The organism is Algibacter sp. YIN40 (assembly GCF_057219435.1).
This window is the reverse complement of the sequence record NZ_JBXVVC010000003.1, coordinates 346,027-403,697: the sequence shown is the minus strand read 5'-3', so window position 1 is coordinate 403,697 and position 57,671 is coordinate 346,027. Positions and strand designations below refer to the sequence as shown.

The window sequence follows — 57,671 nt, the reverse complement described above, 5'->3', positions numbered from 1 at the left end:
TAAATATACTAGAAAATAAACTCAATGATAAAAGTTTTAGCAATACTATAATTAATAATGTAAAAATGGAAGTAATACAAGATATTGACATCGTTTTGTATAAGAATGCTTATGCAAAACATTTTTATGAATTAAATGTTGAGTGGTTAAAAACATTCTTCTATGTGGAGCCTTATGACGAAGAAGTTTTAAGTAAGCCAAAGCAGTATATAATTGATAAAGGAGGACACATTTTTTTTGCAAGATTAAACAAAGAAGTTGTTGGTACAGTTGCTCTTATGCCTCTTGGAAACGAAGGTCTTTTTGAATTAACTAAAATGGCTGTTTCTCCTAAACATCGTGGTTATAAAATTGGACAAAAGTTAATGCAGTATTGTATTGATTATGCCAAAAACATAGGATTACCCAAGCTTATACTCTACTCTAACACAAAACTAGAGAACGCTATCTATATCTATAGAAAATATGGGTTTATTGAGATTCCAGTAGAACCAAACTGTCCTTATGTACGGAGTGATATTAAAATGGAGTTGGTGTTTTAAAACTAATTAATAAAAAAATAGAACAAAATAAAAAGACCTAACACGGTAATTACCCATAGGACATTAGCTTTTATTTTTTGTCTTTTAATTCTTGATCTTATCTGAACTTTCATTCTTTTAAGTTCTGATGGACTAGGCTTTGAAAAATTAAGCTCAGATGTTTTCTTAGAGAAACTGCCAACATGCTTTCGTTTGTCAAACCTGCCCTCCGCTTTTTCTAATCGATTTTTTCTTCGCTGCAGAACTGCTTTAAAGTGCCCTAAACTACCATGCATATGACTCTAGTTATTATTTGCCTTCAAAGAATCAATCTGCCTTTGCAACCTCTCAATTTTCTTGACTTTTAAAGTATCTTCTGAAACTGGGATTATCGAATCTACAGACTGTTCAACCATATCAATAGTTTTCGTTTCCTCAACAAAATAATAACCAATTTTTTCGCTTGAGCGCCACGCTTCATTTAGTTGGTCATAAACAGTTTTATTCCATTTACTTGGGTGTTTTACATCAATCCAAACAACATCGCGATACTCGCTATCAATTAACACCAAATCTGGAGTTGCAGAACCATCAAATTGTTGGGCATTTTCATCACTTATAGACGACACAGTTCCCATAAAGAACATACGTTTTCTACCTGCAATGTCTTTTATATAAGGTCTAAACTCAACTGGTGTATTCGCTGTCCAGTCATACTCTTTTCTGGATTCCTTTACTTTTAAAGGCATAGCCGAAACACCTGCATAACCTTGCTTTTTTGCGGCATGATTGTAATAGTATAATTTATCTGTGCCATCTGCAGGAACAAATACACTAAAGCTTAAACTTGTGCGCTCATCTCCTACTGGCTCTAACCCAAACCAATGATATAGACCGCTAAAGGCTCCAGAATTGGTGTCTGAAAAATTAAAATCTGTAACATAAGGCTGCTGATTTTGGTCTTTGGGCATTTCTGGAATTTTAACGGCTGTTTCCATATTCCATGGTAAAGGATCACTAAATCCTCCAAGAAATTTAAGTGATTCTGCTTGCAATTGCGATACTTTTTCAGCCAATGTATTTTGCCTAGTCAAATAGTCATGATCTTTCATGTTTTCTGGACTTATAAAAGTCCCTTTACCAATTAAAATGCGCTCAATATAATCTTTAAAGTCATGTTCTCCATTTTCAACTACCATCACCCCACCAAATGTTGGATATGGGAATAAAAAGCCCTTCCACTTAATTAAACTAACAACTTGCACCCACTTTCCTGCGTCATTTTTCATGTAATAGGTATCACTTGGTTCCATTGTGAACAATTGAAACACATTGAAACGCTGCACAACAGCATTGTAAGTATTTCTACTAAACTTTAAGGACTCTCCTATCGAAAAGGTTACCGGAATTCTATTCTCACTTGAAAATCTTGGAAATGGTGTTGTACTTGAAACCGCAAAAACTTCTTCGGTATTGTCGGTCATACCTTGCCAAACATATTTCTCAGTTGGCTGAATTGCCATGGTCCATTTATTTTCATTGCCAACTCTTACCAAATGAGGAAGCGAAACATCTTTAGTTTCTCCAACACTTTCATTTGCCATAGAAAAGATGTTTCTAAGTGGTTGAATACGTTCATTTTGTGTTAGTGGTAATTCATTTATTTCAACTTTATTAAGATTATTGAATACATTATAAGTTTTCATGTAGTCGTACATTTTGAAATGCCAACCAACTACATATAATATACTGAAGAAAATGACTAATAATGCCAACATTCCAAATCTACCTCCTGTACTGGCCGATTTTCTGAATTTTCGTAATCCAAAAAACAAAACCAAGCCACTTAATAAAATAACGAAAATGAATTTTCTAATAAATAATAATGCCGGTTGATAATCGTCACGCAAAACAAATAAAGCAATGAGTAAAATCAAAGTAACGATAATAGTTATCGTTTTTTGTTTCTTTCCTTTATACCAGTAGTTTTTAATCATTTCCTTAATATTGTCATTGCGAGACTTGTTTAAGTCGTTGCAATCTGTTTATTAATAATTTTAATTTAAAAGATAACTTCGTCGTTCCTCTTCGTAATGTCGCTACAATAATCCTTTATCCTTCAAACGCTCTCTAGCACTCTTCTCCTCAGTCTTAAGTGCTTCTTTTGGTTCTTCAATAACCTCAGCATCTTTTGATTTTAAATCTTCAATAAAATCTTTCCCTTTTTCAATGGTATCATGGACTATATCTTCTATAGAATCACTTTTTTCGTCGATAACTTCACCTGACTTAAATATGAAGTTTGCTAAATAAGTCCCCGCCAATGTACCAACAATCATAGATGCAAATATGGAAATAGTTGCGATGTCTATTGGGATTAAAAAACGCGTTATTACAATTCCAATTAAAAACAAGAATCCTATGAACACCAATCTAACTAAAAGTTTTTGTTGATAAACAAAACCTGTTTTATCTGTCGCTTTCATTTGAAGTTCTTTAGAATACATGAGTTTGTTAAAAAATCTGTATAACCCATTTCCATGGGATTCGCGCCAATACAATAATGCTCCAAACAATATGGATGCAATGAAAACAATGAGTTCTAGTGTCATAATTTAAACGTTTAGTTTGTCATTTTGTACTTGATGCGGAATGATAAAACGCATCTATAAAATTAGTCTATAAAAATTAAATATTGTTACTAATAGTTTCTATAGCCCAATCTTTTAGAGAATCATCCCAAGATTCGAAACTTGTATAAAACGATTCTTTATCATACCAATACCAATACAAAACATCTTTTTGAGAGATATTAACTAACAACATCCATATTAAATCTTGATGCTTTGCATCTAAGGATGAATGCGGTTGATGCAAAGCCTCAAAAAGTTTTGGATCAACAATATCTGCTATTTTATATTGATTACTAATTTCTAATTTTTCAAGATAACGCTCAACACTCATTACCTTTTTACGCAACTTAATATCAAGCTTATTTAAATAACTTTTGTACAAAATTGGATCATTCAAAATATCCTTTATAGGATGACTTGGTTTTTTTAAAAGCAGAGACATTTCAAACTTCTTAATCCGTTCATAACGTTTCGTAGTAACAACTTTCTCTAAATCATACTCGATAATTACGTGATCACGTAATTTATCCATAAGTTCTGGCTGGAGGATATGATATATTAAAACATCATAATTGGTATCTTTTATAGCTTCTTTATGCCATGTTTCATCTTCAAACACAACTATAGGTGTAATAAAATCTCTTAAAACATAAATACCTCCAAAAGATCTAGTGAAAAAAGAATCTGTAGTATATTGAATTTCATGTAAATCTAAATCACGATGACGTAAATCACCATATTTTTTTGCAGAATCTAAGAGTTGTTTATGTAATGTTTCATCTATAAAATTATTATCTCTATTAAATGTATCTATTAGCTCAAGTTGCTGTTCTTGAATTTTATCTAAATTATTAATAAGATGAAAATTAACAGTAACCTTGCTGTACTTTAAAACATCAAGGGGTTCGTAAAAGGCATCTATTCCTTGGTCGAAATCTAAACAAATAGCACAGTCTCTTGTAATATCTTTAATTTTGTCTCCATGAATTTTAAAGACAAATTTCATTAAATCTCTATCGAATGTATGAAACGGTAAATAAACTGGTTTTCCTTTCTGCAAAGGAGTGATAATAATGCCATGTGGATTTGCTTCACCATTGTTTAAATAGTGTGAGTCTTCTTTTTCTTCGGCTATTTCTGGGCTCCAACCAATACCATCAATATGAAACGTTTTTAGTTTTGTTTTTGTGAAACCAAGTTTTACTAAGCATTTGTTGTAACGCTCAACGAGTTTTCCGCTTACGGGAATAAGTTCGCTTCTGTATAAATTGGCTTGTTTTAGTTTCTTCATTAATCTAACAACTTATGAATAATCGCATATTGCAATAACACAATCGTTCTTGTATCAACAATTTTACCTGTATTTAGCATCTCAACAGCTTCTTCAAAAGGAATCTCTAATACTTCGATATCTTCATGTTCACTTTCAAGCCCACCTCCTTCATTTACTTTCATAGAATCGGCATATTCACCCACGAAAAAGTGCATTTTCTCTGTCATTACGCCAGGTGAAGAATAACCTTCATAGACCTTTTTTACCGACTTTAAACGGTACCCAACTTCTTCTTCTGTTTCACGAACAATACAAGCTTCAGGGTTATCTTTATCAAGCAAGCCTGCGCAAACTTCAACTAAAAAACCATCTTTGTTATCGTTCATATATGTTGGCATTCTAAACTGCCTAGTTAATATAACCGTTCCCTTATCTTTATTATATAACAGAATACCTGCACCATCTCCTCTATCATAAACCTCTCGCATTTGATTGACCCATTCCCCACTTTTCATTAAGTAATCAAAATTGAGTTTATTCAAGATATAGTAATTATCTGAAAGCAGCTTTTTTTTAATATTTTTAATCTGCTTATCGCTCATTATCAAAAGTTTTTCTAGCCTCCGTTTCAATATTTAATTGGGTAACTCTTGCATCGACTTTTCGTTTAAAATCAGTATCTGCGATAGTTGCAACATTATCTAAGTAACGCACAACTTCTTGACGACGGATTTCTGAAAAATCCAAACCTTTCATATTACCGCGCATTAACTCTTGAAGCATATTAAACTTGGTTTCGTATTCTTGTTTGAAATAGATTTCTGGATTTTCAAACCAATCTTCTTCTAAATCGAAATCGGTTAAACGCAATGATACGGCACTTTGAATATTTCTAACATCACGCGATGAGAAAAACGGAAATACCGCTTGCATTTCTTTATACAGATTTGCATAAAACAAATGCTGATTCGTTTTAAAATGCTTTTCTACGCTATCATAAACATTATGAACATGAGCCTCTGTGGGTTTATCAATATTACTTAATATATCCCCCATGTTCTTAGCTAACCCTTGATCTTGTAAGTAACTATAATTTTCAGGTCCTTGCATGTTTACAAAATCAGGCATAGTGTCATCCAATTTTCGCCACCATAAATGATCTTGATCTAAAAAGTCATGCTCTGTTCGTGCGCCATCAATTTTAAAACGCCCTTGTACACGAGAAATCACAGCTTTATCTAACATTTCTGGAAGATTAGTAAAAAGACCGATTGAACTATTTCCATAATTCACCGCATAAGCACCTTCGGTATATCTTAAAAATACACCAATCACTTCTTTTACACCTGCAGACACTCCTTGAGCAGTTCGTTCTTGTAAATTATTTTCGGCATCATCGATAGGAGCGAAAATTAATTTTGTAGGATCTTGCATAGGTTTCATCCACTCCACCATTTTTTCTGCAGAACCACCTTGAAAGGTTGATATCAAGGTATCTGGCATTGGGTGAAACAAAAATGGAATATCTAAAGTGTCGCTGTGTTCTTTTAATCTTGTTGCAATCGCAGCGATTAACATACTTTTTCCAGTTCCTGGAATACCATAGCCCATAAATACGGGAATAAACCCTCCTAATTCTTGAAATGGGTTTTTCTTAGCAGTAAAATCGTAACTCAACATACGTTCAGTTAAACGACGAGCAAAATGTTTTGCATCACGGTTTCCAACTATTTGTTCAAACTGTATTTTATTAAAATCGATACTTTTAGCAGTTCCTTGAAATACGTTATTCCAACCTGAAACTGCAAACTCTGATTTTTCAAGTTTATAGGTTCTGTCTTCAATCGTTTCGGTGTATTCCAATGAACTTTTTCTAAGCTGAATTTCATCAATTAATGCTTCAAAATAAACGACTGTGAAATCAATAACATCTTTATCCGATTTAATGATTTCAGGATGTCCTAGATATTTATCGAAATAAAACAGACTACATGAAATCCCTTTTATTGGCGACATTAAAGACACTTCTGGAATACCAGCAAACTTCTGCTTCATCACACTTAAATCGTCTGATGCATGTGGTTTTAAATCATTTAATATTTTATAAGCTACAGAAAACAACATAAAAGCAGTTGCCGTATGCATTTTACTTTCAAACTCACGTTTTCCATTGTTATCTAAAGCCGATTTGTTTTCATTTAAGCTTGATAAACCAGAAGCATCATAATAACTATCTTTAATCCAAATACCTAGAGTAATACCCTCTTGAACGGCGTAAAGTGTTTGATTCAAATAAATGGGAATAGCAACCGAATCGGGTAACAAGCGTTTTTTTAATGCTAGAATCGTTTTTGAAACCGATGTGATTTCTATTGTATTTGTTCCATTATTGGCTCTTGATAAATACAATAAAATAGATTCATCTTTACCATCTTTATCTTTGCTTTTTGCACGTGAACCCTGCTCCCACTGTATGCTTTTTAAATATGAAGCTGCTTCATCTCGAAGCATATCAAGTTCAGATAATTTTATTGGAAATGTTGAGTTGTGTTCCATATGTTTTCAATATACAATTGACAATTGTTAATTATCAATTATTGTTTAAATCTATTTCTAATCCTGCCATTTCAATAGGTGGTTTAGCCAACCCATTCATCATTTCAGGTGTTTTATTATAAAGCAATTGTATGATTCTATGCGGCGCAAAAATGTACTTTTGCTTAAACACATCATCCCATTTTTGCAATATTTGTTTACTAAAAAACCCGCCTTCTTTAAATTCACTTTTAGAGCTTACTTGATCTGCTCGCATTGAAAATGCATAAGATTCTATTGGAATTTCCTTTTTACCAATGCTTTCTAATAAAGCATGAGTTACTATATGCTCATCCTTTGCAAAAACATTATGCAATGGTCCTAAATCAATTCGTTTTATAAGTTTAGGAAATACTTTAGGTAATTTTCTGTCTATTGTAAATGCCATAGTATCTAAAGTCATATCTCTGTCTGCAACTATCTTTAAAACTTCATAAATTTCTTCTTTAGCATCTCTTGCATCGATTCCGCTGTAATTGAAATACATAAAACAAATGAATGGTCGATTATGAGACACATCGTAAAAACTCCAACTAATTATATATTTTGTATCACCTTCTTCTGGAGCATTAAAAATTTTCCCTTGTACAAACCTATTGAAAATGTATTGCTTATTTACCGAAGTGTAATAAACAATAGATGCAGCCTGAAATAGTTTGCTTTTTTTAATAGGCTCTTTTTTTCGTAATAATGTATCTAGGAACTCTTCTTTAAGTGTTGCAACCGGGGTTAATTTTCCAAGATATTCATCGCGTAGTTCTAAATCGTTAAATAAATATCGGAATTCTAAATAATTTGGATATCCAGAATCTGTTAAATCTACCTTCATATTATCCTCGTCGTCATACATATACTTGACTCGCATAGCTTCAATTGAGTACAACAACAAATCGCAGTATTGCTTAAACAATTTCACCTCAATATCATTGCAAATTTTCTGTTGTTGAACAGCCACAATTAACTCCTTAAAAGCAAAGTCTACCATTTTGTGATAGAATACGTAATGCTCTTTGGAATCGAGTATTGCAGAATCTAATGGTGTAACGATGTGGTTTATGGACATTTTTAAAATTAAAAGTGAACAATTAAAAGTTAAAAGTTCTTACTGAAGTCTAAAGGTTTATCGAATAGTGCGTTAAGGATTGAAGCGGCATCCTTTTTTATTTATCTAAAAAAGATAAAGCGGAAAGCCTGACCACGCCCAAAGGCGTGGTAACGCCCTTAATATTTTAAGACAGCAAATCGTCGTTGTTAACTTCTGGTTTTGGTTCTCCTGCTGGTTCGCCATCATCTCCTGAAGGCGCATTGGCATCAGCATTGTAATAATCCTCGAAAATTTCTTTCATATCGATACCGTACCTCTCGGCAAAATTCTTTTGAATTTCTCCGTCTTTTGCACGAATTTCTTGTAACGCCTCAGCATAACTGCTGTAAACCCCTTGCATCACTTTTTCGTGAACTGGGATATTATCCATCATCTCTTGACGCGCTTTAGCACTTGCCGTGTGCATTGATGCTAAAGTCTCTCCAATATGCTCATCGGTTTTAACGCCTAAGTGCTCTAAAATAGCAGCGAATTCTTGATCTGTTCTTGCTTTTAAAGCCACTACATAACCATCGTAATATTTAAGACGCTCTTCTGTATCACTCTTTAATTTTGCGCGATGTGTTTGCAAATTGCTACGTAAAGATGTCAATACTTTAATTGTTAAGTTGTGTTTATGCACGAAGCTATCTTTACTTGCAGCTAATGTTGTATAAGCATTTTTAAGACCTTCTAACTCCTCAACCTTTTGTTCTAATGTCGTTACTTTACCAATAGCTTCGGCATACGCAGCAGATTGTTTATCGGCAATATCTTCTAATTCTTGACGTGCTTGTTTTAATAAGGCATATTGCTCTTCAAGCTTATCCTCTACTTCTTTCTTTTTTTCTAAGGCTTTCGTATGGTTTTTGGAAGCTTCAACAATGGCATCTTTAAGTTTCTCTTCCACTTCTTTAATTTCTACTTCACGATTTTTTAAACGCGTAACTGCCGCTTGAGATTTATATGATAGTTCGCTTAAAAGCGTTTGCACATCGGCGCTTTCAATACGCTCTTGAAACATCGCTTTTGCTTTATTATCAGCTCCTGCTCTTGTTTTTTCTGCTACTTTATATTCTTCTTGTTCTCTTTTAATTTTGCTTTTTCGTCCCCACAAGTTATTCCACCAAGTATCTGGTTTATTTTCAGCATCTTCTAATTCAATTCTTGCACGCTCTAAAGCTTTTTGAGCATCATCAATCACTTTTTGCTCTGTTGCATTAAGTGCTGAGAATTTTTCGAAAATTATACCAACTTCATCTTGATAATCGGTTAGATCTTTTATAGCATCTAAAAGGGTTGTTCTGTCTTTCTCTGCCATATGGACCACATCATCCAAAGTAGCATTCAGTATTTTTTGGCGCACCTCAGGATCGTCTTCTTGAGATAATTTAGATTTCATAGTATCAATGGCCTTTCCCCAATTTACATCTACTTTCTCTGTTTTTTCGTTTGAATTAGTTTCTAATAAATCAAAATCATCTGGCATAGCATATTTGGTATTATAGGTTGAACAATTTTACGGACAAGCAATTTCGTTAAAATATCTCAATCTAGAAACGTAAATGAATTTTACTTTTTAAAATTTAATATTTTTTTATCGCTCAATTTATAAGTACTATAATTTTATAAAATGTTACACTTGTTAAAATTTTCAGACAAATTGCAAGAATGTATTATATTTGTTTAGAATCGTTTTTTAAATTAGCCACTTAACCGCATGACTTTTTCTTTTATAACCCTTCCCTTAGTTAATCAGAGTACCATTGTGAATATTCTTATTGTGGTGGTTGTCTTTTTTGGAATTTTATTGCTTTTGGGAATAAGAAAATCTTATAAGCTTAAAAAAGAAAATGACCGTTTAGATGCTATCAATAAAAAAATAGCTGAGCAAGACAAAGATAAACCATACAGAGATTTTACAGAAGGTCATATGTATGGTGGGGACAATTAAAAAACGCCCACTTTAAAGTGAGCGCAGTTTAAAATTTTAACGAACTAATTTTTTATACTTAATACGCTTCGGCATTAAATCGCCACCAAGACGTTTCTTTTTATTTTCTTCATAATCTGAAAAACTGCCTTCAAAGAAATATACTTGCGAATCGCCTTCGAAAGCCAAAATATGTGTACAAATTCTATCTAAAAACCAACGGTCGTGACTAATCACTACGGCACAACCTGCGAAGTTTTCTAAACCTTCCTCTAAAGCTCGTAATGTGTTGACATCAAGGTCATTAGTTGGCTCGTCTAAAAGTAACACATTACCTTCCTCTTTAAGCGTCATTGCTAAGTGTAAACGGTTACGCTCACCTCCAGAAAGTAATTTCACCTTTTTATTTTGTTCACCACCTGAAAAATTAAATCGACTTAAATAAGCTCTTGAATTTACTTCCTTTCCACCCATCATGATCAACTCTTGCTCATCACTAAAGTTTTGCCAAATTGTTTTTTCTGGATCTATATTTGAGTGTTTTTGATCTACATAAGCCAATTTAGCAGTATCCCCGACAATAAACTCACCTTTATCTGGAGTTTCTTCTCCCATTATCATTCGGAAAATTGTGGTTTTACCAGCTCCGTTTGGCCCTATAATTCCAACTATTCCTGCCTGTGGAAGGCTGAAGTTTAAATCATCATATAATAATTTATCGTCGTATCCTTTAGCTACTGCTTTAGCTTCGATTACGTTAGTTCCTAAACGCGGTCCGTTAGGAATGTATATTTCAAGTTTTTCATCAAGTTGTTTTTGATCTTGACTCATTAACTTATCGTAATTCTTTAAACGTGCTTTTTGCTTAGTTTGACGTCCTTTTGCACCTTGACGCACCCATTCTAACTCCCGCTCTAATGTTTTTTGACGTTTAGAAGCTACTTTCCCTTCTTGAGCCATTCGCTTAGATTTTTGATCTAACCAAGAAGAGTAGTTTCCTTTCCATGGAATACCTTCTCCTCTGTCCAGTTCTAAAATCCAACCTGCAACATTATCTAAAAAGTATCTATCGTGTGTTACTGCAATTACAGTACCCTTGTATTGCGCTAAGTGATACTCTAACCAATGCACAGATTCAGCATCTAAGTGGTTAGTAGGCTCATCTAAAAGCAATACATCTGGTTCTTTTAACAATAAACGGCATAATGCTACGCGTCTGCGTTCTCCACCTGATAACACACCAATTTTCTTATCACCATCAGGCGTACGTAAGGCATCCATGGCTATTTCTAACTTGGTATCTAACTCCCAAGCATTTGCCGCATCAATTTGATCTTGTAATTCTGCTTGTCTATTCATTAGCTTTTCCATCTTATCTGGATTGCTATATACTTCTTCTAAACCAAACTGATCATTTATACTATTATACTCGTCAAGAATGGCAACGGTTTCCGCAGCACCTTCCCGTACAACTTCCATAACAGTTTTCTCTTCATCAAGTTTCGGTTCTTGTTCTAAATATCCAACAGAATAATCCTGTGAAAAAACGACATCGCCTTGATAATTTTTATCAACACCAGCAATTATCTTTAGTAATGTAGATTTACCAGAGCCATTAAGACCTAAGATACCTATTTTGGCACCATAGAAAAAACTCAAATAAATATTCTTTAAAACTGGCGTATTTGCACTTTGAAATGTCTTTGTTACACCAGACATTGAAAATATTATTTTTTTATCGTCACTCATTATACTCTACCTTTTAAAGCATTAAACACCCACGCATTTGCTAAAAAACCTATACCAACAGAGGCAAATCCCCATCCTGCAACCTCATCATAACGAAATGCTCCCATTGCGATTAAAGCTAATCCCACAAAAATCATTATCCATGTTGCCCAAGCCAATACCGTATTCTTATTCATCGCCATAATCTTTTCTTTTTAATTAGTTAGTCGAAAAGCAAATATCGTAGTTTTAAATAAAAAAAACACCCATTGTGGGTGCTTTTTCGCTATTAATCATTCCACTAAGCTAATCCATAGGAACTTCAATAATTATAATTTCAGAATTATCTTTAGCTGTAATCTCCAAACTATCAGAATCCCAAACTCCAATGGCATCTCGACTATTTAGTGTATTCGAATCAATTGTAACTTTTCCATCAACAATAAATACATAAAACCCATTATCAATATTTTTAGCATTCAAAGTCACTGAATTACTAACATCCAAATTAGTTCTATAAATATAGGCTTGCTGACTAATTGGCAACGCATCTCCTTCTAACTTATCCTTAGGCGCAACAACTGTTTGTAATTTATTTTTCTGAGTAGAAACATCAAAACGACGTTGCTCATAATTAGGCATAACTCCCATTTTATCTGGTATTATCCAAAGTTGCAAAAAGTTAACAGCATCCCTTTTACTATCGTTAAATTCTGAATGTGTCAATCCAGTTCCTGCGCTCATAACCTGTACTTCACCTACTTCAATAGCTCGTTTATTCCCCATGCTATCCTTATGCGACAATGCACCTTTTAACGGAATTGAAATGATTTCCATATTTTGATGCGGATGCGTACCAAAACCCATTTTGGGCTTTACGACATCATCATTGAGAACACGCAGCTTACCAAAATTTATACGTTCTGGGTCTTGATATCCTGCAAAACTAAATGTGTGATGCGATTTTAGCCAACCGTGATCAGCATAACCTCTGCTATTCGATTTGTGAATTATTGTTTTCATTTTAAATTTTATTTTTTATTTCCTTAAAGAAGGAAATCTATTATTATTTCTTTATTGGGCTTATCACTGCAGATAACTAACTAGAGGTCAGATTACAGTATATTATCTTCTTGAGGGGATTTTAGTGTGTATTCATAAATTAAAAAACACCTCCCTAACCCTCCTCAAGGAGCGAATTACTCTGATTTGCCGGTAAAAATCCCATTTTACCCATTTGGTAGTCGCGCATTGCTTCCATAATCTCAGTTTGGGTATTCATTACATACGGTCCATAAGTAGTTACTGGTTCATTAAAAGGTTCTCCTGAAATAAATAATAGCTTGCTCGTTTTATTTCCTTTAATTGAAAATCCTACTCCATCTTGATTAAACTGAATTAGTTGGTTCTCATTTAATTTTAAGGTTTCCCTTCCATTAATAGTAACATTTCCTTTCAACAAATAAACTGTCGATTGGTGGAATTTCGGAACATCAACCTCATAACTTCCGTCAGCTTCAACATCTATCATAAAGGCATTTACTGAAGTTTGCGTTTTAATGCGTCCATAAACCTCTTTAAACTCACCAGCAATAATTTGAATATTAATTTTACCATCATCAGAACTTACAACTCTAAAGTCTTCATTTTTAACATGCTGATAATTAGCTTCAATCATTTTCTTTTCTGCAGGTAAATTCAACCATAACTGAATTCCTTCAAGTGTACCTCCTTTTTGCACAAAATCTTTTGTTGGGGCTTCCGCATGAATAATACCTCTACCTGCCGTAGTCCATTGCACATCTCCTGCTTTTACTACACTTTCATTCCCAAGCGAATCCCTGTGTAATTGCTCACCTTGTACTAAAAAGGTTATTGGTTCAAAACCTCGATGTGGATGTGGACCTAAATCAAACGGGTTATTACGCTCGGTTATCTCATAAGGTCCGTAATGGTGTAGTAGTATAAACGGATCTATATTATCAATCTGCTGTGTTGGTATGGGTTGCCGTAATTGTATTGGTCCCATATTAACGAAATCACCTCGGCCTACTCTTTTTATTGTATTTACTTTCATAATAATTACTTTTATAATATTTTCCATGGAAAATAATTAATTAAAAAAATATGCTATCTCTTTATAAGATGCTGAATCAATACTTCGAGTGTGCTCAGTATGACATTTCAACACGACAAACCTATCTTGTCATCGCATTTTATCAAGCAGATTACTTAGTTGTTCTGCTTCTTCTTCACTCAAATTTTTCAATAATTCTCTATTGAAATTATTTGGGATAGATTCTAAAAAATCTTTCCCTTCATTAGTTATTGCAATTTTAACAACACGTCTATCATGATCAGAAGGACAACGCTCAATAAATTTTTTAGCGCACAATTTATCCATTAAACGTGTAGCATTTGGTGACCGTTCAATCATTCTATCTTTAATAGTTTGTACATTCAACGGTTCATCTGCGCCTTTCAAAATTCTTAAGATATTATACTGTTGTGGGGAAATTCCATATGTTTTAAAGAATTCATTCTGATGACTCATTATCCAGTTCGATGTATAGATAATGTTTAATAAAGCTTTCACTCTATTGCTATCAAATTTAGAATTTATGTCTTTGGATAAATCGCCCATTGTATTCAGTTTACAGTCTCAGTTGCAGTTTTAAATTAAAGTGCCTCTCTAAAATTATTAACCTTATCTTTTAATTCAGCATCTAATTCATCATTTATAATTTCCCCTTCTGAAAAATTAGCTCCAAATGATGGGAAACTAAAATCTGCAACAATGTTTCCTCCCATATATTGAAAACGACCTTTAGCAATTTCTAAAACTGTAGCTCCTCCTCTAGCACCCGGGGACGTCGCCATTAAAAGCATGGGTTTTTCACTCCAAAGATTTCCATCTATTCTAGACATCCAGTCAAATAAATTTTTGAATACCGTTGCGTAAGCGCCATTGTGTTCTGCTAAAGATAATACGATACCGTCAGAAGATTTTATAATATCTAAAAACTTTTGTGCATTATCTGGAATGCCTTTCTCATTTTCTAAATCAATACCATAAAGTGGCAATTCAAAATCATTTAAGTCTAGAACTCTAGTTTCAACATTTTCAACTAAACTTGCTGCATAAGTAGCTAACTGTTTATTAATTGAAGTGATGCTATTACTACCTGCAAATGCTATTATATTTTTCATTTATACTTTTTTTAAAATATTTATTTACTTATTATTTTATAAAATATATAGGATACTATTAACGCTATTAGAGCAACTACCGCTGTTCCTTGTTGCCCATCTCCTATCATGTAATGTGCGAAAAATGCAAGTACAAAAGCATAGAAGAAACCTGCATAAACCCATTCTTTTAAAACTTTATAACCAGGTAGCCATAAAGCTAGCAAACCCAATAATTTTGCAATGGCGTAAGGATATATAATATAGGTTGGGTATCCGAAACTTTCAAAAGCACCTTTAATCATATCATGCTTAAAAAAATACATACTTACTGAAAATAGCATTATAACAGTTACTAATGCTGTTGAAATGTAATATATTATTTTATTTGTTTTCATTTTGTTGTTATTATTTATGACGCAAAACTACAATAAATATATTTATATTCCAAGGAATATATTTCCGTGTTATGTATTTTAACAAATTATTCACTTTTTATACAGGAATTGGTTTTGTAAATTCGTCTCAAATAATCAATGTATGGATATCAACTTCAATAAAAACGAAGATCATAATAAATTACTCGTCACAGAGCTTAATAAAAGATTAGTTAAAGTAAGTTTAGGTGGTGGTAAATCGCGTATTGAAAAGTTACACAGCAAAGGTAAACTTACGGCTAGAAAGCGCATTGATTACTTACTAGACGCCAAGGCTAAATCTATTGAAATTGGTGCTTTTGCAGGTGAAGGCATGTACACTGAGCATGGTGGATGTCCTTCTGGAGGTGTCGTTGTAAAAATAGGTTATATAAAAGGTAAACAATGTATTGTTGTTGCTAACGATGCAACCGTAAAAGCAGGTGCATGGTTTCCAATCACAGGAAAAAAGAACCTTCGTGCTCAAGAAATAGCCATAGAAAACCGGTTACCAATTATTTATTTAGTGGATTCTGCTGGTGTTTATCTGCCAATGCAAGACGAAATCTTTCCGGATAAGGAGCATTTCGGACGTGTTTTTAGAAATAACGCGGTAATGAGTAGTATGGGTATTACCCAAATTGCTGCGGTTATGGGCAGTTGTGTTGCGGGTGGTGCCTACCTTCCTATTATGAGCGATGAAGCTTTAATTGTTGATAAAACAGGAAGCATCTTTCTTGCAGGAAGTTATTTAGTAAAAGCAGCAATTGGAGAAAGCATTGATAATGAAACTTTAGGTGGCGCAACAACTCATTGTGAAATCTCAGGTGTAACTGATTACAAAGCCAAAGATGATAAAGATGCTTTAGATAAAATAAAAAACATCGTTGATAAAATTGGGGATTACGATAAAGCAGGTTTTAATAGAAATGATCCAAAAAAACCAAAGGAAAATCCAGAAGATATTTACGGCATTCTTCCAAAGTCCAGAGCAGACCAATACGATATGTATGAGATTATTAAACGCTTAGTAGATAATTCAGAGTACGAAGAATATAAAGCAGGTTACGGGCAAACTATTATAACATGCTACGCCAGAATTGATGGTTGGGCAGTAGGTATTGTTGCAAATCAAAGGCTAATTGTGAAAACCACAGGTTCGAAATCAAAACCTAGAGAAATGCAGTTTGGAGGTGTTATTTATAACGACTCTGCTGATAAAGCCACACGATTTATAGCTAATTGTAATCAGAAGAAAATACCATTGGTGTTTCTACAGGATGTTACTGGATTTATGGTAGGTAGTAAAAGTGAACATTCGGGCATAATAAAAGATGGTGCGAAAATGGTGAACGCTGTTAGTAATTCGGTTGTCCCTAAATTCACGGTTATTATCGGAAACAGTTATGGTGCTGGTAATTATGCGATGTGTGGAAAAGCATATGACCCAAGACTTATTGTTGCATGGCCTAGTGCAGAACTTGCTGTGATGAGTGGTAACTCGGCTGCCAAAGTTTTGTTGCAAATTGAAAAAGCTTCACTTGAAAAACAAGGCGAAAAAATTACTCCTGAAAAAGAGAAAGAATTATTCAATAAAATAAAAGACCGATACGACAATCAGGTCTCTCCATATTATGCGGCGGCCAGAATATGGACGGATGCAGTTATTAATCCATTAGACACCAGAATTTGGATTAGCCTAGGTATTGAAGCAGCTAACCACGCTCCTATTCTAAAACCTTTTAACTTAGGTGTTCTACAAGTTTAAATGAGGTTATCAAAAAAAAATTCATCGTTTTTTACAATCTTCTTACTCATATTGGCAGGTGAATCTGTATTCATTTTACCATTTGTTTTGGCAAGAATATTTAGACCAACTTTTTTAGAAGTTTTTGAAATAAATAATACAGAACTTGGTTATTGCTTTTCTGTATATGGCATTGTCGCATTATTTTCTTATTTATTTGGTGGTCCATTGGCTGATAAATTTCATCCTAGAAAATTAATGTCTATAGCTCTTTTACTAACTTCTTTAGGGGGATTATATCTGGCAACATTTCCGTCTTTTTCTAATATGATTTACTTATATGGTTTTTGGGGATTCACAACCATTTTTCTCTTCTGGGCAGCTATGATAAAGGCAACTAGAATCTGGGGAGGCAAAGACAAACAAGGTATTGCATTTGGTTTTTTAGATGGTGGACGCGGTTTAGTTGCTGCAATTTTTGGATCTGTAGGTGTGTATATATTTAGCCTCTTTTTACCAGAAAGCATTAATAACTCCTCTTTTATTGAACGACAAATCGCTTTTAAACAAGTTCTATTATTTTGTTCTACCATAGTTGCATTTGTAGCACTATTGATTTTCTTTTTCCTGAAATCAATCAATGACGATGGCGATGATAAAATAATCAAATCTAAACTCATTAATATTAAGGACTTTAAAACAGTATCAAGATTACCAGCAGTTTGGTTGCTTATGATAATTGTTTTGTGCGCTTATTTTGGTTATAAAATGACCGATGTTTTTAGTCTTTATGCAAAGGACGTCATGCTTTATGACGATATAGCTTCTGCGAAAGTGGGGACATATTTGCTTTACATGCGTCCAATAATTGGAGTAGTCATTGGTTTGATGGCAGATAGAACAAGGGCATCACTTTGGTTAATAATAGGATTTTTATTGATGCTCGTTACAAGTCTTATTTTTTCCTCAGATATAATTGCCTCAGAAACCCCTTTAATGTTTGCACTGTCTATCGGGTTAATGGCTTTGGGGGTTTATTCTGCTCGGGTTTTATATTTCGCAACTTTAGAGGAAGGTAAAATACCACTTGCACTAACAGGTACTGCAGTAGGTTTTATATCAATTATTGGCTATACTCCAGATATTTTTTCTGGACCAATTATTGGGGTTCTACTTGATAACTCACCTGGAGTGTTAGGTCATCAGCGTGTATTTTTAGTAATGTCTTGCTTTTCATTTATTGGATTATGCGCTTCAATCCTATTCTTAAAATTAGGAAAACCTACTAAATTATTAAGATAGTACGACGTCACTATTTTAATATCTCCTGCTTTTTTTGTAACTTAATCATTGATAATCAACAACATCAATCATGGGAACAATAAAGACATTGAATAAGTGGGCAAATAACCATACGTATTTGCCAATTGACTTACTTCGTATTGCCCTTGGCATTTTTTTGTTTATAAAAGGAATCAACTTTATGGCAGACAGTGAAATGTTAATGAATATTTTCAAACCCATGCAAAATATGGCAGGAGGCATGTTAATTATTCATTATGTTGCACCTGCGCATTTTTTAGGTGGTATTTTGATTGCTTTTGGTTTACTTACTAGATGGGCAATTATAGCTCAAATACCTATTTTAATTGGTGCTATAGTAATAAATTTTGTTGGTGAAATGGATTCTAACAACCTATTGCTAGCTATTATAACATTATTAGTTTGTAGTTTTTTTCTAATCTATGGGTCTGGTAGACGATCGGCAGATTATTATCTAAAAATGCAACAGTAAAAAAGTAAAGAGCGACTTAATAGTCGCTCTTTACTTTTTTATAAAATTTGATCTATACCCAGTAATTATATTTTCTTCCTAACTAGATACCTAATTCTGCTAACGTCTTTTCTCTATGGATTTTGCCTGATGCTGTTTCAATAAACTTAGGTAAGGCAAAAACTTCTTTAGGCTTTTCAAACTTATCCAAACCATCAAAATTAATGGTTTTTAAATCGTTTTCTTCAGTCTCTATAATCAAAACTAATTTATCTCCAAGCGTATCATCTCGTAATGAAGCTATAAAAAACTGTTCTGCTATTTCACTTCTTAGTTTAGCTTCAATTTGTTCTGGGTATAATTTTATACCACCTGAGTTAATAACATTGTCATATCTCCCTATCCATTCAAAACTTGTATCAGAATGAATTTTAACAATATCGTTTGTTATAATTTTTTCTTTTGAAAGTGTTGGAGCTTCAATAATCAAGCAACCTCTTATATCTATTGAAACTTTAACATCCGGAAGCGTGTTAAAATATGAATTACTAGTTTCATCTTCAAAATTATTCAATTTTTTTACAGCAATATGCGACACTGTCTCTGTCATCCCAAAAGTTTCATAAACGCGAGGCTTTTTATCTTTGATAAGTTGGATTATTTCATCTGACACGCTTCCTCCTCCTACAATTACAATCTTAATTTGTTTTAAATATTTTGCAAAATTTTTGAGCTGCATTGGTGTAAATGCACAAAAATGATATTTCTTTTCGTAGTCAATCTGTGGGAATGCAGATGGCTCTAACATATCTAACTCTAAACCCAAAATAATGGCTCTAACAATCATCATTTTACCTGCTATAAAATTTGATGGTAAACAATGTAACACCTTATAACCCGGTTCTAAATTGAAAAAATCACCCGTTGCAATAGCAGAATTTACCATTGCCTGTTTAGTAATTTTTATTTTTTTTGGTTTTCCTGTAGAACCAGACGTTTGCACTAACAAATAATCTTTATCGTCTAGCCAATCCAATAAAAAGTTTCCTAATTCTTGCTGATAGGGGTCGCCTTCTTTCACAAAGCTATAGGCTACTTCCATGAGGTTTTCACGGGAATAATAATGATTATTTAATTTGAAACGATAGTGTACTTTTTTATAATCAGGTATCATTGTGTCTTTAATCTTCTATAATTTTATAATCGTCTTTTTGTGGCTCTATAACTTCGCCAAATAATTTGTCTTTCCAGTTAGTCCAGTTATATTTCTTGGATAAAATAAATAACAATATTGGAAAAATCACAAATACTGGAACAAAAATTTCTCCTAACCCCATGGTTTCTGGATCACTCATATCCTTTAAAACAGAATGAGTTTGAAAAGCTGTCCAGTCTGCGGTTACTAATAAAGCTGTAAATAAGTTATTGGCGGCATGAAAACCAAGCGCCAACTCCATGCCCTCATCCATTAAAGTTAAAATACCTAAGAATAGCCCTGTACCAATATAATAAACCATAATTACGTAACCCAGCTTATCAACTTCTGGGTTTGCAATGTGCAGTAAACCAAAAACAACTGAAGTTGTAATTAATGGCACCCATTTATTCTTTGCAAGAACTCCTATTCCTTGCATTAAATACCCTCTAAATAAATATTCCTCAAAACTGGTTTGCAATGGAACTAATAGAATTGCTATAATGCAAAGAATTATAAACGGTACTAATTTAAAATTCACAACATAATCTTCGGGAGACATAAAATAATCGACCAATACTAGTCCACTGGATAATATTCCCCATAAAAAGAAAACAAACCAAAAGCGGCCCCAGTCAATTCGTCTTCGTGAAGTTGTTAAATGAGTAATGGACTGATTGTGCAAATATTTTACTGCTATTAAAAGTCCGACCAACCCAACAGCAAATGACAGCAACATTAAAAATAAATTCAAATTAGGTTCTAAAAGTGTCATCATCTTTTTTTCGTCTAAACCACTTAAGCCATCACCATTCTTAAAAGCCTTATATAAAACTGCACCAGTAAAAGGCAATTGACCTAATATAACAGCAAACACCACAATAATTACACCTACCAAATAACGCCACCAATCATGCAACACATTAAACGCTTGAGCTATATACATATCTTATAAATTAATTCCGAAACGTATTCGGAGCAACAGTTAATAATTTAAACAGCACTATTTATACTGTACTTTTTCTAAATTCCAATTAATATTTCTATTATATCGCAAAGTACCATTTTTTACTTGTAATGGTGAATCAAAATTATTAGTAAATAAGCTTCCTGTCCCTAAACCTTGTATCATTTTACTTTTTTTATTATAAGTATATTGTGAAATGGCATTAAGTCCCACATTACTCTCTAAAGCACTTGTAATCCACCAAGCTATATTTTGGTCTTCAGATGATTTTATCCAATCGTTACTTCCTCTAAATCCACCAATTAAACTAGGTTTTAAAATAATATAATGTGGATTTATAGTTTGTAGTAGCTCTTTCTTTTTTGTTACAGAAAAAACACCTATTAATTCTTCGTCTAAAGCAATTGGCAATGGTGTTTCTTTGCATAGTAATGCCATTTTATTTAATTGACCTTGCTTTATAGGTTGTTCAATAGAATGCAAATCAAAATCTGATAAAACTTTTAGTTTTTCTAAGGCTTCTTCATATAAAAATGCTCCGTTCGCGTCCACTCTCAATTCTATATCTTTTGAAGTAAACTCACGCCGAATAGATTTAATAAGATTAACTTCAGTTTGAAAATCTATAGCGCCTATTTTAATTTTGATGCAACCGAAACCTGATTTTATTTTTTCTTTAATTTGCAGCTTCATAAACGCTTCATCTCCCATCCATACTAATCCATTTATTGGAATAACATCTTCACCTCTAGTAAATTTTGATGGAAATAATTCAAATGCATCATTACTCCTCAAAGATTTAATAGCCATTTCTAAGCCAAATTGAATACTCGGAAACTCAACTAATTCGACTAAAAGTTCATCAAAATCTCTATGGATATTATTACACACCCATTTTAGCTTATCTTCATAATCTATTCTATCATCAATTGAGAGTCCTCTAAATAAACCACATTCACCAATTCCTTTTTTATGTTCAGAATTTAAAACAAGAAACCATGTTTCTTTTATTTTTAATACACCGCGAGAAGTTCCACTAGGTTGTTTAAAATGAAGAATATACTTTTTGTAAGATGCTTTAATCATTTATAGTTCAATACTTTCACCTATGTCTAGAAGCAATAAGGATTTTAAATTAATATCGAACTTAGCCTTAGATTTAGCCTTGTCAATTTCGATGTAGCCAAAAGTATCATAATGATACCCTAAAACGGTATTGCATTTTAAAAAGTCTGAAGCAATTACCGCATCATCTACTCCCATGGTAAAATTATCTCCAATTGGTAAGATAGCTAAATCTAAATCAAAAGATTTTGAAATTAATTTCATATCATAAGTCAATGCCGTATCTCCAGCAATATAAATTACTTTTTCATTGGATTGAATAACAAATCCACCTGGTTGTCCTCCATAAGATCCATCTGGAAAGGAAGATGTATGAATAGCGTTAACATATTTTACAGTTCCAAATTCAAAATCCCATTTACCACCATGGTTCATAGGATGCCCTTTAATTCCTAATTTTTCATAATAAGATACTATTTCAAAATTAGAAATAACTACAGCACCAGTTCGCTTTGCTATGGCTTCCACATCAACAATATGATCTTGGTGTGCGTGTGTTATTAAAATATAATCAGCTTTTAGCGTATTTATGTCGATTACTGAAGCTTTTGGATTTGCCGAAATAAATGGATCTACTAAAAGATTAATATCTCCTATTTGAATTCCCAAACTAGCGTGACCGTAAAAAGTGATTTTCATTTTTGTTTGAATAAATTATTAAAAAGTTAAAGTACAAAAAGTTTATAATAAATGACCTATTCCCATAAGAAGAGCTAATAAAAAAGTGGTTAGTGCCAACTTTTTCAATTCTGGATCAAAATCTTTGAAATCTGTTATTTTATTTACCTTAATTAAGTGTATTAATAAGGGTATATAAGCCACGACAAAAATTAAATTAAAAGGGGACGTGTAGTATAAAACACCAAATAACCCAGATAAAATAATAGCTAAAGTTATTAAGGTAGCATGATAAATTTTCACATATTTAACACCTAATTTTACAGCTAGTGTAACCTTAGCAGCTTTTTTATCAGACTTTATATCTCGCATATTATTCAAATTTAAAACGGCTGCACTTAAGAGGCCCATGGCACATGCTGGCAAAAAAACCACATGGTCTATTACTTTAGCATAAAGTACATAACATCCAATAACACTTAATAATCCAAAGAATATAAAAACAAATAAATCTCCTAAAGCTCTATAGCCATAAGGCGTATTTCCAATAGTATACTTAATTGCCGCAATTATTGATGCAATTCCAAGTAAAAAGAAAAGCATTGTTAGTATAAAATGTTTAACTCCAAATGCCGAAAAAACAAGCATAAAAGCCAGAAATATAGAAATTAATATATTAATTCTAATAGCATCAAACATTTCATCAGGAGATATTTTACCACTCTGTATAGCACGCTCAGGGCCTATTCTGTCATCATTGTCTGTTTCTTTGATTCCATCTCCATAATCGTTAGCTAAGTTCGATAGAATTTGCAAACTTAAAGTTGTAAGGATGGCTAAAGCGAATATTTTCCAGTCAAAAAAACCATTATAGGCAGCAAAGCAGGATGCTAAAATAATTCCGGAAACAGAAAGCGGCAAAGTTCTTAACCGCATCGTGGAAATCCACAATAATACATTCTTCATATTAAGGAATCCATTTTTTATCAAAATTTGGTTTTCTCTTTTCTAAGAAAGCGTTTCTACCTTCTACAGCTTCGTCTGTCATATAGGCAAGTCGTGTTGCCTCACCAGCAAAAACTTGTTGCCCAACCATTCCATCGTCTGTTAAATTCATAGCGAATTTTAACATTTTAATGGAGGTTGGAGATTTTGCCAATATTTCTTGAGCCCATTGAAAAGCGGTATCTTCTAATTTATCATGGGGTATTACTGCATTTACCATACCCATATAATAAGCTTCTTGTGCCGAGTAATTTCTACCTAGAAAGAATATTTCTCTTGCTTTCTTCTGGCCAACCATTTTCGCTAAATAGGCTGATCCATAACCACCATCAAAACTAGTAACATCTGCATCTGTTTGCTTAAAAATAGCATGTTCTTTACTTGCCAACGTTAAATCGCAAATTACATGTAGACTATGTCCACCTCCTACTGCCCAACCAGGCACAACAGCAATAACTGCCTTTGGCATAAAACGAATTAACCGTTGTACTTCAAGTATATTTAACCTATGATAGCCATCTTCACCAACATATCCTTGATGACCTCTTGCTTTTTGATCGCCACCACTACAAAAAGAATAAACTCCATCTTTAGTAGATGGCCCTTCTGCAGATAATAACACCACCCCAATATTTACATCTTCATTGGCATCATAAAAAGCTTCATATAATTCACTTGTAGTTTTTGGTCTGAAAGCATTCCTGACATCTGGTCTATTAAAAGCTATACGGGCTACACCATTACACTTCTTATACGTAATATCTTGGTATTCTTTAGCAGTTACCCATTTAGGTTGGTCCATTTTCATTATTTTAGTCAAAAATAAATTTTATTTCATTAAAACACTTATTTACTCATGAAAAATAATATTTCATTTGCTTTTTTATTTGCTTTATCACTGGCATGCTTTTCTCAATCATATGAATTTAAAACAATTATCGATTTAGAAGCTACAGATGTTATTAGTCAAGGTAGAACAGGAACTTGTTGGAGCTTTTCTACTTCGTCTTTTTTAGAAAGTGAAATTGTTCGACTTACTGGTAAAAAAATTGATTTATCTGAAATGTACAATGTTCGAAACACTTACCCAAAAAAAGCTTGGATTTATGTTATGCGTCAAGGAAAAGCTCAATTTAGTGAAGGTGGTTTAGCTCACGATGTTATTAATAGTGTTAGAAATTATGGACTTGTCCCAAATGAAGTATACTCAGGATTAAACAATGGAGAAAAAAATCATAATCACTCACAATTGGTTGATACATTATCGAAAACTTTAAAGGGGTATGTCAAAAACCCTAAAAATTATGCGACTAACTGGCGCGATGAAGTAAATAATATCTTAGATAGTTATTTAGGAAAAAACATAAATCATTTCACTTTTGACGGTGTTGATTTCACGCCCAAATCATTTTTAGAATTCACAAAGATAAATCCTGACGATTATATTTCAATAACTTCTTTTAGCCATGTACCATATAATAGCGAGTTTATTTTAAATATTCCTGATAATTTTTCGAATGGACAATTCCTTAATGTACCGCTAGATAAATTGGTAAGTATTGCTAATCATGCTTTAGAAAATGGGTATACCATAGAATTGGATTGTGACGTTAGTGAAAAATCGTTTTCATCAAAATACGGAATTGCAATTATTCCTGAAGATGAGCCAAAAACTGAAAAAGAATTAAACTTAGTAACCAAGGAAAAAACAATTTCTCCAGAATTTAGACAACAGGAGTTTGAAAATTATAATACTACCGATGACCATTTAATGCATATCACTGGTTTAGTACAAGACCAAAATGGAAATACTTATTATAAGGTTAAGAACTCATGGGGCACAAACCCTGAAAGCATAGGAAATGATGGTTATATTTATATGAGTGAGGCATATTTTAAGCTAAAAACCATTTCTATTATGATACATAAAGAAGTTTTGAGTAAAATTTAATAGCTAAAACTATTAATCTTTCAAAATACCAAGTATATTTTAGCTTTTCTATAATTAGTGAAAAATACTTAGAAGTGAGTATTGCACTACGGATAATGTTAATTATCTTTGCGCAAAGATAAAATTTCAGTTAAATTTTGCATTTAATCTTATTTATTTGTACTTTGTCGATGTTTTTAATCCCAAATGCCTATGTTATTAACAATTACTATCTGTCTTACAATACTAGTTGCCTTTAACCTTTTATTACTTAAATTTAGTTGTAGTAATACTAATAAGCGACAAAAAATAGCAAAAAAACCTATCGTTTTTACGCCAAGAACTACCAGAGAATCGGCTCCAAATCGGCTTGCTCCAACTGGAAGTTAGTTTTACTAAAGTGCTTGTTTCCGAACCAATATCCTCTATTTGCACTTAATGGGGATGGATGCCCGGTTTGTAGTATCGTGTGCTTTGACATATTAATTAATTTAGATTTTCGTTTAGCGTAACCGCCCCAAAGCAAGAAAACAACTCCTTGCTTGTTATTACTTATTAATTGAATAACGACATCTGTGAAAGTTTCCCACCCCTTTTTTTGGTGACTTCCAGCTTCATGCGCTCTTACTGTTAATGTTGCATTTAGCATTAACACACCTTGATCTGCCCATCTCAACAAATTACCACTTTTTGGATAAGGAATTCCTAAATCATTTTCAACTTCCTTAAATATATTTATTAATGACGGTGGATGTGATATCCCATCATTAACAGAAAAACATAAACCATTTGCTTGCCCCAAACCATGATATGGATCTTGACCAATAATTACGACTTTCAAATCATTAAAATGGCAATGATTAAAAGCATTAAAAATTTGCTCTTCGGGAGGAAAACATGTGTGAGTTTTATATTCAGATTCCACAAAACTAACTAGTTCCTTAAAATATGGTTTAGAAAACTCTTCTTTTAGGTAAGGCTTCCAACTATCATGAATATTTAGTTGCATTAAAATTAATTTAAAATTTTAACTAGCAATTCCTTTAAAAGATCTCCTTGGGGTACAGAGCTTGACCCAACACCTTTGCTTTTCAAATCAAACTCTCGCAAAGTAGAAACCACCAGGCTCACTTTACGCATGGGGTAATTTCTGGCCGCATTGATGTATTCATTAACAAAATAAGGATTTACTCTTAATGCCGATGCAACACTTCTAGGAGACTTATCAGAAAGACCATGAAAATGTAGAAGCTGTGAAAAAAAATTAAATAACAATGACACGGTCACAACCATAGGATTGTCCTTTGGGTTTTCCGAAAAATACTTAACAATGTGATGTGCTTTAACTATGTTTTTTTCTCCAATAGCTTTACGTAATTCGAAATTATTGTAGTCTTTGCTGATACCAATATTTTCCTCAATAATTTCTGGGGTAATTTGACTCCCTTTTGGTAATACTATTTGAAGTTTTTCTAATTCATTATTAATCTTACTCAAATCAGTTCCTAAAAACTCTACAAGCATTTGAGCTGCTTTGGGAGAAATTGTATATTCCTTTGGCGATAAAACACGTCGAATCCAATCGGCTACTTGATTTTCGTAAAGTTTTTTGCTTTCATAAACAACTCCAACCTTTTTTATAGCCTTATATAGTGCCTTACGTTTATCAATTTTTTTATACTTATAATTAACTACCAAAACCGTTGTAGGCTGTGGGTTATCAACATAAGACACTAATTTTTCAATTGTTCGAGAAAGTTCTTGAGCTTCTTTAATAATAACTACCTGATATTCAGACATCATTGGATATCGTTTCGCATTTCCAATAATATCTTCTATAGAAACATCACGACCATAAAGTACCATTTGATTAAAACCGCGTTCTTCTTCTGCTAAAACATTTGATTCAATAAAATTTGAAATTTTATCAATATAATATGACTCCTCGCCCATTAGAAAATAAATGGGCTTTAAATTTCCATTTTTAATATCGGTTACTAATTGCTTTACTTCGTCCAATTCCTTTTAAATTTTCAATTCACTAATATGAAATCCCAAAAACTAAACGTGTGAATTGGAATTTGTACTTGGAAATTGTTATTTATGGTTTTCTAGATTAACTTTGAAAAAATATAAAACCCTTCTCTTGCAAGAACTCAACTTTCCAAAGTATTCGTTTCGATTCAAAAATAGCGAAAATAAAGTTTCCATTTTTGATGATATTCGGAAAAAATTTGTGATTCTTCAACCAGAAGAATGGGTTAGACAACATTGCTTGCAATTCTTAATTCTAGAAAAATTATTCCCTAAATCTTTAATTAATGTTGAAAAAGAACTAATCGTTAATTCTTTGCGCAAGCGTTATGACATTGTTATTTATAATTCTGATGGAAGTATACACTTAATAGTGGAATGTAAAGCTCCTAGCATTAGTATCGATCAAGGTGTTTTTAATCAAATTGCTCGCTATAACTCTAAATTAAAAGCTACTTATTTAATGGTAACCAATGGAATAAATCATTATTATTGTCAAATGGATTTTGAAAATAAACGCTATCAGTTTTTAAAAGAAATTCCAGATTACATAAAATGAAAATAGCTGTCGTTATATTAAACTGGAATGGAAAAAAACTATTAGAACAGTTTTTACCGTCTGTTATCGAGCACTCTAAAGAAGCAGCTATTTATGTTGCTGATAACAATTCTACAGATGATTCAATTTCCTTTTTAAAAGCAAATTATCCACTTGCTAAGGTTATTCAAAACTCAGTTAATGGTGGCTATGCAAAAGGGTACAACGAAGCCTTGCGAAAAGTTGAAGCTGACATTTTTTGTTTGCTAAATAGTGATGTTCAAGTAACTAAAAACTGGCTTGCTCCAATAATAAAAACTTTTATAGATGATTCTAAAACTTCTATAATCCAACCAAAAATACTTGACTATAAGCAAAAAGACTATTTTGAATACGCAGGTGCAGCAGGCGGTTTTATAGATAGGTATGGTTACCCTTATTGCAGAGGACGAATTTTTAGTACTGTTGAAAAAGATGAAGGCCAATTCGATGATATAGCAGATATTTTTTGGGCCTCAGGTGCTTGTTTATTTATAAGAAGCGCTGCCTTCAAGTCGCTAAGGGGTTTTGATGAAACCTATTTTGCCCACATGGAAGAAATCGATCTTTGTTGGCGCGCTAAAAACTTGGGGCATCATATTACATATGTTGGATTATCTAAAGTTTATCATGTTGGAGGTGCTACATTAGAAGAAAATAACCCGACAAAAACCTATCTAAATTTTAGAAATAGTTTGTTTACCCTGACAAAAAACTCTAACGGGAATTTATTTATTACTCTTTTTTTAAGACTATTATTGGATGGATTTGCTGGAATAAAGTTTTTACTAGAATTCAAAATTAAACACACGATTGCTATTATTCACGCGCACTTCAGTTTTTATGGCTCATTACCAAGATTACTTAAACAGAGAAGAGATACCAAAAGCAAGATGAACTATTATCAAATTAAGTCAATTGTAATTGCTTATTTCTTAAAGAAAAAAGTCATTTATAATAGTTTATAAATAGTTAGTAAAAGTTTTGTTAACAGTTCTTCATTAAACGGATTTTTATATACTTTTGTCGAAGTTAACAACGCAAATATTTAATCCATAAATAATTATGAAAAAAATTTTATTACTTAGTTTATCATCACTACTATTTTTAAGTTCTTGTGTTTCTAAAAAGGAATTTATAGCATTAGAAGAGAAACAAAAAGAAACGCAAGATTTACTTAATTCTGCAACAGTAAAATTAAATGCATGCTTAGAGGACAGAGCTTCGGCAACAGCTAGAGCAAAAGCACTTGAAGAGCAAATAGCAGATTTACGTAAAAGCAATGATAACTTGCAAATATTATCTGCTAAAGGCGCAAGTAATGTTGAAAAAACATTAGAAAGTATTAAAGAAAAGGATTTAAAAATAACACGTTTACAGGATGCCCTTACTAAAAAGGACAGTGTGACTCTAGCTTTAGTAACAAGCTTAAAACGCGAGGTTGGTATAAATGACCCAGATATTGAAGTAAATGTTGAAAAAGGTGTTGTATTTATTTCGATTGCTGATAAATTATTATTTAAAAGTGGTAGCTACAATGTAACAAGTAGAGCTAAAGAAGTATTAGCTAAAGTTGCTAAAGTAGTCAATAGTAAACCCGATTTTGAAGCTATGGTAGAAGGACACACAGATAATGTTTCTTACAGCAAAGAGCCATTACTAGACAACTGGGATTTAAGTGTAAAACGTTCAACTTCAATTATTAGAGTATTACAAGAACTTGGTGTTAACCCTAAGCAACTTATTGCTGCAGGTCGTGCTGAATTTGTTCCATTAGTAGATAATGATACTGCTGAAAATAGAGCAAAAAATAGACGAACACGTATTGTTGTGCTTCCTAAAATTGATCAGTTTTATGACATGATTGAGAAAGAGATGAAAAATTTATCAGCAGGTAACTAAAAAATATTTTTAAAAAAAGAGAAAGCCCAACTTATAAGTTGGGCTTTTTTTATAACTATAGATATTAATCTTAAGTCAAATCGAATCTATCAAGATTCATCACTTTAGCCCAAGCCGAAACGAAATCATTAACAAATCGTTCCTGTCCATCATTAGCTCCATAAACTTCTGCAATAGCTCTTAGCTCTGTATTTGAACCAAAAATTAAATCTGCTCGAGTCGCTGAAAATTTCATAGCTCCAGTTTTTCGATCACGTCCTATAAACTCTTTATCTTCCATAGTAGCAGCTTTCCATGTAACTGAAAAATCTAGAAGATTTGTAAAAAAGTCATTTGTTAGACTTCCACTATTATCTGTAAAAACACCATGTTTAGAGCCATCATAATTTGCTCCTAAAACGCGTAATCCACCTACTAACACAGTCATTTCAGGAATTGAAAGTGTTAATAAATTAGCACGATCAACCAATAAATCTTCACCTGCCACATTAAGTTTAGAATTTATGTAATTTCTAAATCCATCTGCTAGAGGTTCTAAATGACTAAATGATTCTAAATCGGTTTGCTCTTGAGAAGCATCTCCTCTGCCTTGAGTATATGGAACACTTATATTATAACCTGCATTATTAGCAGCCTCTTCAACACCAGCATTTCCAACTAGTACAATTAAATCTGCCATAGAAACAGAACCACTAAACTCACTTTGAATTCCTTCTAAAACGTTTAAAACTTTATTTAATTCTTCAGGATTATTTACTTCCCAACTTCTTTGAGGCTCTAAACGAATTCTTCCTCCATTAGCACCTCCTCTTTTATCTGAACCTCTAAAAGTAGAAGCCGATGCCCAAGCTGTTTTAACCATTTCTGAAATAGATAAACCTGAAGCTAATACCATTTTCTTTAAAGACTCTATATCAGAATCACTTAATATATAATTAACTTTAGGAATTGGATCTTGCCAAATCAACTCTTCACTCGGTACCTCAGGACCTAAATAGCGATCGATTGGTCCCATATCTCGATGTGTTAATTTAAACCACGCACGCGCAAAAGCATCTTCGAAGGCGGCATGATCTTTATGGAATCGCTTAGATATTTCTAAAAATCCTAGATCTTTTTTTAATGCCATATCTGCAGTAGACATCATTAATGCTTGTTTACCATCAGCATCACCTGCTTTTGGTGCCATTCTTGCATTGGAAGCAGCCGTAGGTGTCCATTGGTGTGCTCCCGCTGGACTTTTTGTTAATTCCCATTCGTAATTTAGCAATACATCAAAATAGTCATGATCCCATTGAATTGGGTTTGGTGTCCAAGGTCCTTCTAAACCACTTGTTATAGTATCATCTAAAACACCCGTACCAAATGTATTTTTCCAACCTGTACTCATTTCTTCAATTGAAGCACCATGTGGTTCAGCACCAACATATTTATCAGGGTCTGCAGCTCCATGTGCTTTGCCAAAAGTATGTCCGCCAGCAACTAACGCAACCGTTTCTTCATCATTCATTGCCATTCTCCCAAATGTGATTCTTATGTCATGTGCCGATTTCAAAGGATCAGGCTCTCCATTAGGTCCTTCAGGATTAACATAAATAAGTCCCATGTGAACCGCTCCTAAATGCCCCTCTAAATCACCGTCACTAGTATCGTAGCGCTCGTCATTTCCTAACCATTGATTTTCGCTTCCCCAATATATATCTTGCTCTGGTTCCCAAACATCTTCACGTCCTCCAGCAAAACCAAACGTTTTAAAGCCCATTGATTCCAATGCACAATTCCCAGCAAGTATCATTAAATCTGCCCAAGAAATTTTATTACCATACTTCTTTTTTACTGGCCATAATAATAGGCGTGCTTTATCCAAGTTCCCATTATCTGGCCAACTATTTAATGGTGCAAAACGATGTGTTCCAGAACCTGCTCCTCCTCTTCCATCGCCAACACGATAAGTACCCGCACTATGCCAAGCCATGCGAATCATAAACCCACCATAATGACCATAATCTGCTGGCCACCAATCTTGAGAATCTGTCATTAACTCAATAACATCTTTTTTTAACGCAGTAAAATCAACACTTTTAAAAGCTTCTGCGTAATTAAAATCGACCCCAAATGGATCATTTTTAGAAGCATTTTGACGTAAAATATTCAGCTTAAGCTCGTTAGGCCACCAATCTCTATTTGATGTACCGCCACCTGCAGGTTTTTTTTGAGCTCCACTCATAAATGGACATTTAGCTATGTCGTCATTATTATTTCCCATTGGTATTTTGTTTTAATTAGTTACCCTATAAATTTACTAATTACTTACCAAAACTCAAGCCTTTAATATTTTAATAAATTATGTTTTAATTGAAAAAATTTATAGTGACTTATATCTTTAATAGATTGAAGTAATTTTTATAGCTTTTTAAAAATTTATCTTTTTTTACAATTTTATATGCTTACTTTTAAACCTCATTAAAAAAACAAAAAAAATGGCAAATATAACATTAGGTGGAAATCCAGTTGAAACTATTGGAAATCTTCCAGAAATTGGATCGCAACTTCTAGATTTTAAATTAACAGCTATAGATCTTTCAACAAAAACACTTGAAGATTTTAAAGGTCACAAACTAGTACTAAATATTTTTCCAAGTGTTAATACAGGAGTCTGTTCTGCTTCTGTGAGAAACTTTAATAAAGCTGCCGCTGAATTAGAAAACACTAAAGTACTTTGTATTTCTAGAGATCTTCCATTTAGCCAAGAGCAGTTTTGTGCTGCTGAAGGTCTTGAAAATGTTGTCATGCTATCTGATTATAAAGATGGTGCATTTGGAAAAAACTACGGCTTAATTATGCTCAATGGTATTTTTGATGCTCTACTTTCTAGAAGTGTCATTATTGCTGATGCTAATGGTAAAGTTATTTATACGGAGCAAGTTCCAGAAATAGGTCAAGAACCAAATTACGAAGCTGCATTAGGAGCATTGTAGTCACTCTTATTAAATGACAAAAAAAGGATCTTTTTTCTCAAACAGGATAAAAAGTGTGGGCTATGCTTTTAAAGGCGCCATATTGCTTTTAAAAACAGAAGCAAGTATTAAAATTCAATGTGTATTAGCTTTATTAGTTACTGCCGCAGGGTTCTTTTTTAATATTTCTTCTATTGAATGGATAGTACAAATTTTAGCCATTGGTTTGGTGATGAGTATTGAAGGAATAAATACAGCAATTGAAGAGATAGCTAATTTTATTCATCCAGAACACCATAAAAAAATCGGACTTATTAAAGATATAGCGGCAGGGGCCGTATTTATCGCAGCAGTTTTTGCTAGCATTATAGGTTTGATTATTTATCTTCCAAAGATTTTTTAAAATACTATTACCCTTAGGATAAACGTTAGTAATTTGTATTTTTGCTTAAACCAACATGTCGTTAATGGCGAAGAAAAAAAGTAAGACTAAGTCAACACCAAAAAAGAAACTTAAAATGCCCAGTTTTAAGTTAAACAGCCAGCAAAAACTCATATTTGGTAGTTTCTTGGTTCTATTTGGTGTCTTATTATTCATAGCATTTGTATCGTTCTTTTTTACAGGTAAATCAGATCAAAGTGCTATTTCTAGTTTTTTATCACGTGAAATTCAAACCGAGAATTGGCTAAGTAAAGCTGGGGCTTGGTTAAGTGACTTCTTTATACAACGTGGTTTCGGTATTTCATCATTCATTTTTTCAGGTTTAATATTCTTATCTGGAATATATGTATTAATGGATATTAATAAGTCTAAGTTAAGAACTCATTGGTTTTGGGGAACTTTAATAGTTATTTGGCTTTCAACATTACTTGGCTTTTTTGCAAATAAAAATGATTTGCTTGGTGGCACTATTGGGTTTGAAGTAAATACGTTTCTGCAGGACTTTATTGGTAAAATAGGGGCTATCGTGCTTCTTCTTTTTGGTCTTATTACATATTTAGCCATTCGTTTTAAAATAACAGTACAAAGCTTTGTAAAGCTATTTAAATCTGCAAAAAATGATTTTAAAAGTGAATTTAAGAATGAATCGGAAGATGATTTTGTCGTAACCGTAGATAATAATTTATCTGAAGAAGCCGAAGCTATTAAAACCGCTTTTGAAATTCCGCTAAAAAAAGAAGAACCAACAAACATTACTCCTAAAAAAGATGACAAACCTATAACTCCACTAGAAGTTGAAGTTAAAAATGACGATGTAATAGAAGAAGAACTTGAAATGGAAGTTGAAACGGTAAAAGAAGAACTCTCTGAAACTGATAATTTATCTAATAAACTTGTTGAAGACTTCGGATTATTTGACCCAACTTTAGAATTAGGTAATTACCAGTTCCCTCCTATTGATTTGCTAAAGAAGTATGATACTGAGGGAATTACTATTAATCAAGAAGAATTAGAGGAAAACAAAAATAAAATTGTTGAAACACTCAATAATTATAAAATTGGAATTGCAAGTATAAAAGCCACGATTGGTCCAACAGTAACCTTATATGAAATCGTACCAGAAGCGGGTGTTAGAATTTCAAAAATCAAAAATTTAGAGGATGATATTGCGTTGTCTCTTTCGGCACTTGGTATTCGTATTATTGCTCCTATTCCTGGAAAAGGAACCATTGGTATTGAAGTGCCAAATAAAAATTCTACTATTGTTTCGATGCGATCTGTTATTGCATCTAAAAAATTTCAAAGTTCAGAAATGCAATTACCAATAGCCCTTGGTAAAACTATTAGTAATGAAACTTTTGTGGTAGACCTTGCAAAAATGCCTCACTTACTTATGGCTGGTGCTACTGGACAAGGTAAATCAGTTGGTTTAAATGCCGTTTTAACATCGTTACTTTATAAGAAACACCCAGCCGAAGTTAAATTCATTTTAGTAGATCCTAAAAAAGTAGAGCTTACTTTATTCAACAAAATAGAGCGTCATTATTTAGCAAAATTACCAGATAGTGAAGAAGCAATTATTACAGACAACACAAAGGTTATCAATACATTAAATTCTTTATGCATTGAAATGGATAACCGCTATGAGCTTCTAAAAAATGCTATGTGTAGAAACATAGCAGAATACAACACAAAATTTAAAGCACGCAAACTTAATCCTAATGATGGGCATCAATTTTTGCCATACATTATTTTAGTTGTCGACGAGTTTGCAGATCTTATAATGACTGCTGGAAAGGAAGTTGAAACCCCTATCGCCCGTTTAGCACAACTCGCGCGTGCTATTGGTATTCATTTAATAATTGCAACTCAACGGCCTTCTGTTAATGTAATTACTGGTATAATTAAAGCTAATTTTCCAGCACGTATTGCATTTAGAGTAACCTCTAAAATTGACTCTCGAACTATATTAGATGGTTCTGGTGCTGACCAATTAATTGGACGTGGAGATATGCTTTTCACTCAAGGAAACGATGTTATTCGTGTGCAATGTGCGTTTGTAGATACACCTGAAATTGAAAAACTAACCGACTATATTGGTTCTCAAAAAGCGTATCCAGATGCCTATCTTTTACCAGAGTATGTTGGTGAAGAAAGTGGCACAAGTCTTGATATAGATATCTCAGACAGAGATAAATTGTTTAAAGACGCCGCAATTGTTATTGTAACCGCACAACAAGGTTCAGCTTCCTTGTTGCAACGAAAGCTAAAATTAGGTTATAATAGAGCTGGTAGACTCATAGATCAATTAGAAGCTGCCGGTATTGTTGGTCCTTTCGAAGGCAGTAAAGCGAGACAGGTTTTAGTGACAGATTTAATTGCTTTAGACAATCTTTTAGATAACGAAATTTAGATTAAAGATGAAAAATATTGTAACCATATTAATTATTGCCTTAACTTTTAATGGTTTTGCTCAAGATTCAAATAAAGGGAAAGCATTGCTAAAAGAAGTTTCAGAAAAAGTTAAAAGCTATGATAATATAGCTATTGATTTTAAATACGTATTAGAAAATACTGCCGAAAACATAAAACAAGAAACTCGAGGTGATGTTATAATGCAAGGAGATAAATACATTTTGAACATTCTAGGTGTAACCAGGATTTTTGATGGTAAAACAATGTATAATATTAGTCCAGAGGATGAAGAAGTAACTATATCTTCAGATAATGATGAAGACGATAGTATCACACCTAGCAAAATGCTATCTTTCTATGAAGACGGATATACCTATGAATTAGATATTGAGCAAAGTGTTAAGGGTAGAAAAATTCAATATGTAAAATTAGTACCTATTGACAGTAACTCAGAAATAAAGCATATTTTACTTGGTATTGATTCTAATACTAAACATATTTATAATCTAATACAGAATGGGAAAAACGGCACTAAAACGACACTTACCGTTAATTCTTTCAAAACAAACGAAACGCTATCAAAAACCATATTTACTTTTGATGAGAATAAATACAGTGATTATTACATCAACAAACTAGATTGAAAATACTAGACCGCTACATACTAACCTCCTACCTTAAGACTTTTATCAGCGTGTTTTTAATTCTCATGCTGATTTTTGTATTACAGACTATTTGGCTTTATATAAAAGAATTAGCAGGCAAAGACTTGGATATAGGGGTAGTTTTTAAGTTCATATTTTATTTTCTTCCTAAACTTATCCCGCTAGTTCTTCCATTAACTATTCTACTGTCATCTATCATGGTTTTTGGGAATTTTGCCGAAAACTATGAATTTGCAGCTATGAAATCCACAGGGATTTCTTTACAGCGTGCCATGTCTGGGTTAAGTGTTTTTATCGTAATACTAGGTTTTACCACCTTCTTATTTTCTAATAATGTTATCCCTTGGGCAGAATACAATTCTTATAACCTACGTAAAAATATTGCAAAGCTTAAACCTGCCATGCTATTAGCTAAAGGACAATTTAATCCCGTAGGTAATTACAATATTAAGTTTGTAGATAAAAGTGGTGAACGAGGTCAATATCTTCATGATGTTATAATTCATATTAAAGCAGCAGATGGCAGAACCAATGCTACAACCATAAAAGCAAATAATGGAGAACTTGTAGGTAAAGAAAGCTCCAATGTGTTAAAGCTTATTTTATTTGATGGTAATTATTATAATGACATCATACCTAAAAAAGCAGTTGCAAGAAAAAAGAAACCCTTTGCAAAAAGCACCTTTAAGAAATACATTATTAATATTGATTTAACCAAATTAAATAATGTAGACATAGACGAAAAGTCTTATTCAGACAAATATAACATGCTTAATTTAAGCGGTTTAGACAAGGCTATTGATTCTTTATCTAATAAATATCAGTCTGATTATGAGTCGTTTGCATCAACACTATATCAACGTACTAACATAAACAATTTAAGAAAAAGCATTAGTAATTTTAGCCCATCAAAAATAATTGAAGAAGAACAAGTTAGTCAGGACTCAATTTTTGTTGACAATCTTTTAGATTTATATGAAACGAAAAGCAAATCTCAAATAGTAAATATTGCCTTAAATTCCTTTAACAGTACAAAGCAAATTATTGTCTCTAAAGAAAACACCGTCAAACTTTCTAAAACTAATTTTAAAAAACACATTATCTCATTCCATGAAAAACTAGCACTTGGTTTTGCCTGTGTTATTTTGTTTTTTGTTGGTGCTCCCCTTGGAGCATTAATACGTAAAGGTGGTATTGGGCTGCCAATGGTTATTGCAATTCTATTGTTTTTAACTTATCATTTTATAGGTATTTTTGCTACGAATAGTGCTAAAACTGGTAATTTCAACCCGATCTTAGCAAGTTGGTTCTCTACGCTTGTCATGCTACCGCTAGGTGTATATTTAACAAGACGTGCCACTGCAGATAGAGGTTTATTTGAAGTAGGAAACATTATAGAACCAATAAAGAAAATATTTAAAATAAAAGAAAAGGACAAAGTAGATTATAAGTTCTTATCCTCTTATAAGAATGAAGAATTAATTGATGTTATTAAAAATTATGAAAGCTTAGGTCATGATGAAAATACACGTTATGAAGCCATAAAAATATTAGAACAAAGAGGTTATTCAATTTCAGAATTAAGAGAAGCAGGGTTATCAATTCATAATACATTTGACAAAACTGAAAGCATAGCAAAAAACTATAAAGAACATTCACAGTTTGCAATTACCCTATTTTCAATAGCAGCTGTTTTATTAGTGCTCTTCTTTGTTTTCAAAAATAATAAGTTGCCTTCTTTAGCTTCAGCCTCTATTCAACTTAGTTTGGTATCTCTGTTTTTATATGTATTATACTATATCAAATCTATTTTAAATTTATTTAGCTTCTACAAACACATCAAAAGAAATGCTCCTAATTCTATACTTTTATTAATTGGAATGCCTCTTTACATGATAACTTATGTTTTCTTAAAAGCGAAAATGAAAGAAGACTTAAGATTGAATTGTTTAGATAGTTTAAAATAAGCAATATCTTTGCGCTATGATTATTGAAAAAACCATGACAACTAAAACCGTAACTTTTAAACTAGACTCAATTCATGATGCCATTGATGATATTAGAAATGGCAAGGTCATTATTGTTGTAGATGATGAAAATCGTGAAAATGAAGGAGATTTTGTAGCTGCAGCCGATAAGGTTACACCAGAGATGATTAATTTCATGGCAAAGCATGGTCGTGGTTTAATATGTGCTCCTCTTACGGAAACTAGATGTAAAGAGTTAGAATTAGGCATGATGGTTCGTAATAATACAGATCCTATGGAAACTGCTTTTACTGTTTCGGTAGATTTAAGAGGTAACGGTGTTACTACAGGTATTTCGGCTAGTGATAGATCGAAAACCATTAAAGCTTTGATTAATTCTGATATTAAACCATTTGAATTAGCACGTCCTGGGCATATTTTTCCGTTAGTGGCAAAAGAAGGTGGTGTTTTAAGACGTACAGGCCATACAGAGGCGGCCATAGATTTTGCGCGTTTAGCAGGTCTAGAACCAGCAGGTGTTATTGTTGAAATAATGAATGAAGATGGCTCGATGGCACGTTTACCTGAGCTAATTGAAGTTGCTAAAAACTTAGATTTAAAGATTGTATCTATAGAAGATTTAGTTGCATATCGTATGCAACACGATTCCTTAATCGAGAAAAAGGAAGATTTTGAAATAGAAACTCGGTTTGGAAGTTTTAGATTACGTGCCTACCAGCAAACAACTAATAATCAGGTACATATAGCACTTACAAAAGGGCAATGGAAAGACAATGACAAGGTACTGACTAGAATAAATTCTACTTTAATAAATAATGATATTCTGGGTACATTAACAAATAATGTTGATAAGCAGTTAGAAGATATGTTTCAAGTAATTAACAGTGAAGGTAAAGGCGCCATCATATTTATTAATCAGGAATCTCAATCCATGAATATTTTAAAACGCCTAATTTACTTGAAGGAACACCAAACAAGTAATGAGGTTACTAAAGCGCCTCGGGTAAATATGGATATCCGTGATTTTGGCATTGGAGCGCAAATACTGCATGACCTAAACATTCATAAACTTCGATTAATTTCTAATGCTGAACAGACTAAACGTGTCGGTTTAATTGGTTATGGGTTAGAAATAGTTGAGTATGTAAAATATTAATTTACAACTACCTTTTTAACTATTCTAGAACCATTCGAATAAATATTAAGCAAATATAATCCAGAGCTTAAACCATTTACTTTAATAGATTTATCAGCTGCGGAATCTCTATGTATAAATTTGCCAAAAACATCATAAACTTCAACATAATCAATATCCAAATTAGTGCGTAAGTTTATTTTTGCGCTCGCTGGATTAGGAAAAACACGAACTTTATTTGCAGTAATATCTTCTATGCCCAAGGGTGCGTCTTGATAAACTCGAACGTAATCAATAACCATAGCACTTTGTGTAAAACCTGAATCTATCGTTCCAGCTATACCCCCCATAGCAATGTTTAACAAAATATATTGGTCTTCATCAAATGGCCATGTACTAGCATCTTTAATTGCAGGGTTATAGGTATAGTAACCAACCCCATCCACTAAAAAGGTAATTTGATTAGGAGACCAATTCATTGAATAAATATGATAATTATTGGCTACATCACTAAGTACTTGTGATGCTGTATTTACTGTAGCTCCAGAACTTGAAGGTGTATGCAACGCACTCGATGTATGGTTTACAGCACCCAACCCATGCTCCATAACATCTATTTCTCCACATGCAGGCCAACTTGTTGTGCCAAAACCTTGGGTCTGCCAATAAGCCCCACTTTCATTAATGTTCTTACCTAATGTCCAAATTGCTGGCCACGTTCCATCACCGAACGGCAATTTAGCTCTAACGTCAACTCTTCCATAGGTAAATGCAAATTTAGAATTTAACCTTGCTGATGTAAATTGTTTAGTTTCTCCTTGATCAGTAAACGATTCCTTAATGGCAACAATATTTAAATTATCATTTTCTACAAACGAGTTTTCTATGCGGTTTGTATAATGTTGTTCTTCCCCGTTAAACCAGTTTCCTCCAGCTGGTAATTGAGTTTGGTGAAACCAATTAGTTGCACTGATAGCAGTCTTTCCAGATGTGTCAAATTCATCAGCCCAAACTAAATCTGTATATTCAACATCTATAGCATTCGGGTCTGTTGGTACAGAACCATCGTCAATATCGTCTATTAAAAAAGTCCCAGGCACAGAACTACCATCATCTATTCTAATAGTTAATCTATCATATTTACCGCTACCACCAATAGTTGAAAAATCATAAGTTAATTCTGTCCAAGTATTCTGTGAGGTCAAATTTATTGCTATTTCAATATCTGAATTTACTCCAAGCTCTAACTTAAGAACAACATTATGTAGATTAGGATCGAATGCATAAAACATTAATGTTATCGTATTATCTACATCTAAATCAATAGATCTAACTAAATCAATATACTGCCCTTGTTCTAATGCAGAACTCGAACGAAAAAATTGTCCAACGGAATTATTTGAGTCTGTTGGAGATTGTGCATTAGCAAACGTACTTCCTCCCCAAACACTAAAATTATCTGAGCCATCTTCAAAATCGATAGGCATTTGTTGCCCTACTGATATTTGAGAAATTAGAATTGTAATTATAAGTAAAATAAAGTAGTCTCTTTTCATGTTTAATAGCTTGAATCACAAAACTACCATCAAGTTCATAAAAACTAAAAAGTATCGCCCATACAAAAACAATACAGGTGTCTTAAAATTTAGACTATTTAACTTCTTTAATTATTTGAGCCATTCTATTTGCTCGTTCTTGAACTTCTTCTTTTGTCCAAGATAATTTTATTAAACATGAAATGTTTCTAGCAATATAGTGATCAGACATTTTAAACTCTTTAGTTTTTAAATATTCCAAACCTTGCTGGACCTCTTTTGTAATTGGAAATAAGGACTTTAATTCTTTTAAATGATCCCATTTACGTATATAATGCCAGCTATTATCATAGTAATTCCAGCATGCATCTACCCCACCTTCTTTAAAACCTTGAATTACTTTTCTAGATGTTTCTAAATCTGGCATAAAGAAATTTAAAAAGGCACAGCTCTCTTCACCTCCTTCTGGCACAGTTCTAAATGTAACTTCTGGAATATCTGTAAAAGCCTCTCTAATAATGTTGAAATTTCTTTTTTGAATGTCCAAAAACTCAGGTAAACGTTTTACTTGTGCTAAACCAACTGCTGCATGTAGTTCTGAAATTCGAAAATTATAACCTAAAAATGGATGGGTTTCAGCCCCTCTATCATTACCAATATGGTCATGCCCATGATCGCTATAATGGTCTGCGTTCAAATAATAATCTTTATTATTAGTAATAACGGCTCCACCCTCGCCACATGTTATCGTTTTTACAAAATCGAATGAGAAACAACCTAAATCACCAATACTCCCGAGTGGCTTTCCCTTATAAGTTCCGCCTATAGCTTGACATGCATCTTCTGCTAACAACAAATTATATTTATTACAAATTGTTTGTAGAGCGTCCATATCTCCCATACTTCCGCACATTTGAACCACCATAATGGCTTTTGTTTTGGGTGTTATAGCTTTTTCTACTGCGGCTGGATTTAACCCTAAAGTATCATCAATATCTACAAGTACTGGAATTGCTCCTAACATCATAATCGCTTCAAAACTGGCTACAAATGTAAAGGTTGGCATGATCACTTCATCTCCAGCTCCAACACCAGCTGAGGCTAATGCTACCGAAACTGCAGCGGTACCACTTGAAACTAGTTGCACGTGTTTTGATTGGAATGTTTTTTGTAATTCTGCTTCTAACTCTTTAGATTTCCAATGGCCTTTTCGCATACCATCAAAACCATAGCGCATAAGTACGCCATTGTCTAAAACATCATTTACTTCTTTTCTTTCTAAATCTCCAAATAATTCAAATCCTGGCATAATTTATTTTCTTTAATGTTGTATTGGGGCTTTGCTTTTCGTTAGACCTGCCTTCCGGCAGGCAGGGATTGAGGCATTTATTGAAGCTCTCCCAATTTTTCTTCGGGAATCGATTACCGAAAGCCCGACCCTCCCGATAACTATCGGGAGGGTAACCCCCAAATATTTTATAATTCGATTACTGCTTCATTTATGGGTTTTCTAACTTTTTTAAAACCTGAAAACATATCGTCTTTTGCTCTATAGCCTACTGGCAGTAATAGCACAGATTTTAAACCTCTATTTTTAAGTTTTAAAATTTCATCGTATTTATCGGGTATAAATCCTTCCATAGGACAAGAATCTATATTTTCTAAAGCGCAAACGGTCATTAAATTCCCTAAAGCTATGTAAGCTTGATTTAAGGACCATCTCTGCTGTTCATCTACAGACTTATTATCCATCATATTAAGAAGGTCCTTTTTATAGGGCTCTAAAATATCTTCTGGAGTCTCTCTAATATCTTTTATATTATCAAAATAGGCATTCACATCCTGTTTATTAATAACATCTTGAATACATATTATTAATAAATGGGAAGCTTCTAACACTTGCTTCTGGTTAAATGAATGTGGTACTAACTGCTCTCTAAGCAATTCGTTCTCTATAACCAGTAATTTTATAGTTTGCAAACCAAAGGATGTAGCTGTTAAATTAAATGCCTTTTTTAAAGTAAGTAACTTTTCGTCAGTTAGCTTTTTATCTATATCAAACTTTTTAGTTGCATAGCGCCATTCTAGCTTTTCGATAATATCCATAAACCTTTTAAAATTTATGCAAAAATAAGACATGTATTATCTTTTTTGGCATATTGAGTGCGTAATTAATTTAATTGTAGCTTTTAAAAAAAATAAAACTAAAAATTGATGCTTTTATTTGAAAGAAATAAAAAAGGGTTCTATATTTGCACCCGCATTCAGGGGATACCTGATGAGGCACTCAAGGAGAAATGGCAGAGTGGTCGAATGCGGCAGTCTTGAAAACTGTTGAGGGTCACACCTCCGGGGGTTCGAATCCCTCTTTCTCCGCTTACAAAATCCGTAACTATATTGATAGTCAATATATTACGGATTTTTAATTTTAATTCTAGTCAACATTTAGTCAGCTATTTATAATTTTATATAGATTAAATTGATTTTAAGAGTAAATAATTGACATTACTTCATTACCAATGTTTTAATCCGCGAATCTTAATTATGGAAGAGCAACTAATAAAAACTAGTATTAGTTTAATAAAATATAAATGCCAAAAGCCACCAGGCTAATAATTATAAAAACAATACCTATTAAGGTTGGCAAAGGCATGCTATGGCTATAGTAGTCGTGATAATCCTTGTATTTCTTGGGCCATTTCATATTTAAAGATACCAAACTAATTATACCAAGCCTTATCTTTTTTAACAGCCTCGAGATACCCGGCGCCATCGTCGGCAAACTAAGCCCTATAAAAGGCCTTGTGAATACTTAAAACAATATTGGAATAAAAATCAAAGCGTATTTTAAATTGTTTATCAGAATCTAATTGAAAAAACCACTCTGTCTTAACTAAATAATCTTCACAATCGCGATACACCCCATATTTAGATATCCTATAGCTTTTGTTAGCATTTATACGCTCAATCATGATATTAATTTCTCTTACAGGAATGCAGGCATCAATAGGACTTAGATAAACTTCATTATTAATTGATGCCTTTAAATCATTATAAAAAACAATATACTTATCGTAATCTTCTTGCAGACTTAAAATATCATCAGTCCAAGATTCTATATTAAAATAATCGAACTCATCACCATCAAAAAAATCATCTCTAAAAGCACTCATTATTATTCTAAAATTAAAGTATTTAACTTCAATAAAATTATAATAATACCTTTAAACAACCTCCAAAAGGGCTAGGAAAATTTTTCTACAGAAAATAATGTTGATAAGTCAAAATTATTAACAAATCTTATTTTTTGTACGTTATTATTTAAAATAGAAATTCTTCTAAGAGTTTTATTATCTTTGGTTAAGTATCAGGAACGCAATATATGCGTACCAACCGAGCACAAAAGCCACGGTGGTTCAGAATACGGACAGTCCAGTCAAAATAAATGATTTCAACACTGTTTATTATTTACTCCTGACGCATAATCTTTAAAACTATGCATTATGAAAACCGTTTTCACAACAAAGGAAGGTGTTAAAATGAATCCCAGATTATATTTTGGGTCCTGTGAATCTATTATCGCTGAGTTCATATATCTTATGGATACTCTTGAAATAATGGGTGATATTGATTTTAAATATTTTTACAGAGTAACTGACGACAATTACATCCAGATTGCTTACAGAATGGATGGAGGAGAACTGGAATTATGTGCCCAGTACAAATTAAGGTATGAAAACCTCAAAGAGAATATAATCTTTATTGTTAAAGAGATTATTGAAGCAAACCTCCCTTACGAAGGATTCCCCATTTTTCAAAACAGTGTTGTATTCACCAAACAGGAATTTGACGGCATTATTAAAGTCATGCAGGATGAAAAGCTTGCCATAATGGAACAGGCAAAAGCATATCAGACACCTTTAATTGATTATTTAAGAGAGCAAAATTTAAATCCGAGACCTACAGGGTATAACCCTAATAGCTGGGTAGCCAGATGTCCTTGTGGTGGCAATCATCAAATAATGGTTTCTACTTTAAATGACGATTGGGGATGCGGATATTGTAAACAGAAAGGAAAAATATTGGAATTAGAAAAATGGTTGCAGGAAATAAAAATCAAAGAAGACCAGAAAAGACTGTCCAGAATGATGAAGGAACTAAAAGAACATGGATCTATTCAGTCCGAGGATTTAACAAAATGGTGGATGAACAGATATTGAATGATATTATGAAAAATAATTAATAGGGATTTAATTGTTTTTGAAAAACATCTTTAATAAAAATAAATTAGATTTGTATAACCTGTTTTTATGACAATTAAATCATTATTCAAAATGACTGAAATCGAAGAAATTATAGAAGAATTAACAAAATTCAGAGATGAAAGAGATTGGAGTCAATTTCATGATTCAAAAAATTTAGCATTAGCAATTTCGATTGAAGCTTCAGAACTAAATGAACTTTTTTTATGGAAAAATAGTATTAAAGATATTGAAGATGTTTCTAAAATAAAGCTAGCAGAGGAATTAGCTGATATATTTTCATTTGCTTTTTTATTAGCTTCAAAAAATGATTTAAATGTCAAGGATATTATTTTAGATAAAATAAAGAAGAACAATGCAAAATATCCAGTTGACAAGTCAAGGGGCAATGCAAATAAATATACCGAATTATGATAAATGATTTCATAAGTTCTCTTGAAATCCATTCATATAAATTTTCTAAAAGAGGTTCAGATGAGTACCTGTTAAATAAATTTATGGCCAATTCTTGGCCTGTTGTTTATGTAATCAAAAACGAAAATATTAAAGAGGCATATATTGGAGAATCTACAAATGCAATAACACGAATGAAAAACCATCTTTCAAATATTGAAAGATTACGTTTAAATGAATTACTAGTAATTAGTTGTGATAAGTTCAATAAATCAGCAGTACTGGATATTGAGTCTCAATTAATAAGTTATATGGATGCTGATAAAAGCTATTCATTACAAAATGGGAATGCCGGTTTAGTTGACCATAATTATTATCAAAAGTCTCAATATCGATTTGTTTTTGAAGAGGTTTGGAATATGTTACTGGCAAAAAATTACGCTAAAAATCCAATTGAAAGGCTTGACAATTCTGATTTTTTTAAATATTCTCCATATAAAAGTTTAAGTATAGATCAGCATAATTCTGTGTTAGAAATTCTTAACCTTTTGAATAAAAAAAGTAATAACACCATTTTTGTTGAGGGTGGTGCTGGAACAGGGAAATCTGTGTTAGCTGTTTTTTTAATAAAATTACTAAAAACTGATATTAACAAATCTCATTTAGATGATACTGATGAAACTTACACGGATCAATTAAAAAAAATAATTGAACTTAAGATAAAATATCCTAATCCAAAAGTGGCATTGGTAGTCCCTATGACATCTTTGCGTAAAACTTTGAAAAAGGTGTTTCAGAGCGTTAAAGGATTAAAAGGAAACATGGTAATTGGCCCAACTGAAGTATCGAGAAATACATACGATATATTACTGGTAGATGAATCACATCGCTTAAGACAAAGAATTGGTTTAACTAGTTATGGAAGTTATGATAATGCTAATCGATTATTAGGTTTTGATTTGGATAAAGGAACCGAGTTAGATTGGATATTGAAGCAATCTAAAAATCAGATTTTCTTTTATGACGAAGGGCAATCAATTAAACCTACTGATATTGATAAAGATAGATTCCTTGAATTAAAAAAAACATATCAGAATATTGTAACGTTGGTATCACAACACCGTGTAAAAGGTGGGGCAGATTATATTAATTTTACTGATAACCTATTAAACTGTCGCTTTCAAAAGGGAGATGCTCAATTTGAAAGTGAAAATTATGAATTAAAAATATATGAATCTTTGAAAGATTTACACACTAATCTTATTCAAAAAGAAAAAGAGCATGGTTTATGTCGAATGTTAGCAGGTTATTCTTGGCCTTGGGATTCTAAAAAAAATAGCAATGCTATCGATATAAATATACAAGGGCAGGAATTTAAATGGAATACAACTCATATAGATTGGATAAATTCGGACAATGCGATAAATGAAATTGGCTGTATTCACACTTCTCAAGGATATGATCTAAATTATTGTGGTATAATTTTCGGAAATGAAATAAAATATAATCCACATAATAATCAAATTGAAATCGATCGTTCCCAATATTTTGATAAAAAAGGAAAACAAGGAATTAAAGATCCATATGTGTTAAAAGAATATATTCTTAATATATATAAGACAATGATGCTAAGAGGCATAAAAGGCACTTTCATATATGTTTGTGATAATCAACTTCGTGATTATATGAGGCAATTTATAAACTAGTTTTAATTGTTAATTCAACTTTACTAACACTCTGTAAATCTTAACCATAGCAAAAGTATCTAATTTACAATATTCTAAAAGATTCTTTCTTGTTGCTTTTATATCTTCATTAAAGTTTGGGTCTAGTACCATTCTTCCCCAAGTATCTAATGCCATTGTGCCATTATTAACATCTAAATCTGAATAGCTTATATCTGGGCATAATACTGGCAGTACTTTTTTTATTGAGCTTGAACCGTGAAAACGATAGTCTATATAATCTTTTTTGAAAATGGTTTCTAGATCAAATGTATGTTCATTGATATAAGTTAGATAATTAGTAACCTCTGGTAACCATTCAATTAAATCTTTATTTCTTCCTATTTCAAAACTGGCATGCCACGATACGAAAGTCCCTATACTTCCCGTAAAGTCTTGCATAGCTTGTAACATACCTTTTGGCATTTTCATTTCATCCAATAAATACTCAAAATGAGTTAAAATACCATCTTCTGTTAGTGTATGAATAGATACTTGAAAAGTTAAATGTTTATGTGGACTTAAACCATCTAATCTTGGAATAGCACTTGCATAGGTTTCGTAATCTATAAAATGTAATGGGAACTCTAATTTGTTTAATTCCCTTATAATATTAGCTTGATGGATTATAGGTTGCTCTTGTTTTACAGATTCTACTTGGGTTTGCTGATTTACATTTAACTCAAAATTTAAAGGAATATCAATAATTGCTAATTGCTCATTATCTGCTAAGAAACCTATCTTTTTAGCTGAAATACGACCTATTTCATAAATACTATATTCTGGAATAGTAGTATTAAAATACTTAAATGCATCGCAATGATTAGACCTTGTTTTGAACTTACAAGAACATATTGTCTCATTAATTATTTTTTTACTAATAAAATTTGAAGCTGAATTAATTTGATTGATTACACTTGAATAAATACCATCTACTGCATCTGTAACATCTGCAATTTCCAATAATTCATTAGGAACTATATTACCTTGTTTTATATACTCTTTATTTAAATGAATAATAGAAACTTTAGAAACTTGATAACCACATTCTGTAAGTACATACTTTTGAAAACATGCATCCTCTATTTGTCTATGCTTTCTATCCTTTTTTATTGAGGTAGATGATTTTACTTCATATATATGCCACGTATCATCTGCTAAACGCTCTAATATATCTATACGTGCAAATACATCGTTATTAGTGCTAAATGAAGGTTGAAAGTAAACCCTATGAGCGTCTATTAATGCCTCTTGTGTTTGAGTAGGACTTCCATATTCTGGTAAGTCTAAACCATTTATAAATAGTTGTTTTGCGTAGGCTTCTACCTCGAAACCCTCTTTAATTAGTTTTTCTGCAAATAATGAAAACTCACCTTTAGGATATACCTCCGGTTTATTTTTTAATAACCATATAGATTCTGGACAATCTAGATAATACTTAAAATCTGTTTTGGTAAGCATTACTTATTGCTTAATGTTTTAATTATTTTTTATTTTAATTTTTAATTCATCTAATGAAAGTGTTATACCCTTCTTTCTATGAACCATTTTATGACAGTTAGCACACAAAACTGCTAAATCAGTTTTAGGGTCTGTTTTATATTTCTCGCCGTTTAATTCTGATAATGGTTTTATATGATGTACTTCTGCAAACTCTTTACCCCATTTACCATAGGTCAATTCAAAATCAAAATTACAGACCTGACATTTATAACCATGTATGTCTAAAGCCTGCTGCCTTAATTTAGGGCTTCTTTCAATAGTCTTGGATATTCTAACTTTGATTCCTCCTTCTGTTGTTGTAGAATCCAAATCACTATTAGCATTGTCTTCTGATATAAGATCATTAAAAATAACTGGCCTTAATTTATAATCTATATCCAAATAAGACTTTATAATTGACCATATTTGATTTTCATCTTTATTCTGAAATTCTTCATAAACATCTATTGAAAACCCAGTTAACTTTGCTGGGTTACCATCTTTATCTTTCCAACCCTCTCTATTAGTTTCTGAAAAATAACCATCAAAATCATCTCTTGAGTTTTTTAAACTATGTTCAAATTCTAAAATCGCTCTTCCGCCATTTAATGTGTCATAAAACATCCTGTATACTTCATTCCATTTATCTGTTTTTAATCTTTTGGGAGGATCTTGTTGACCAAATTTAGATAAATAGTATCCTACTTGTATTAATTCTTTTGAACGTTCTGCCATATTCTAATATATTTTAAACCCATTTTTTAAAAGTATTTCTAGATGTCTCTTTATATTTTTTTTATGAAAACTGTTTAGCTTTTTTAATCCCCAGGCAAAATCAGCTATATAATTACGCTCGTTAATACTTAAAATCTTCGCAGTAGAATCCCACTCAAACATTTTTCTCATTACCAACTCATCTATTCTAACTCTACTAATATCTATTTGCTTTTTTTTAGGCTTTAATTCATTTACATTTTTGTCTTCCAATATATTGGAAGCGTAGTACATCTGTTTAATAGTTGGTGGAACTCCGGTAACCAGATTTTTCCCAATTTGACCGAACACTGAAGCATATTTTATTTGTTTAACTTTTGCAATTGCTTCTATTTTTTGAAACTCTAAGAGTATATCATTCTTTTCATTAATACACTTATTATAATGTGTAATTACATAATCTAAAGTATTATACAGTAAACTTTCTTCTCTTTCAATACTATCAAAAAAATTAGGAACTTCTACTCGTAATTTATTTGTTAAACTGCTTTCGAATAATACTAAATCATCTTCAATATCCAATTTATTAATTATTGCATGCACTAATGATGAAAGACGTCTTTCATCTGTACCGGTTAATATGCCAGAATTTGACTGAATGGATTTATAATAGTTGATACCATTAGAATGGATTAAAACATTATCACTTAAGTTTTTAAAATTCACTTCTTCTGAGCTTTCATTTGCTCCTTTTCTTTTTTTTAATTCAGCTTTGCTAATGCCATATTTATCAATAATTTTTACGGTGTCATCTGTACTTATAAATTCTTTTATCTCTTTAGAAGAACTAATTCTCTTCCATAACTCTTCCTTTTTAGAATATTCACCATAATCATCACTCTCAGAATATTTCTTAATAAGCTCATTAACTAATTTTAGTAATTGAGTTAAATATGCTTCTAAATCATTTTCTAAACCTTCATTAAGCCATATTTTCAGGAGATCAAAAGAAGGGGCTTTTTTATCCCCATCTGTTACCATAAATAAAACGGAAAGTGTATAAGGTACAACAGCAGACCTTATTTGACCCATGGAATTTTTTCCTGCACCATAAATTTTCTCTAGCCTGCGGAACATAATTATGTTTGCGATCAGTTCTTCATAGAAATCACGATTAACATTAATGGGTTTTTTAAATTCACCTTCACCTGTTAACTTTTCAATAAAATATCTAAATATTTTTTCACCTCCTTTTTTAACCAGATGTGGCTGGTTTCCCCATGCAGAATAGTATTTCGCCATTAACTCCTTTGAGAATCTCCGTTCTGTCGGGTATTCTTTGGCTAATCTGTTTTTGTTAGACCCCGCAATTCTCAACTTAGTATTAAATTCACCCTTAGCTCGTTCAAAAAACCATTTTTTACCAGAAGGAGTCATAACACTTTCACTAAGTGATTTTATTCTTACCAATTGTGGATTCCTTGAGCGTAAATCAACTTTAGATACTCTTGATTGAGCATTTGAAAATGTACTAATATTAGATATTAACTCCTCTAATTCTTCATCGGTTGCTTCCTTAGCAACATTAATTTTGGCCATTACTTTCACCTTGCTAATGTCAAAACCGTCCTTTTGTGTAAAATAAATAGTTGCAGTGGTTTGACCACCATTTACAATCTGAAAATCTGTTAGTGCTTTTATTTTATATTGACCAGATTCAAATGAAATATCACCATCAGTTGCGGTAATAGTTAAACCATTATTGTAAGCTACAAATTTCTCAGGCTCTTTACGGATTGTCTCCCTAATTCCTTTATTCACTCCTCTAAACTGTAAAAAAGATCTAACATTTTTCTCTAACAACCTTGTGCTAAATTCTTTATACAATCTAGAAATTATTGAGGCAGGCAAAACACAAAGGTAAGACTCAAAATAATCTTCATCTGCAGCTTTAATTGCATACAAAGAGTCTCCAAAAGTTTTCTCAAAATTAACGGTTAATGCTTCTCTACTTCCTTGTGAAATGAGAACATTATATAAGAAATTAAGATCAATAATTCTTTTTTTAATAATCAGGTCTTTTTTGTGTCTCTCTCTATTTTTATGATATGTGACAACAATTTCTTCATCATCAAACTCAATTCTATTTGGTTGAGGGCTGGTACCACGTAAGGAAACAGTAGAAGTTAATGTTATTAGAAATATTTCAACAACATCAAATTGTTCCGCTCCTTGAGAAGAAGAAATGTTAGAGACTAATGGTCTCACTGGACTTGAATCTTGAATTTCATCATTTAGATGTCCTTTAATAGCCTTGTTATGAAAGCTTGTACATCTTTTAAACTGACTCTCATAAGAAGCTTTAGTTGAAACCATTAGGTCTTTAGATGAGGCAGACAGATCAATCGAATTCTCATCTATTAGAAAGAGTTCAAGTCTCTCACCTGATTCGTTAATACTATATGCATTAATCTTTAATTTATCAACAGTTGATTTAAAATAGGAATTAGTAAAATCTTCAGAATCTATCAGTTTTGCATCTAACATAGATGGCAATACTTGTGAAAGGATTAAATTTTCTTGAATAAATCCCTCATCATCTTTTGATTGATCTAATAATTCACTTCTGTAATTAAAATACTCTTCTAAAATCATTTAATATTTTTTCATTTCAATTAAAAATTCTTCTAACTGAGTTACTCTTAACTTATACTTCAAATTTGAAACCTCGTTAACAATATTAGATATTGATAACTTTGGAAAATCATCTTTACCAGCGTCAAATGATTCTGTTTTTGATACTATGAATCTATGATTGTTGTACTGTTTTAAATTCTCAAGTGTTAATCCTTTTTGATTTAATGCTTGATACAATATTAATAAATCCCCAATTTTTGCCCTTACCTGTTTTACGATTTCTAGAAGCATATCATGTATTGATCTGCCTTCGATTAAATCTATTTTAACAGAAACAACCAATAATTCTAAATCCTTATCCAATTCTTTTTCCAATTGATACTCACTCGAAATTTTGACAAATAATTTAGATTCTTTTTTAGTTTTAACCTCAACATTTTTTAGATCAAATTCAAAATCATTGGCTGCATCATAAAGTCCTCTCCAAGAAGCAAGAATGGAATTAATTGTTGATGGATTTGATTTTTTCAAATATTCTTTTAATATAAATAGTTCACCAAATAAACCTTGTATTTTTTCCTCTCCTAACTTATCTCTCTGGCTGTCTTCAAAAAACTGAGACCATTTATAAAATGTTGTGATAAATTCTTTGGAAGCTTTTTCCGGATCAGAAATTAAGTTGACTTTTGAATAAATAGATAAAACTAAATCGTTAAAAAGATCTAAGAAATTAACATCTTTTAATTTAATTATAATTAAACGATTTTTAGGTAGGTAGGAAAGTGACAATTTATCCTTATCGACTCCTCTTCTTTTTGAATCAATAGTATTATTATTTAAGAACATTAACAAACATCTGTAACCATCTGAATCAATACCTATAAATAATTCAGATAAGCATTCAGAAGAGATTCTTACTGCCCTATAGTTTTTTATTTTTTTTGCTCGAGAAACCTTCTCCCATTTCTCATGTATTTGATTATTATCCATATATTAATCAAAATTTAAATCTTCATTTAATTCAGACTCCATTAATTCTTCATCTTCTTCAATATCATCTAAATCATAATCTCCTCTCATATAAACTCCACCTATATCCTCTTCTATTGGTGGGAAACCAATAGCATATCCAATAAGTGGAACTTCAAGACTAATATCTTCATTATTCACTAACTCATTGAACTTATTATAATCACTGTCATTTTTCCTTTTATCTTCTTGATTAAAAACATAGACTGGATCAAATAAATAGACAACAAGTAGTCCTTGTGTTTTATTCATTTTTTCACGGTAAATTCTTTCAGGTTTTGTGGTTTTACTTGCCTTTAATTCTGCTATTTCTTTTGTAAATCCTTTCTTTTCGTAGTAAATAGTTTTTTCATTAATAAAAGCCTCTTCAGCCTGCGCTATTTGTTGCTCTGAAAGAAGAATGCTGAAATCTGAACCTACTGTAACAATATTGGCATTTCTTCCCGTTGCTTTGAAAACCTTTTGATTAACGAATTTATCACATTCAATAGGGTGTTTCTTGTCTGGCCCACGTCTTATAGCCATTTTTATTTCTTTTAAATTGGATGGAATATTAGAAATTGATTTTTTTAAGAGATTACCGTTACCTGAAGTTTTCACAGCAATTGTCCAATCATTAAGAATATTTTGTTCATTGCATAATTGAATAAACTTGACCATACCTTCAACTTCATCTTTATTTCTATCGAAATAGAAATTATTTTCGTTGTTAAGGATATCTGTTATACCTGACCCATCTGTTTTATGTATTAGAAAATCTGAATTCGGGTCTTGGTAAAGATTTGGTGCTATTAAAGAATTAAAAGATTTCCAACATTCCTCAATTTTATTCTTAGAGATATTAAATTTTGTAGTTTGTTCTAATTGATCTTCAAAAGACCACTTTTCTTCTCTTGCATTTTTTAATATCGAAGATCTTGTTATTTTTAAAGTCCCAGGATGAGTTTTTACACGTATTGCAAAATTCCGAGGTTCCCTTTTAAGCCTAGACATTTTTCGGAATAATAATTCCAATTCTTCAATACATTTAGTTGTTGAATCAAACTTTTCTATTGAATCTTCAGTAGTGTAAATTTTACAACAATCTAAATAACCTGGCCTATAACCAAACCATCTGCCCATTTGTAAAAGAGAATCAGAATAATCAGTTGCCCTTAAAAAATAATTTATAGTTAAGCCTTCCAATGTAAATCCTCTCGAAAGTCTATTACCACCAACAGCTATTACTTTCTTAGGAGAATTTTTTGGATAATCAAGTTTTGCCTTAGTTACACTGTTTATTGCCTTTACTTCAATTCCTTCAACAGTTTTTGGAAGAATAGATTTCAATGAGTCAAAAACTACAGGTGTCATAAAATCATCTACATATCCTAGTGGTAAATATTTTCTAATATTTTCAACAATATGAGCATAGTTATTAAACCAATCAACTTCTAATTTTTTATAGATTGAATCTATAGAATTAGGATTGTCATTATTTATTTTAAAAATAATTTCATTAACATATTCTTGAATTAATTCACTAGTTTTATTCTGCCAAGTTGTAAATCTTGATATATGTACCAACATTGTATGATGCGGGTTATAAAATGAAGTGTTCATTAATTTCCCTTTCCTACTTTCTCGAATAGCCATAGAAAGAATAAAACAATTGACTGCTTCTTCAAGAGATCTAGGCAATGATACTGGAAAATTATCTTCCTTTTTAGAGGCTCTAGTACCAGTTCTATATTCATTAAATGAATAGAAATCTAAATATGTTCCAAGAGGATAAGTTTTATTTTCCCATTCAGTTTTATTGTTAATTCTTTTTACTCCAATGCTAGGGTCGTCCTTTAAGACTCTTGTTGGAAAAAACTCAATATTATCCAATACTGTTTCTACTAATGGAATTTTATCATTGTTTTCTGTTTCATTTTCAATTGGCTGAACAGTTTCAAATATTTGTTTTGCTCCCACATAATTTGATGGGGATTTTAGAAGTTCAATAAAATCATCTGGAAAAATATTATCAACTTGACCAAAATTTCTTTCTTCAAATTCACCATTAACTCTATATTTTTCAATCCAATATCCTTCAGGCTTATCATTTCTATCTTGTAATACATTTGCGAATGGGGTAGCAGTATAACCGAGATATGTTTTGATACTAAATAGGTCTAAAAGAGCCCTTATTTGTCCATTGATTTTTGAAGCATATTCTTTTCCTTTACTACCATAATTGTTCAATGATGCATTATCAGCCTCATCATCTAAAATTAAAAGTGGTAAGTTTAGGAATTGTGCATTGCCCTTTGAATCATGTAACCAGCCAATTAAATTTCTTAATAGATAAACATTCTTTTTACATACTAAAATATTAGTCCGATTAATGCTAAAATCTGCTTCCTTAATCGCTTTGTTAAAGTCTGACTTTGTAGAAGTAATTGATACTATTTGTTCAATTAGCGAATTCCCTCTTGGTCCAAATCTTTCAACTAATGCACCAACACCTTTATCTCCTAAAGTTTGAGTATCAGAGTCCCTTCCTTCACCAACAACATCACTTTCAATTCGATCTTGAGTTTGACTTCTTAAATCTTCCATTATACCAGAAAGGACAATGATTATTCTATATCCAGAATCAATAGCTCTATTTATTACAGCATTAAAATTGCCAGTTTTACCAGATTGAACTTCGCCAACTACAAGTCCCTTAACGTATTGTTTCTTCGTAGATTTTGGATCAGCTAATTTGCTCAAAATATCCAAACTAGAGTTTTTAACCTCTTCAATTACTTTTTCTGACCTTCCAATTTTTCTTAAATATTGAAAATATCTTTCTGAATAATTCCAAGAGATATTCACTCTATCTCCAATAAGCCAAGTCTGATAACCTTTTTTAACTAAACTTTCTTTTTCTTCAATCTCGATAACATTATTTGAATTATAAACCCTTACAGCTTTTAAAAAGTATTCATTAAGAGTTATGTCATCTACATCAGGATAATTAAAATTTGATGCCATTTCACGAATTAATGAGGCTTTTTCTATTAATAGTGTATCTATAAATTCTTTGTTACCATCATATTTATTCACTTGACCCTTGATAAAACTTACTAAGAAATCTATATAATTATTGTTCATTTTTTTTATTTTAATAAATCCTTTATTTCATTTGGGAAAGAAGAAAATTTATAACCAAGATTTGGTAAGATTTCATTTTTAACAATATCTTTTGTTATACCATGATCTAAAAGATTCAATAGATTATTTTTTAAATCAACTGTAGAAATGTTATTATTTTCTTCTATACTAAGAAACTCCTTGTCTTCATGCACATGTCTAATGTTATTGACCCTAGTATTAATCATACGTAAGAGTAAATTCAATTGAGAATTTTGTTTTTTACTAAGAGATTCTTGCAGGTTTTTTACCAGTGGGAAATTATTATTCACCTCCAAAACAGATCCTTTGTTTGAATAACTTCGTTCGAATAGTTGGATATGATTTTGAGACTTAGTTCCAGAGAATTTTCGAATACCTCTATTATAGTATTCTCTTTCTGCTTCAATTTTCAACTCTTGTATATAATCTTCAAAGGCATTCCTAAGTTCATGTGGCACTACAATTTGAGACTTAGCAACGTTGAGATGAAGTTCATGATCAACACTGTTACCTACCTCAACTCTCAGTCTAGCCAATTGAAGTCTGGGAGCTTTTTTAACAATTCCATTCCAACCACCAAATAAAATAATTCTATCTGCACGGTAAATATAAAGACCCTCCATATCCATTAAGCCACGATGCCGAGTAGTCCATTTAGTTAGGCTTTGTTTACTTTCTGTGATTGCTCTTGATGGAAGCACAAAACCTTCAATTTTTATGACATCTGATCTAAACGAACTTTGCTTAGGCTCAATTTGCCTAAAATCCTTTTCTTCCTCTGGGAATGGATTAAAAGGACTTACAATGGTATTGTTAATTCTAATTTTTAATGGATTGATAGCTTTTTCCATAAACCTATGGAAAACGAGTGCTAAATAATCAGAAGTCACCTCAGTTATT

The 57,671-nt window shown here is 32.1% G+C and carries 51 protein-coding genes, 1 tRNA gene and 1 riboswitch (2 of these 53 only partly in view); of the genes, 19 read left to right on the top strand and 33 right to left on the bottom strand.

What is annotated here, in order from left to right:
- A protein-coding gene (locus AC2D6V_RS12685) for a bifunctional helix-turn-helix transcriptional regulator/GNAT family N-acetyltransferase (protein ID WP_484648572.1) crosses the window boundary here: on the top strand, positions 1 to 542 show its 3' portion. 409 nt of this gene lie to the left of the window's left edge; only the last 542 of its 951 coding nucleotides appear in the window; its start codon lies off the left edge, out of view; the stop codon is at positions 540 to 542.
- 281 nt (positions 543 to 823) lie between these two features.
- Here AC2D6V_RS12685 and AC2D6V_RS12680 read toward each other — a convergent pair whose 3' ends face one another.
- From AC2D6V_RS12680 to AC2D6V_RS12650, 7 genes are all read right to left on the bottom strand, one after another.
- Positions 824 to 2,518 carry a hypothetical protein gene (locus tag AC2D6V_RS12680; protein ID WP_484648571.1) on the bottom strand — a complete coding sequence of 565 codons (1,695 nt, stop codon included), beginning with the start codon at positions 2,516 to 2,518 and terminating at the stop codon, positions 824 to 826.
- Between the two features lie 102 nt (positions 2,519 to 2,620).
- Positions 2,621 to 3,133: a hypothetical protein gene (locus AC2D6V_RS12675; RefSeq protein WP_484648570.1), complete on the bottom strand. Its 513-nt coding sequence runs from the start codon at positions 3,131 to 3,133 to the stop codon at positions 2,621 to 2,623.
- Between the two features lie 76 nt (positions 3,134 to 3,209).
- A complete protein-coding gene (locus AC2D6V_RS12670) occupies positions 3,210 to 4,445 on the bottom strand; it encodes a DUF6638 family protein (protein ID WP_484648569.1) in 1,236 nt (411 codons plus the stop codon).
- Complete coding sequence (locus AC2D6V_RS12665) at positions 4,445 to 5,029, bottom strand: NUDIX domain-containing protein (protein WP_484648568.1); 585 nt, start codon at positions 5,027 to 5,029, stop codon at positions 4,445 to 4,447. The genes AC2D6V_RS12670 and AC2D6V_RS12665 overlap by 1 nt, the downstream gene beginning before the upstream one ends.
- Positions 5,019 to 6,983, bottom strand: a complete 1,965-nt coding sequence (locus AC2D6V_RS12660) for an AAA family ATPase (protein ID WP_484648567.1) — start codon at positions 6,981 to 6,983, stop codon at positions 5,019 to 5,021. Before AC2D6V_RS12660 ends, AC2D6V_RS12665 begins: the two co-directional genes overlap by 11 nt.
- 34 nt (positions 6,984 to 7,017) lie before the next feature.
- The gene (locus AC2D6V_RS12655) at positions 7,018 to 8,085 is read right to left on the bottom strand and encodes a hypothetical protein (RefSeq protein ID WP_484648566.1); all 1,068 of its coding nucleotides are present in this window, start codon (positions 8,083 to 8,085) and stop codon (positions 7,018 to 7,020) included.
- A 166-nt stretch (positions 8,086 to 8,251) separates the two neighbouring features.
- Positions 8,252 to 9,595, bottom strand: coding sequence for a microtubule-binding protein (locus AC2D6V_RS12650; RefSeq protein WP_484648565.1), 1,344 nt, complete (start codon positions 9,593 to 9,595; stop codon positions 8,252 to 8,254).
- 231 nt (positions 9,596 to 9,826) lie between these two features.
- Between AC2D6V_RS12650 and AC2D6V_RS12645 the strand changes: the two genes are divergently transcribed.
- Positions 9,827 to 10,060: a hypothetical protein gene (locus AC2D6V_RS12645; protein WP_484648564.1), complete on the top strand. Its 234-nt coding sequence runs from the start codon at positions 9,827 to 9,829 to the stop codon at positions 10,058 to 10,060.
- A 36-nt stretch (positions 10,061 to 10,096) separates the two neighbouring features.
- Here the strand turns inward: AC2D6V_RS12645 and ettA are convergent, their stop codons facing one another.
- The 7 genes from ettA to AC2D6V_RS12610 form a co-directional block, all read right to left on the bottom strand.
- Positions 10,097 to 11,788 (bottom strand): energy-dependent translational throttle protein EttA, encoded by a 1,692-nt coding sequence (gene ettA / locus AC2D6V_RS12640; protein ID WP_484648563.1) that lies wholly within the window; start codon positions 11,786 to 11,788, stop codon positions 10,097 to 10,099.
- A complete protein-coding gene (locus AC2D6V_RS12635; RefSeq protein WP_484648562.1) occupies positions 11,788 to 11,970 on the bottom strand; it encodes a CAL67264 family membrane protein in 183 nt (60 codons plus the stop codon). The genes ettA and AC2D6V_RS12635 overlap by 1 nt, the downstream gene beginning before the upstream one ends.
- Before the next feature lie 103 nt (positions 11,971 to 12,073).
- A complete protein-coding gene (locus tag AC2D6V_RS12630) occupies positions 12,074 to 12,790 on the bottom strand; it encodes a pirin family protein (protein WP_484648561.1) in 717 nt (238 codons plus the stop codon).
- A 154-nt stretch (positions 12,791 to 12,944) separates the two neighbouring features.
- Positions 12,945 to 13,844: a pirin family protein gene (locus AC2D6V_RS12625; RefSeq protein ID WP_484648560.1), complete on the bottom strand. Its 900-nt coding sequence runs from the start codon at positions 13,842 to 13,844 to the stop codon at positions 12,945 to 12,947.
- A gap of 129 nt (positions 13,845 to 13,973) precedes the next feature.
- Complete coding sequence (locus tag AC2D6V_RS12620; RefSeq protein WP_484648559.1) at positions 13,974 to 14,411, bottom strand: MarR family winged helix-turn-helix transcriptional regulator; 438 nt, start codon at positions 14,409 to 14,411, stop codon at positions 13,974 to 13,976.
- A 35-nt stretch (positions 14,412 to 14,446) separates the two neighbouring features.
- On the bottom strand, positions 14,447 to 14,977 hold the full coding sequence (locus AC2D6V_RS12615; protein WP_484648558.1) for an NADPH-dependent FMN reductase: 531 nt from the start codon (positions 14,975 to 14,977) through the stop codon (positions 14,447 to 14,449).
- A 20-nt stretch (positions 14,978 to 14,997) separates the two neighbouring features.
- Entirely contained in the window at positions 14,998 to 15,354 is a 357-nt protein-coding gene (locus AC2D6V_RS12610; protein WP_484648557.1) for a DoxX family protein, read from the bottom strand.
- Between the two features lie 142 nt (positions 15,355 to 15,496).
- Here AC2D6V_RS12610 and AC2D6V_RS12605 point away from each other — a divergent pair, with 142 nt between their 5' ends.
- The 3 genes from AC2D6V_RS12605 to AC2D6V_RS12595 all read left to right on the top strand — a co-directional run bounded on the left by AC2D6V_RS12605 (position 15,497) and on the right by AC2D6V_RS12595 (position 18,914).
- Positions 15,497 to 17,140 carry an acyl-CoA carboxylase subunit beta gene (locus AC2D6V_RS12605; RefSeq protein ID WP_484648556.1) on the top strand — a complete coding sequence of 548 codons (1,644 nt, stop codon included), beginning with the start codon at positions 15,497 to 15,499 and terminating at the stop codon, positions 17,138 to 17,140.
- Positions 17,141 to 18,421 (top strand): MFS transporter, encoded by a 1,281-nt coding sequence (locus AC2D6V_RS12600; protein ID WP_484648555.1) that lies wholly within the window; start codon positions 17,141 to 17,143, stop codon positions 18,419 to 18,421. It abuts the gene before it with no gap.
- 70 nt (positions 18,422 to 18,491) lie between these two features.
- A complete protein-coding gene (locus AC2D6V_RS12595) occupies positions 18,492 to 18,914 on the top strand; it encodes a DoxX family protein (RefSeq protein ID WP_484648554.1) in 423 nt (140 codons plus the stop codon).
- Between the two features lie 82 nt (positions 18,915 to 18,996).
- Here the strand turns inward: AC2D6V_RS12595 and AC2D6V_RS12590 are convergent, their stop codons facing one another.
- From AC2D6V_RS12590 to AC2D6V_RS12565, 6 genes are read right to left on the bottom strand one after another with little or no spacing between them, the layout of a single operon-like run.
- Positions 18,997 to 20,067 (bottom strand): AMP-binding protein, encoded by a 1,071-nt coding sequence (locus AC2D6V_RS12590; protein WP_484648553.1) that lies wholly within the window; start codon positions 20,065 to 20,067, stop codon positions 18,997 to 18,999.
- Between the two features lie 7 nt (positions 20,068 to 20,074).
- Positions 20,075 to 21,034, bottom strand: a complete 960-nt coding sequence (locus AC2D6V_RS12585; protein WP_484648552.1) for a CPBP family intramembrane glutamic endopeptidase — start codon at positions 21,032 to 21,034, stop codon at positions 20,075 to 20,077.
- A 57-nt stretch (positions 21,035 to 21,091) separates the two neighbouring features.
- Positions 21,092 to 22,141, bottom strand: a complete 1,050-nt coding sequence (locus AC2D6V_RS12580; RefSeq protein ID WP_484648551.1) for an o-succinylbenzoate synthase — start codon at positions 22,139 to 22,141, stop codon at positions 21,092 to 21,094.
- Complete coding sequence (locus AC2D6V_RS12575) at positions 22,142 to 22,819, bottom strand: metal-dependent hydrolase (RefSeq protein WP_484648550.1); 678 nt, start codon at positions 22,817 to 22,819, stop codon at positions 22,142 to 22,144.
- Positions 22,820 to 22,861: 42 nt separating this feature from the next.
- Positions 22,862 to 23,764, bottom strand: a complete 903-nt coding sequence (menA, locus tag AC2D6V_RS12570; protein ID WP_484648549.1) for a 1,4-dihydroxy-2-naphthoate octaprenyltransferase — start codon at positions 23,762 to 23,764, stop codon at positions 22,862 to 22,864.
- A 1-nt stretch (position 23,765) separates the two neighbouring features.
- A complete protein-coding gene (locus AC2D6V_RS12565) occupies positions 23,766 to 24,605 on the bottom strand; it encodes a 1,4-dihydroxy-2-naphthoyl-CoA synthase (protein WP_484648548.1) in 840 nt (279 codons plus the stop codon).
- A 54-nt stretch (positions 24,606 to 24,659) separates the two neighbouring features.
- Here AC2D6V_RS12565 and AC2D6V_RS12560 point away from each other — a divergent pair, with 54 nt between their 5' ends.
- Positions 24,660 to 25,754 (top strand): C1 family peptidase, encoded by a 1,095-nt coding sequence (locus AC2D6V_RS12560; protein WP_484648547.1) that lies wholly within the window; start codon positions 24,660 to 24,662, stop codon positions 25,752 to 25,754.
- A 322-nt stretch (positions 25,755 to 26,076) separates the two neighbouring features.
- Here the strand turns inward: AC2D6V_RS12560 and AC2D6V_RS12555 are convergent, their stop codons facing one another.
- Entirely contained in the window at positions 26,077 to 26,742 is a 666-nt protein-coding gene (locus AC2D6V_RS12555; RefSeq protein WP_484648546.1) for a uracil-DNA glycosylase, read from the bottom strand.
- A gap of 5 nt (positions 26,743 to 26,747) precedes the next feature.
- Positions 26,748 to 27,752: a DNA polymerase III subunit delta gene (gene holA, locus AC2D6V_RS12550; protein WP_484648545.1), complete on the bottom strand. Its 1,005-nt coding sequence runs from the start codon at positions 27,750 to 27,752 to the stop codon at positions 26,748 to 26,750.
- A 127-nt stretch (positions 27,753 to 27,879) separates the two neighbouring features.
- On the opposite strand from holA, the gene AC2D6V_RS12545 reads away from it, so the two are divergent.
- From AC2D6V_RS12545 to AC2D6V_RS12535, 3 genes are all read left to right on the top strand, one after another.
- The gene (locus tag AC2D6V_RS12545; protein WP_484648544.1) at positions 27,880 to 28,326 is read left to right on the top strand and encodes a type I restriction enzyme HsdR N-terminal domain-containing protein; all 447 of its coding nucleotides are present in this window, start codon (positions 27,880 to 27,882) and stop codon (positions 28,324 to 28,326) included.
- Positions 28,323 to 29,312: a glycosyltransferase family 2 protein gene (locus AC2D6V_RS12540; protein ID WP_484648543.1), complete on the top strand. Its 990-nt coding sequence runs from the start codon at positions 28,323 to 28,325 to the stop codon at positions 29,310 to 29,312. Before AC2D6V_RS12545 ends, AC2D6V_RS12540 begins: the two co-directional genes overlap by 4 nt.
- A gap of 97 nt (positions 29,313 to 29,409) precedes the next feature.
- Positions 29,410 to 30,246 (top strand): OmpA/MotB family protein, encoded by an 837-nt coding sequence (locus AC2D6V_RS12535; RefSeq protein ID WP_484648542.1) that lies wholly within the window; start codon positions 29,410 to 29,412, stop codon positions 30,244 to 30,246.
- Between the two features lie 70 nt (positions 30,247 to 30,316).
- Here the strand turns inward: AC2D6V_RS12535 and katG are convergent, their stop codons facing one another.
- Entirely contained in the window at positions 30,317 to 32,512 is a 2,196-nt protein-coding gene (gene katG, locus AC2D6V_RS12530; protein ID WP_484648541.1) for a catalase/peroxidase HPI, read from the bottom strand.
- A 214-nt stretch (positions 32,513 to 32,726) separates the two neighbouring features.
- Between katG and tpx the strand changes: the two genes are divergently transcribed.
- From tpx to ribB, 6 genes are all read left to right on the top strand, one after another.
- The gene (gene tpx, locus AC2D6V_RS12525) at positions 32,727 to 33,224 is read left to right on the top strand and encodes a thiol peroxidase (RefSeq protein WP_484648540.1); all 498 of its coding nucleotides are present in this window, start codon (positions 32,727 to 32,729) and stop codon (positions 33,222 to 33,224) included.
- Positions 33,225 to 33,237: 13 nt separating this feature from the next.
- Positions 33,238 to 33,606 (top strand): diacylglycerol kinase, encoded by a 369-nt coding sequence (locus AC2D6V_RS12520; RefSeq protein ID WP_484648539.1) that lies wholly within the window; start codon positions 33,238 to 33,240, stop codon positions 33,604 to 33,606.
- 64 nt (positions 33,607 to 33,670) lie between these two features.
- Positions 33,671 to 36,058 carry a DNA translocase FtsK gene (locus AC2D6V_RS12515; protein ID WP_484648538.1) on the top strand — a complete coding sequence of 796 codons (2,388 nt, stop codon included), beginning with the start codon at positions 33,671 to 33,673 and terminating at the stop codon, positions 36,056 to 36,058.
- Positions 36,059 to 36,065: 7 nt separating this feature from the next.
- The gene (gene lolA1, locus AC2D6V_RS12510) at positions 36,066 to 36,704 is read left to right on the top strand and encodes an outer membrane lipoprotein periplasmic chaperone LolA1 (RefSeq protein WP_484648537.1); all 639 of its coding nucleotides are present in this window, start codon (positions 36,066 to 36,068) and stop codon (positions 36,702 to 36,704) included.
- Positions 36,701 to 38,692, top strand: coding sequence for an LptF/LptG family permease (locus tag AC2D6V_RS12505; protein ID WP_484648536.1), 1,992 nt, complete (start codon positions 36,701 to 36,703; stop codon positions 38,690 to 38,692). The genes lolA1 and AC2D6V_RS12505 overlap by 4 nt, the downstream gene beginning before the upstream one ends.
- A gap of 34 nt (positions 38,693 to 38,726) precedes the next feature.
- On the top strand, positions 38,727 to 39,869 hold the full coding sequence (gene ribB / locus AC2D6V_RS12500; RefSeq protein WP_484648839.1) for a 3,4-dihydroxy-2-butanone-4-phosphate synthase: 1,143 nt from the start codon (positions 38,727 to 38,729) through the stop codon (positions 39,867 to 39,869).
- Here ribB and AC2D6V_RS12495 read toward each other — a convergent pair.
- The 3 genes from AC2D6V_RS12495 to AC2D6V_RS12485 all read right to left on the bottom strand — a co-directional run bounded on the left by AC2D6V_RS12495 (position 39,866) and on the right by AC2D6V_RS12485 (position 43,489).
- Positions 39,866 to 41,404: a glycoside hydrolase family 16 protein gene (locus AC2D6V_RS12495; protein WP_484648535.1), complete on the bottom strand. Its 1,539-nt coding sequence runs from the start codon at positions 41,402 to 41,404 to the stop codon at positions 39,866 to 39,868. The two genes, ribB and AC2D6V_RS12495, sit on opposite strands and share 4 nt — an antisense overlap.
- Before the next feature lie 94 nt (positions 41,405 to 41,498).
- Positions 41,499 to 42,692 (bottom strand): DegT/DnrJ/EryC1/StrS family aminotransferase, encoded by a 1,194-nt coding sequence (locus tag AC2D6V_RS12490; RefSeq protein ID WP_484648534.1) that lies wholly within the window; start codon positions 42,690 to 42,692, stop codon positions 41,499 to 41,501.
- 167 nt (positions 42,693 to 42,859) lie between these two features.
- Positions 42,860 to 43,489 (bottom strand): NAD(P)H-dependent oxidoreductase, encoded by a 630-nt coding sequence (locus AC2D6V_RS12485; RefSeq protein ID WP_484648533.1) that lies wholly within the window; start codon positions 43,487 to 43,489, stop codon positions 42,860 to 42,862.
- Between the two features lie 185 nt (positions 43,490 to 43,674).
- Here AC2D6V_RS12485 and AC2D6V_RS12480 point away from each other — a divergent pair.
- Positions 43,675 to 43,759, top strand: a tRNA-Ser gene (locus tag AC2D6V_RS12480).
- 407 nt (positions 43,760 to 44,166) lie between these two features.
- Here AC2D6V_RS12480 and AC2D6V_RS12475 read toward each other — a convergent pair.
- Positions 44,167 to 44,556: a hypothetical protein gene (locus AC2D6V_RS12475; protein WP_484648532.1), complete on the bottom strand. Its 390-nt coding sequence runs from the start codon at positions 44,554 to 44,556 to the stop codon at positions 44,167 to 44,169.
- 186 nt (positions 44,557 to 44,742) lie between these two features.
- Positions 44,743 to 44,837, top strand: a riboswitch (SAM-I-IV-variant riboswitch).
- A 49-nt stretch (positions 44,838 to 44,886) separates the two neighbouring features.
- Between AC2D6V_RS12475 and AC2D6V_RS12470 the strand changes: the two genes are divergently transcribed.
- The 3 genes from AC2D6V_RS12470 (at position 44,887) to AC2D6V_RS12460 (ending at position 47,744) form a co-directional block, all read left to right on the top strand.
- Entirely contained in the window at positions 44,887 to 45,603 is a 717-nt protein-coding gene (locus AC2D6V_RS12470) for a hypothetical protein (protein WP_484648531.1), read from the top strand.
- A 114-nt stretch (positions 45,604 to 45,717) separates the two neighbouring features.
- Positions 45,718 to 46,059 carry a nucleotide pyrophosphohydrolase gene (locus AC2D6V_RS12465; protein WP_484648530.1) on the top strand — a complete coding sequence of 114 codons (342 nt, stop codon included), beginning with the start codon at positions 45,718 to 45,720 and terminating at the stop codon, positions 46,057 to 46,059.
- Positions 46,056 to 47,744, top strand: a complete 1,689-nt coding sequence (locus AC2D6V_RS12460; RefSeq protein ID WP_484648529.1) for a DNA/RNA helicase domain-containing protein — start codon at positions 46,056 to 46,058, stop codon at positions 47,742 to 47,744. Before AC2D6V_RS12465 ends, AC2D6V_RS12460 begins: the two co-directional genes overlap by 4 nt.
- A gap of 9 nt (positions 47,745 to 47,753) precedes the next feature.
- Here AC2D6V_RS12460 and AC2D6V_RS12455 read toward each other — a convergent pair whose 3' ends face one another.
- The 6 genes in view from AC2D6V_RS12455 to AC2D6V_RS12430 are tightly spaced (at most 18 nt apart) and all read right to left on the bottom strand, a layout consistent with a single transcriptional unit that may run on beyond the window.
- Positions 47,754 to 49,223, bottom strand: coding sequence for a DUF2779 domain-containing protein (locus tag AC2D6V_RS12455; RefSeq protein ID WP_484648528.1), 1,470 nt, complete (start codon positions 49,221 to 49,223; stop codon positions 47,754 to 47,756).
- 18 nt (positions 49,224 to 49,241) lie between these two features.
- Positions 49,242 to 49,979 carry an HNH endonuclease gene (locus AC2D6V_RS12450; protein ID WP_484648527.1) on the bottom strand — a complete coding sequence of 246 codons (738 nt, stop codon included), beginning with the start codon at positions 49,977 to 49,979 and terminating at the stop codon, positions 49,242 to 49,244.
- A gap of 3 nt (positions 49,980 to 49,982) precedes the next feature.
- A complete protein-coding gene (locus AC2D6V_RS12445) occupies positions 49,983 to 52,613 on the bottom strand; it encodes an AIPR family protein (protein WP_484648526.1) in 2,631 nt (876 codons plus the stop codon).
- Positions 52,614 to 53,585 (bottom strand): PD-(D/E)XK motif protein, encoded by a 972-nt coding sequence (locus AC2D6V_RS12440; RefSeq protein WP_484648525.1) that lies wholly within the window; start codon positions 53,583 to 53,585, stop codon positions 52,614 to 52,616.
- Positions 53,586 to 53,588: 3 nt separating this feature from the next.
- Positions 53,589 to 56,750, bottom strand: coding sequence for a Z1 domain-containing protein (locus AC2D6V_RS12435; protein ID WP_484648524.1), 3,162 nt, complete (start codon positions 56,748 to 56,750; stop codon positions 53,589 to 53,591).
- 5 nt (positions 56,751 to 56,755) lie between these two features.
- On the bottom strand, positions 56,756 to 57,671 hold the 3' portion of the coding sequence (locus tag AC2D6V_RS12430) for an ATP-binding protein (protein ID WP_484648523.1). The gene runs 608 nt beyond the window's last position; the window shows 916 of its 1,524 coding nt (coding positions 609–1,524); its start codon lies off the right edge, out of view — the gene reads right to left on this strand; its stop codon occupies positions 56,756 to 56,758.

Bases quoted from the DNA above. Each gene is read 5' to 3' on its own strand.
- AC2D6V_RS12455 (WP_484648528.1), bottom strand. From the start codon at position 49,223: ATGCTTACCAAAACAGATTTTAAGTATTATCTAGATTGTCCAGAATCT.
- AC2D6V_RS12555 (WP_484648546.1), bottom strand. From the start codon at position 26,742: ATGCAACTAAATATTCATGATAGTTGGAAGCCTTACCTAAAAGAAGAG.
- AC2D6V_RS12680 (WP_484648571.1), bottom strand. From the start codon at position 2,518: ATGATTAAAAACTACTGGTATAAAGGAAAGAAACAAAAAACGATAACT.
- lolA1 (WP_484648537.1), top strand. From the start codon at position 36,066: ATGAAAAATATTGTAACCATATTAATTATTGCCTTAACTTTTAATGGT.
- AC2D6V_RS12650 (WP_484648565.1), bottom strand. From the start codon at position 9,595: ATGCCAGATGATTTTGATTTATTAGAAACTAATTCAAACGAAAAAACA.
- AC2D6V_RS12655 (WP_484648566.1), bottom strand. From the start codon at position 8,085: ATGTCCATAAACCACATCGTTACACCATTAGATTCTGCAATACTCGAT.
- AC2D6V_RS12540 (WP_484648543.1), top strand. From the start codon at position 28,323: ATGAAAATAGCTGTCGTTATATTAAACTGGAATGGAAAAAAACTATTA.
- AC2D6V_RS12670 (WP_484648569.1), bottom strand. From the start codon at position 4,445: ATGAAGAAACTAAAACAAGCCAATTTATACAGAAGCGAACTTATTCCC.
- AC2D6V_RS12615 (WP_484648558.1), bottom strand. From the start codon at position 14,977: ATGAAAAATATAATAGCATTTGCAGGTAGTAATAGCATCACTTCAATT.
- AC2D6V_RS12675 (WP_484648570.1), bottom strand. From the start codon at position 3,133: ATGACACTAGAACTCATTGTTTTCATTGCATCCATATTGTTTGGAGCA.
- AC2D6V_RS12625 (WP_484648560.1), bottom strand. From the start codon at position 13,844: ATGAAAGTAAATACAATAAAAAGAGTAGGCCGAGGTGATTTCGTTAAT.
- AC2D6V_RS12440 (WP_484648525.1), bottom strand. From the start codon at position 53,585: ATGGATAATAATCAAATACATGAGAAATGGGAGAAGGTTTCTCGAGCA.
- AC2D6V_RS12620 (WP_484648559.1), bottom strand. From the start codon at position 14,411: ATGGGCGATTTATCCAAAGACATAAATTCTAAATTTGATAGCAATAGA.
- AC2D6V_RS12580 (WP_484648551.1), bottom strand. From the start codon at position 22,141: ATGATTAAAGCATCTTACAAAAAGTATATTCTTCATTTTAAACAACCT.
- AC2D6V_RS12465 (WP_484648530.1), top strand. From the start codon at position 45,718: ATGACTGAAATCGAAGAAATTATAGAAGAATTAACAAAATTCAGAGAT.
- AC2D6V_RS12605 (WP_484648556.1), top strand. From the start codon at position 15,497: ATGGATATCAACTTCAATAAAAACGAAGATCATAATAAATTACTCGTC.
- AC2D6V_RS12645 (WP_484648564.1), top strand. From the start codon at position 9,827: ATGACTTTTTCTTTTATAACCCTTCCCTTAGTTAATCAGAGTACCATT.
- AC2D6V_RS12515 (WP_484648538.1), top strand. From the start codon at position 33,671: ATGGCGAAGAAAAAAAGTAAGACTAAGTCAACACCAAAAAAGAAACTT.
- AC2D6V_RS12665 (WP_484648568.1), bottom strand. From the start codon at position 5,029: ATGAGCGATAAGCAGATTAAAAATATTAAAAAAAAGCTGCTTTCAGAT.
- AC2D6V_RS12450 (WP_484648527.1), bottom strand. From the start codon at position 49,979: ATGGCAGAACGTTCAAAAGAATTAATACAAGTAGGATACTATTTATCT.
- AC2D6V_RS12460 (WP_484648529.1), top strand. From the start codon at position 46,056: ATGATAAATGATTTCATAAGTTCTCTTGAAATCCATTCATATAAATTT.
- AC2D6V_RS12495 (WP_484648535.1), bottom strand. From the start codon at position 41,404: ATGAAAAGAGACTACTTTATTTTACTTATAATTACAATTCTAATTTCT.
- AC2D6V_RS12635 (WP_484648562.1), bottom strand. From the start codon at position 11,970: ATGGCGATGAATAAGAATACGGTATTGGCTTGGGCAACATGGATAATG.
- AC2D6V_RS12585 (WP_484648552.1), bottom strand. From the start codon at position 21,034: ATGTATATAGCTCAAGCGTTTAATGTGTTGCATGATTGGTGGCGTTAT.
- menA (WP_484648549.1), bottom strand. From the start codon at position 23,764: ATGAAGAATGTATTATTGTGGATTTCCACGATGCGGTTAAGAACTTTG.
- AC2D6V_RS12445 (WP_484648526.1), bottom strand. From the start codon at position 52,613: ATGATTTTAGAAGAGTATTTTAATTACAGAAGTGAATTATTAGATCAA.
- AC2D6V_RS12575 (WP_484648550.1), bottom strand. From the start codon at position 22,819: ATGAAAATCACTTTTTACGGTCACGCTAGTTTGGGAATTCAAATAGGA.
- AC2D6V_RS12485 (WP_484648533.1), bottom strand. From the start codon at position 43,489: ATGGATATTATCGAAAAGCTAGAATGGCGCTATGCAACTAAAAAGTTT.
- tpx (WP_484648540.1), top strand. From the start codon at position 32,727: ATGGCAAATATAACATTAGGTGGAAATCCAGTTGAAACTATTGGAAAT.
- AC2D6V_RS12560 (WP_484648547.1), top strand. From the start codon at position 24,660: ATGAAAAATAATATTTCATTTGCTTTTTTATTTGCTTTATCACTGGCA.
- AC2D6V_RS12520 (WP_484648539.1), top strand. From the start codon at position 33,238: ATGACAAAAAAAGGATCTTTTTTCTCAAACAGGATAAAAAGTGTGGGC.
- AC2D6V_RS12490 (WP_484648534.1), bottom strand. From the start codon at position 42,692: ATGCCAGGATTTGAATTATTTGGAGATTTAGAAAGAAAAGAAGTAAAT.
- AC2D6V_RS12590 (WP_484648553.1), bottom strand. From the start codon at position 20,067: ATGATACCTGATTATAAAAAAGTACACTATCGTTTCAAATTAAATAAT.
- AC2D6V_RS12470 (WP_484648531.1), top strand. From the start codon at position 44,887: ATGAAAACCGTTTTCACAACAAAGGAAGGTGTTAAAATGAATCCCAGA.
- AC2D6V_RS12630 (WP_484648561.1), bottom strand. From the start codon at position 12,790: ATGAAAACAATAATTCACAAATCGAATAGCAGAGGTTATGCTGATCAC.
- AC2D6V_RS12660 (WP_484648567.1), bottom strand. From the start codon at position 6,983: ATGGAACACAACTCAACATTTCCAATAAAATTATCTGAACTTGATATG.
- ribB (WP_484648839.1), top strand. From the start codon at position 38,727: ATGACAACTAAAACCGTAACTTTTAAACTAGACTCAATTCATGATGCC.
- AC2D6V_RS12610 (WP_484648557.1), bottom strand. From the start codon at position 15,354: ATGAAAACAAATAAAATAATATATTACATTTCAACAGCATTAGTAACT.
- AC2D6V_RS12535 (WP_484648542.1), top strand. From the start codon at position 29,410: ATGAAAAAAATTTTATTACTTAGTTTATCATCACTACTATTTTTAAGT.
- katG (WP_484648541.1), bottom strand. From the start codon at position 32,512: ATGGGAAATAATAATGACGACATAGCTAAATGTCCATTTATGAGTGGA.
- AC2D6V_RS12475 (WP_484648532.1), bottom strand. From the start codon at position 44,556: ATGAGTGCTTTTAGAGATGATTTTTTTGATGGTGATGAGTTCGATTAT.
- ettA (WP_484648563.1), bottom strand. From the start codon at position 11,788: ATGAGTGACGATAAAAAAATAATATTTTCAATGTCTGGTGTAACAAAG.
- AC2D6V_RS12435 (WP_484648524.1), bottom strand. From the start codon at position 56,750: ATGAACAATAATTATATAGATTTCTTAGTAAGTTTTATCAAGGGTCAA.
- AC2D6V_RS12595 (WP_484648554.1), top strand. From the start codon at position 18,492: ATGGGAACAATAAAGACATTGAATAAGTGGGCAAATAACCATACGTAT.
- AC2D6V_RS12600 (WP_484648555.1), top strand. From the start codon at position 17,141: ATGAGGTTATCAAAAAAAAATTCATCGTTTTTTACAATCTTCTTACTC.
- AC2D6V_RS12565 (WP_484648548.1), bottom strand. From the start codon at position 24,605: ATGGACCAACCTAAATGGGTAACTGCTAAAGAATACCAAGATATTACG.